The 55,922-nt window shown below is 62.1% G+C and carries 52 protein-coding genes and 5 tRNA genes (2 of these 57 cut by a window edge); 36 read left to right on the top strand and 21 right to left on the bottom strand.

Features of this window, described 5'->3' with window-relative positions; translation table 11 throughout:
• On the bottom strand, positions 1-1,314 hold the 5' portion of the coding sequence (locus AC0ZZU_RS14480; RefSeq protein WP_476341592.1) for a patatin-like phospholipase family protein. The gene continues 873 nt to the left of window position 1, outside the view; 1,314 of the gene's 2,187 nt are visible here — the first part of the coding sequence; it begins with the start codon at positions 1,312-1,314; its stop codon lies off the left edge, out of view.
• Between the two features lie 69 nt (positions 1,315-1,383).
• Here AC0ZZU_RS14480 and AC0ZZU_RS14475 point away from each other — a divergent pair, with 69 nt between their 5' ends.
• Positions 1,384-1,665: an Rdx family protein gene (locus AC0ZZU_RS14475; RefSeq protein WP_476341590.1), complete on the top strand. Its 282-nt coding sequence runs from the start codon at positions 1,384-1,386 to the stop codon at positions 1,663-1,665.
• Here the strand turns inward: AC0ZZU_RS14475 and AC0ZZU_RS14470 are convergent.
• Positions 1,662-2,549: a DMT family transporter gene (locus AC0ZZU_RS14470; protein ID WP_476341589.1), complete on the bottom strand. Its 888-nt coding sequence runs from the start codon at positions 2,547-2,549 to the stop codon at positions 1,662-1,664. The genes AC0ZZU_RS14475 and AC0ZZU_RS14470 overlap by 4 nt on opposite strands.
• Positions 2,550-2,613: 64 nt before the next feature.
• A complete protein-coding gene (locus AC0ZZU_RS14465) occupies positions 2,614-2,925 on the bottom strand; it encodes an Mpo1-like protein (protein WP_476341587.1) in 312 nt (103 codons plus the stop codon).
• Positions 2,926-3,073: 148 nt separating this feature from the next.
• Between AC0ZZU_RS14465 and AC0ZZU_RS14460 the strand changes: the two genes are divergently transcribed.
• Entirely contained in the window at positions 3,074-4,147 is a 1,074-nt protein-coding gene (locus AC0ZZU_RS14460) for an AraC family transcriptional regulator (RefSeq protein WP_476341585.1), read from the top strand.
• Here the strand turns inward: AC0ZZU_RS14460 and AC0ZZU_RS14455 are convergent.
• Complete coding sequence (locus AC0ZZU_RS14455) at positions 4,104-5,558, bottom strand: TrkH family potassium uptake protein (protein WP_476341584.1); 1,455 nt, start codon at positions 5,556-5,558, stop codon at positions 4,104-4,106. The genes AC0ZZU_RS14460 and AC0ZZU_RS14455 overlap by 44 nt on opposite strands.
• Before the next feature lie 101 nt (positions 5,559-5,659).
• Between AC0ZZU_RS14455 and AC0ZZU_RS14450 the strand changes: the two genes are divergently transcribed.
• Complete coding sequence (locus AC0ZZU_RS14450; protein ID WP_476341582.1) at positions 5,660-6,223, top strand: nitroreductase family protein; 564 nt, start codon at positions 5,660-5,662, stop codon at positions 6,221-6,223.
• Here the strand turns inward: AC0ZZU_RS14450 and AC0ZZU_RS14445 are convergent.
• From AC0ZZU_RS14445 to AC0ZZU_RS14425, 5 genes are all read right to left on the bottom strand, one after another.
• Positions 6,220-7,536: a sensor histidine kinase gene (locus AC0ZZU_RS14445; RefSeq protein WP_476341580.1), complete on the bottom strand. Its 1,317-nt coding sequence runs from the start codon at positions 7,534-7,536 to the stop codon at positions 6,220-6,222. The genes AC0ZZU_RS14450 and AC0ZZU_RS14445 overlap by 4 nt on opposite strands.
• A gap of 69 nt (positions 7,537-7,605) precedes the next feature.
• Positions 7,606-8,022, bottom strand: coding sequence for a Spy/CpxP family protein refolding chaperone (locus AC0ZZU_RS14440; RefSeq protein WP_476341579.1), 417 nt, complete (start codon positions 8,020-8,022; stop codon positions 7,606-7,608).
• Positions 8,023-8,170: 148 nt separating this feature from the next.
• Positions 8,171-8,848 (bottom strand): response regulator transcription factor, encoded by a 678-nt coding sequence (locus AC0ZZU_RS14435; protein WP_476341577.1) that lies wholly within the window; start codon positions 8,846-8,848, stop codon positions 8,171-8,173.
• Between the two features lie 59 nt (positions 8,849-8,907).
• The gene (locus AC0ZZU_RS14430; RefSeq protein WP_476341576.1) at positions 8,908-9,207 is read right to left on the bottom strand and encodes a YciI family protein; all 300 of its coding nucleotides are present in this window, start codon (positions 9,205-9,207) and stop codon (positions 8,908-8,910) included.
• Between the two features lies 1 nt (position 9,208).
• Complete coding sequence (locus AC0ZZU_RS14425; RefSeq protein ID WP_476341575.1) at positions 9,209-9,817, bottom strand: septation protein A; 609 nt, start codon at positions 9,815-9,817, stop codon at positions 9,209-9,211.
• Between the two features lie 67 nt (positions 9,818-9,884).
• Here AC0ZZU_RS14425 and AC0ZZU_RS14420 point away from each other — a divergent pair, with 67 nt between their 5' ends.
• The 6 genes from AC0ZZU_RS14420 to AC0ZZU_RS14395 all read left to right on the top strand — a co-directional run bounded on the left by AC0ZZU_RS14420 (position 9,885) and on the right by AC0ZZU_RS14395 (position 16,203).
• Positions 9,885-10,745: a PHP domain-containing protein gene (locus AC0ZZU_RS14420; protein WP_476341574.1), complete on the top strand. Its 861-nt coding sequence runs from the start codon at positions 9,885-9,887 to the stop codon at positions 10,743-10,745.
• A gap of 13 nt (positions 10,746-10,758) precedes the next feature.
• A complete protein-coding gene (locus tag AC0ZZU_RS14415) occupies positions 10,759-11,388 on the top strand; it encodes an L-threonylcarbamoyladenylate synthase (protein WP_476341573.1) in 630 nt (209 codons plus the stop codon).
• A 119-nt stretch (positions 11,389-11,507) separates the two neighbouring features.
• Positions 11,508-12,206 carry a segregation and condensation protein A gene (locus AC0ZZU_RS14410; protein WP_476341784.1) on the top strand — a complete coding sequence of 233 codons (699 nt, stop codon included), beginning with the start codon at positions 11,508-11,510 and terminating at the stop codon, positions 12,204-12,206.
• A gap of 23 nt (positions 12,207-12,229) precedes the next feature.
• The gene (gene scpB, locus AC0ZZU_RS14405; protein ID WP_476341572.1) at positions 12,230-12,982 is read left to right on the top strand and encodes an SMC-Scp complex subunit ScpB; all 753 of its coding nucleotides are present in this window, start codon (positions 12,230-12,232) and stop codon (positions 12,980-12,982) included.
• 159 nt (positions 12,983-13,141) lie between these two features.
• Complete coding sequence (rluB, locus tag AC0ZZU_RS14400; protein ID WP_476341571.1) at positions 13,142-14,203, top strand: 23S rRNA pseudouridine(2605) synthase RluB; 1,062 nt, start codon at positions 13,142-13,144, stop codon at positions 14,201-14,203.
• Between the two features lie 581 nt (positions 14,204-14,784).
• On the top strand, positions 14,785-16,203 hold the full coding sequence (locus AC0ZZU_RS14395) for an amino acid permease (protein ID WP_476341570.1): 1,419 nt from the start codon (positions 14,785-14,787) through the stop codon (positions 16,201-16,203).
• 27 nt (positions 16,204-16,230) lie between these two features.
• On the opposite strand, the gene AC0ZZU_RS14390 is transcribed toward AC0ZZU_RS14395, so the two are convergent.
• Entirely contained in the window at positions 16,231-17,115 is an 885-nt protein-coding gene (locus tag AC0ZZU_RS14390) for a LysR substrate-binding domain-containing protein (protein WP_476341569.1), read from the bottom strand.
• Positions 17,116-17,265: 150 nt separating this feature from the next.
• Between AC0ZZU_RS14390 and ydiJ the strand changes: the two genes are divergently transcribed.
• Positions 17,266-20,289: a D-2-hydroxyglutarate dehydrogenase YdiJ gene (ydiJ, locus tag AC0ZZU_RS14385; protein ID WP_476341568.1), complete on the top strand. Its 3,024-nt coding sequence runs from the start codon at positions 17,266-17,268 to the stop codon at positions 20,287-20,289.
• A gap of 102 nt (positions 20,290-20,391) precedes the next feature.
• Here ydiJ and AC0ZZU_RS14380 read toward each other — a convergent pair whose 3' ends face one another.
• The 3 genes from AC0ZZU_RS14380 to phhA all read right to left on the bottom strand — a co-directional run bounded on the left by AC0ZZU_RS14380 (position 20,392) and on the right by phhA (position 21,896).
• Positions 20,392-20,523 carry a hypothetical protein gene (locus tag AC0ZZU_RS14380; protein ID WP_476341566.1) on the bottom strand — a complete coding sequence of 44 codons (132 nt, stop codon included), beginning with the start codon at positions 20,521-20,523 and terminating at the stop codon, positions 20,392-20,394.
• A gap of 189 nt (positions 20,524-20,712) precedes the next feature.
• Entirely contained in the window at positions 20,713-21,069 is a 357-nt protein-coding gene (locus AC0ZZU_RS14375; RefSeq protein WP_476341565.1) for a 4a-hydroxytetrahydrobiopterin dehydratase, read from the bottom strand.
• A gap of 38 nt (positions 21,070-21,107) precedes the next feature.
• Positions 21,108-21,896, bottom strand: a complete 789-nt coding sequence (gene phhA / locus AC0ZZU_RS14370) for a phenylalanine 4-monooxygenase (RefSeq protein ID WP_476341564.1) — start codon at positions 21,894-21,896, stop codon at positions 21,108-21,110.
• Between the two features lie 257 nt (positions 21,897-22,153).
• Between phhA and AC0ZZU_RS14365 the strand changes: the two genes are divergently transcribed.
• The gene (locus AC0ZZU_RS14365; RefSeq protein WP_476341562.1) at positions 22,154-23,713 is read left to right on the top strand and encodes a sigma-54-dependent transcriptional regulator; all 1,560 of its coding nucleotides are present in this window, start codon (positions 22,154-22,156) and stop codon (positions 23,711-23,713) included.
• A gap of 78 nt (positions 23,714-23,791) precedes the next feature.
• Here the strand turns inward: AC0ZZU_RS14365 and AC0ZZU_RS14360 are convergent, their stop codons facing one another.
• Positions 23,792-24,049: a DUF2790 domain-containing protein gene (locus AC0ZZU_RS14360; RefSeq protein WP_158460235.1), complete on the bottom strand. Its 258-nt coding sequence runs from the start codon at positions 24,047-24,049 to the stop codon at positions 23,792-23,794.
• 421 nt (positions 24,050-24,470) lie between these two features.
• Between AC0ZZU_RS14360 and acs the strand changes: the two genes are divergently transcribed.
• The 21 genes from acs (at position 24,471) to mgtE (ending at position 45,872) form a co-directional block, all read left to right on the top strand.
• Positions 24,471-26,432 (top strand): acetate--CoA ligase, encoded by a 1,962-nt coding sequence (gene acs / locus AC0ZZU_RS14355; protein WP_476341560.1) that lies wholly within the window; start codon positions 24,471-24,473, stop codon positions 26,430-26,432.
• A 448-nt stretch (positions 26,433-26,880) separates the two neighbouring features.
• Entirely contained in the window at positions 26,881-27,666 is a 786-nt protein-coding gene (locus AC0ZZU_RS14350; protein ID WP_476341558.1) for an ABC transporter substrate-binding protein, read from the top strand.
• An 89-nt stretch (positions 27,667-27,755) separates the two neighbouring features.
• Positions 27,756-28,445: an ABC transporter permease gene (locus tag AC0ZZU_RS14345; protein WP_158460238.1), complete on the top strand. Its 690-nt coding sequence runs from the start codon at positions 27,756-27,758 to the stop codon at positions 28,443-28,445.
• Positions 28,442-29,140: an ABC transporter permease gene (locus tag AC0ZZU_RS14340; RefSeq protein ID WP_476341557.1), complete on the top strand. Its 699-nt coding sequence runs from the start codon at positions 28,442-28,444 to the stop codon at positions 29,138-29,140. Before AC0ZZU_RS14345 ends, AC0ZZU_RS14340 begins: the two co-directional genes overlap by 4 nt.
• A gap of 66 nt (positions 29,141-29,206) precedes the next feature.
• Entirely contained in the window at positions 29,207-29,971 is a 765-nt protein-coding gene (locus AC0ZZU_RS14335) for an ABC transporter ATP-binding protein (RefSeq protein ID WP_476341555.1), read from the top strand.
• Positions 29,972-30,089: 118 nt separating this feature from the next.
• A complete protein-coding gene (gene argR, locus AC0ZZU_RS14330) occupies positions 30,090-31,070 on the top strand; it encodes a transcriptional regulator ArgR (RefSeq protein ID WP_476341554.1) in 981 nt (326 codons plus the stop codon).
• A gap of 207 nt (positions 31,071-31,277) precedes the next feature.
• Positions 31,278-32,498 carry an aspartate aminotransferase family protein gene (locus tag AC0ZZU_RS14325; protein ID WP_476341553.1) on the top strand — a complete coding sequence of 407 codons (1,221 nt, stop codon included), beginning with the start codon at positions 31,278-31,280 and terminating at the stop codon, positions 32,496-32,498.
• A 126-nt stretch (positions 32,499-32,624) separates the two neighbouring features.
• On the top strand, positions 32,625-33,644 hold the full coding sequence (gene aruF, locus AC0ZZU_RS14320) for an arginine/ornithine succinyltransferase subunit alpha (RefSeq protein WP_476341551.1): 1,020 nt from the start codon (positions 32,625-32,627) through the stop codon (positions 33,642-33,644).
• Between the two features lie 83 nt (positions 33,645-33,727).
• Positions 33,728-34,756 (top strand): arginine N-succinyltransferase, encoded by a 1,029-nt coding sequence (gene astA, locus AC0ZZU_RS14315; RefSeq protein ID WP_476341550.1) that lies wholly within the window; start codon positions 33,728-33,730, stop codon positions 34,754-34,756.
• Positions 34,753-36,219: a succinylglutamate-semialdehyde dehydrogenase gene (gene astD / locus AC0ZZU_RS14310; protein WP_476341549.1), complete on the top strand. Its 1,467-nt coding sequence runs from the start codon at positions 34,753-34,755 to the stop codon at positions 36,217-36,219. The genes astA and astD overlap by 4 nt, the downstream gene beginning before the upstream one ends.
• A gap of 23 nt (positions 36,220-36,242) precedes the next feature.
• Positions 36,243-37,592: an N-succinylarginine dihydrolase gene (gene astB, locus AC0ZZU_RS14305; RefSeq protein WP_476341547.1), complete on the top strand. Its 1,350-nt coding sequence runs from the start codon at positions 36,243-36,245 to the stop codon at positions 37,590-37,592.
• Between the two features lie 14 nt (positions 37,593-37,606).
• Positions 37,607-37,897 (top strand): topoisomerase II, encoded by a 291-nt coding sequence (locus tag AC0ZZU_RS14300; RefSeq protein ID WP_476341546.1) that lies wholly within the window; start codon positions 37,607-37,609, stop codon positions 37,895-37,897.
• Positions 37,898-37,906: 9 nt separating this feature from the next.
• Positions 37,907-38,914 carry a succinylglutamate desuccinylase gene (gene astE / locus AC0ZZU_RS14295; RefSeq protein WP_476341545.1) on the top strand — a complete coding sequence of 336 codons (1,008 nt, stop codon included), beginning with the start codon at positions 37,907-37,909 and terminating at the stop codon, positions 38,912-38,914.
• Between the two features lie 200 nt (positions 38,915-39,114).
• Positions 39,115-41,739 carry an alanine--tRNA ligase gene (gene alaS, locus AC0ZZU_RS14290; RefSeq protein WP_476341543.1) on the top strand — a complete coding sequence of 875 codons (2,625 nt, stop codon included), beginning with the start codon at positions 39,115-39,117 and terminating at the stop codon, positions 41,737-41,739.
• Between the two features lie 87 nt (positions 41,740-41,826).
• On the top strand, positions 41,827-43,062 hold the full coding sequence (locus tag AC0ZZU_RS14285) for an aspartate kinase (protein ID WP_158460249.1): 1,236 nt from the start codon (positions 41,827-41,829) through the stop codon (positions 43,060-43,062).
• Between the two features lie 180 nt (positions 43,063-43,242).
• Positions 43,243-43,431 carry a carbon storage regulator CsrA gene (gene csrA / locus AC0ZZU_RS14280; RefSeq protein WP_023533771.1) on the top strand — a complete coding sequence of 63 codons (189 nt, stop codon included), beginning with the start codon at positions 43,243-43,245 and terminating at the stop codon, positions 43,429-43,431.
• Positions 43,432-43,503: 72 nt separating this feature from the next.
• Positions 43,504-43,594 (top strand) — tRNA-Ser (locus AC0ZZU_RS14275).
• Positions 43,595-43,698: 104 nt separating this feature from the next.
• Positions 43,699-43,775 (top strand) — tRNA-Arg (locus AC0ZZU_RS14270).
• 74 nt (positions 43,776-43,849) lie between these two features.
• Positions 43,850-43,926, top strand: a tRNA-Arg gene (locus AC0ZZU_RS14265).
• Between the two features lie 75 nt (positions 43,927-44,001).
• Positions 44,002-44,078, top strand: a tRNA-Arg gene (locus tag AC0ZZU_RS14260).
• Between the two features lie 351 nt (positions 44,079-44,429).
• Positions 44,430-45,872, top strand: coding sequence for a magnesium transporter (mgtE, locus tag AC0ZZU_RS14255; protein ID WP_476341541.1), 1,443 nt, complete (start codon positions 44,430-44,432; stop codon positions 45,870-45,872).
• Between the two features lie 66 nt (positions 45,873-45,938).
• On the opposite strand, the gene AC0ZZU_RS14250 is transcribed toward mgtE, so the two are convergent.
• On the bottom strand, positions 45,939-46,265 hold the full coding sequence (locus AC0ZZU_RS14250; RefSeq protein ID WP_003254499.1) for an Arc family DNA-binding protein: 327 nt from the start codon (positions 46,263-46,265) through the stop codon (positions 45,939-45,941).
• Positions 46,266-46,612: 347 nt separating this feature from the next.
• Here AC0ZZU_RS14250 and phnN point away from each other — a divergent pair, with 347 nt between their 5' ends.
• A complete protein-coding gene (phnN, locus tag AC0ZZU_RS14245; protein WP_476341540.1) occupies positions 46,613-47,209 on the top strand; it encodes a phosphonate metabolism protein/1,5-bisphosphokinase (PRPP-forming) PhnN in 597 nt (198 codons plus the stop codon).
• 10 nt (positions 47,210-47,219) lie between these two features.
• Here the strand turns inward: phnN and AC0ZZU_RS14240 are convergent, their stop codons facing one another.
• Positions 47,220-47,408 (bottom strand): hypothetical protein, encoded by a 189-nt coding sequence (locus tag AC0ZZU_RS14240; protein WP_476341538.1) that lies wholly within the window; start codon positions 47,406-47,408, stop codon positions 47,220-47,222.
• Positions 47,409-47,710: 302 nt separating this feature from the next.
• Between AC0ZZU_RS14240 and AC0ZZU_RS14235 the strand changes: the two genes are divergently transcribed.
• Positions 47,711-47,787 (top strand) — tRNA-Arg (locus AC0ZZU_RS14235).
• A 53-nt stretch (positions 47,788-47,840) separates the two neighbouring features.
• Here AC0ZZU_RS14235 and AC0ZZU_RS14230 read toward each other — a convergent pair.
• The 5 genes from AC0ZZU_RS14230 to glcD are packed head-to-tail and all read right to left on the bottom strand — an operon-like array spanning position 47,841 to position 54,280.
• Positions 47,841-50,021 (bottom strand): malate synthase G, encoded by a 2,181-nt coding sequence (locus AC0ZZU_RS14230; protein ID WP_476341536.1) that lies wholly within the window; start codon positions 50,019-50,021, stop codon positions 47,841-47,843.
• Between the two features lie 52 nt (positions 50,022-50,073).
• Complete coding sequence (locus AC0ZZU_RS14225; protein WP_158460254.1) at positions 50,074-50,475, bottom strand: heme-binding protein; 402 nt, start codon at positions 50,473-50,475, stop codon at positions 50,074-50,076.
• A gap of 20 nt (positions 50,476-50,495) precedes the next feature.
• The gene (gene glcF, locus AC0ZZU_RS14220) at positions 50,496-51,713 is read right to left on the bottom strand and encodes a glycolate oxidase subunit GlcF (RefSeq protein WP_158460255.1); all 1,218 of its coding nucleotides are present in this window, start codon (positions 51,711-51,713) and stop codon (positions 50,496-50,498) included.
• A 3-nt stretch (positions 51,714-51,716) separates the two neighbouring features.
• A complete protein-coding gene (gene glcE, locus AC0ZZU_RS14215; RefSeq protein WP_476341535.1) occupies positions 51,717-52,781 on the bottom strand; it encodes a glycolate oxidase subunit GlcE in 1,065 nt (354 codons plus the stop codon).
• Positions 52,781-54,280, bottom strand: a complete 1,500-nt coding sequence (gene glcD / locus AC0ZZU_RS14210; protein WP_158460257.1) for a glycolate oxidase subunit GlcD — start codon at positions 54,278-54,280, stop codon at positions 52,781-52,783. Before glcD ends, glcE begins: the two co-directional genes overlap by 1 nt.
• 231 nt (positions 54,281-54,511) lie before the next feature.
• On the opposite strand from glcD, the gene glcC reads away from it, so the two are divergent.
• On the top strand, positions 54,512-55,279 hold the full coding sequence (gene glcC, locus AC0ZZU_RS14205) for a transcriptional regulator GlcC (protein ID WP_158460258.1): 768 nt from the start codon (positions 54,512-54,514) through the stop codon (positions 55,277-55,279).
• A gap of 154 nt (positions 55,280-55,433) precedes the next feature.
• Positions 55,434-55,922 carry the 5' portion of a hypothetical protein gene (locus tag AC0ZZU_RS14200; protein ID WP_476341533.1) on the top strand. Its footprint extends 438 nt past the window's final position, so 489 of the gene's 927 nt are visible here — the first part of the coding sequence; it begins with the start codon at positions 55,434-55,436; the stop codon falls past the right edge of the window.

The raw sequence follows: 55,922 nt of genomic DNA, 5'->3' as shown, positions 1-55,922 counted from the left end.
GATGCCATTCACCCGGTAGCTCGCGCCGAGGTTGAAGGCGCTGTCGCCTCGCATGTCATCGGACAGGTTCAGGCCCAGGCGCAGGTAGTCGGTGCCGCCGCGCTTGCCGCGTGCGTTGATCACCAGCGTGTGGTCATCACCCTTGTGCACCACGCGGTATTGCACCCGGTCGAAATAATCCAGGCCGTACAAGGTGCCCATGTCGGTCTGCAGGCGATCGAGTTCCAGCGGCTCCCCCACCGGCTGGCGGATGTAGTAGCGGATAACGTCGTCGCTTACCTTGGAGTCGTTCTCTACCCTGATCGCGGTGATCACTGGCGTGCGCTGGCGTGGCGAGCGCGCCACTGCCAGCTCGCTGTCGCCTTCGGGTTGACGCAGCACGGCCAGGCGCGCGTCAAGAATGCGAGTCGCCCGGTAGCCCGCCTCGATCATCTCGCGCGCGCTGCCAAAGTCGGTCGAGCCGTAGCTGGCGAGCGAGGGCTGGATGAGGACGTCGTCACTGCGCACGGCGGCCAGTTGCTCTTCGGAGTTGCGCCGAGTCATGAGCGTGATCGACTGGTTGAGCACATCGACCACGGTCGCCAACTGCTTGCGGGTGCGCAGCGGCGTGCCGATATCGACCACGATGGCCACGTCCACCCCCATTTCGCGCACCACGTCCAGCGGGATGTTGTCGACCATGCCGCCATCGACCAGCAGGCGACCGTCCAGTTCGACCGGGGCGAATACTGCCGGGATCGACATGCTGGCGCGGATGACCTGGGGCAGGTGGCCACGGCGGAACACCACCTTTTCGCCGCTGGCGATATCGGTGGCCACGGCTCGGAACGGGATCGGCAATTGATCGAAGTCGCGGGTATCGGCGGTATGGGCCAGTTTGCTTTCCAGCAGCAGTGCCAGGTTCTGCCCCTGGATCACCCCTAGCGGCAGGCCGAGGCTGCCATCGTCGCGAAAGCTCAGCTTCTGCTTGACCAGGAAATCGCGGTCATCCTGCTTGCGCCGAAATGGCACATCCCGTCGCGGCGGGGCATCGGACAGCGCCTGCTGCCAGTCGATCTCCAGCGCCAGCTTCTCCAGTTCTTCGACCTTGTAACCCGAGGCATACAAGCCGCCCACCACTGCGCCCATGCTGGTGCCCGCGATGGCGTCGATCCGTACGCCCTGTTCCTCCAGCGCCTTGAGCACGCCGATATGCGCAAGACCGCGCGCAGCGCCACCCGAGAGTACCAGGCCAACCTTGGGGCGGGCCTGCTCGACGGCCAGCAGTGGGCCACAGCAGATCGACAGCAACACGCAGAACAGCAGGCGGGGCATCTTGAGTCTCGGAACAAGGGGCAAAGACGGCTAGTATAAGCGCGCCCACCTGTTGTAGGACGTTTCCCAATGAGTCAGACCAAGCCTGAAATTGTCATCACCTATTGCACCCAGTGCCAATGGCTGCTGCGTGCCGCCTGGCTGGCCCAGGAGCTGCTCAGCACCTTCGCCGATGACCTCGCCCGGGTCGCGCTTGAGCCGGCCACCGGCGGCGCGTTTCGCATCACCTGCGATGGCGTGCAGATCTGGGAGCGCAAGGCCGACGGCGGCTTCCCCGAGGCCAAGGCGCTCAAGCAGCGCGTACGCGACCAGATCGACCCCCAGCGCGACCTCGGGCATAACGACCGCTAGGCGCCTTCGGCCAGTACCTTGGTTTTTCCGGCCTGGCTCGCGGCCATGCGGCTGGAAATCACGATGGCGAAGATGATCAGCACGCCGCCGATCAACATGCGTGGGGTGGGGGTTTCAGCGAAGATCAGCCACGCCATGGCGATACCGTAGATCGGCTCCATGGCGAACACCACCGCAGCGGTACGTGCCTTGATCACCGCCAGGCTGGCGACAAACAGGCTGTGTGCGACACCGGTGCAGAACACCCCGAGCAGGCCGATCCACAGCCAGTCCATGGCCGGCACGCTGGGCAAGGCAGGGCCTGCCAGCGGTAGCACGCACAGCGCGACGACCGCGTTCTGGCACAACGCGGCCTGCACGGCGGGAATACGTCCCGACCCTGCGCGGTTGACCAGCGACAGCAGCGCGAACAGCAAGCCGGAAAGCAGTGCCCAAAGCAGGCCTGCGGTAGCCTCGCTGGCAAGATCGAAGGCGGGGGTGACCAGCACCAGGCCGATGCTGACCAACAGCACCAGCACAATCTCGTTGCGCCGGATGCGCTCGCGGAACAGCAGCCCTTCGAGAATCACCGTAAAGGCGGGGAAGCTGGCGAAACCGAGGGTCGCGATCGCCACGCCGCCGACTTTGACGGCAACGAAGAAGCTTACCCAGTGCCCGGCGAGCAGCACGCCGCCCAGCACCAGCTTGCGCACGTCCACGGCTTGCAGTGGGCGCCAGGCCTGGCGCGCAATCCCGACGAACAGCCCCAGGGCGAGCACGGCAAACGCAGCGCGACCAAACACGATGACCGAGGGGCCGGCACTGGCTAGCTTGCCAAAAACGCCAGTCAGGCCAAAGAACAGCGCGCCGATATGCAGGGCGCCCAGTGCGGTACGGTGATTCATGGGGATCCTTGTTGGCACAACATTGCCGCACAGGCCGTCCGACAAATTGCTCAGACCTTATGTTTCAAAGGCTGACCTTGCCGAGCAAGATGTCACGAAACATCGCGAAGTCGCCGATCAGGCTGTACAGCGGATGGGTAAAGGTCGCCGGTCTGTTCTTCTCGAAGAAGAAGTGTCCGATCCAGGCAAACCCGTAGCCCACGACTGGCAACGCCAGCAACAGCAACCAGCTGGCGCTGGCTATGCTGTAGGCAAGGAGGGCGATGACCAGGCTGGTGCCGACAAAATGCAGGCGCCGGCAGGTGGGATTGCTGTGCTCGCCCAGGTAATAGGGATAGAACTCGGCAAAGCTGCGGTACTGCACTGTGTGGTTCATGGCGGTGCTTCCGAAAGCGCTCGTTATTGTTGAGGATACACGGCACGGAGCCTGATTCGAGTCTAGAGTGACTAACTGGCCTGGCCAGTGACAATAAGCGCCATTTGAGTATCCTTGGATTCACCGCAGGAAGCACAAGAAGCCTGTCATGAGCGAGAGAACCACGTCAGCAAGCTGGGCATCCGGGATCGTCAAGGCACTCGAGCTTGAAGGGCTGGATTGCCGTGCCATGTTCAGGCAACTCGGCCTGGATTTTGCCGCGCTGGATGATCCCGACGCCCGTTTCCCCCAGGATTCCATGACCCGGCTCTGGCAGTTGGCCGTGGAACTGTCGGGCAACCACGCCATTGGCTTGAACATGGCCCGAGTAGTGCGTCCGGCTTCGTTCCATGTGGTGGGTTATGCGCTGATGTCCAGTCGCACCCTGGCCGAAGGGTTCCAGCGGTTGGTGCGCTATCAGCGGATCATCGCCGAAAGCTCCGACCTGAGCTTTCGTCTTGAACCGGACGGCTATGCCCTGGTGCTCACGGTCCACGGCGATCATCTGCCGCCAACCCGGCACAGCTCCGAGGCATCACTGGCCTGCGCGCTGGCCTTGTGCAGCTGGCTCAGCGGGCGGACGATCCAGCCGCGGCGGGTGCTCATTCAGGGGCCGCAGCCCAAGGATATCGAGCCCTACAAGGTAGCTTTCCATTCACCGCTGCTGTTCGGCGCGCCGCACGATGCGCTGGTGCTGGAGCGGTCCGACATGGACGCGCCGCTGCCGACCGCCAACGAAGCCATGGCGACACTGCATGACCGGTTCGCGGGTGAGTACCTGGCGCGTTTTTCCGAAAGCCGGGTGACGCACCGGGCGCGGCAGGTATTGTGCAGGATCTTGCCCCTGGGCGAGCCCAAGCGCGAGACGGTTGCCCAGGCCTTGCACCTGTCTCAGCGCACCCTGCAGCGCCGTCTGCAGGAGGAGGGCACCAGCTTCCAGACCCTGCTCGACGATACCCGTCGCGAGCTGGCCGAACAGTACCTGGCACAACCGGGCATGACCCTGCTGGAAACCGCCTACCTGCTTGGCTTCGCCGACCCCAGCAACTTCTACCGGGCGTTCCGGCGCTGGTTCGACGCTACCCCGAGCGAATACCGGGCCCGCCTGGGTGACGCCGACGAGGGGGGCAGCGAGCCGGTCAATGCCGCCAGAACGCAGGCATGCACAGCACCAGGACCGTGATGATCTCCAGGCGGCCCAGCAGCATGCCGCCGGCAAGAATCCACTTGGCGGCATCGGGCAGGGTGGAGAAGTTGCCCGCCGGCCCGATGACCTCGCCCAGGCCTGGGCCCACGCCGGATACCGTTGCCGCCGCGCCGGTCAGGGCAGTCATCCAGTCGACCCCGAGCAGTGACAGCAGCAGGGCGATGAGGCAGATGGTGAAGGCGAAGAAAAACGAGAACGTCAGAATCGAGCGCACGATTTCTTCGTCGAGGCGATGGCCGTTGTACTTCTGCTTGATCACGGCGCGGGGATGGATCAGCTGATTGAGGTTGGCCTTGAGCAGGATGTAGGCAACCTGGAAGCGGAAGATCTTGATCCCGCCCGCCGTCGATCCTGAACAACCCCCGATAAAGCCCAGGTAGAAAAACAGCATCAGCGAGAAGTTGCCCCACAGGCTGTAGTCGCCCAGGGCGAAGCCGGTGGTGGTGACCACTGAGGTCACGTTCAGCGCCACGTGACGCAACGCATCGAACCAGGGCAGGTCGGTGGTGGCCCAGTACCAGGTGCCAAGCACGATCCAGGTGGCTACCAGCAGTCCGAGCAGGCCCTGGACCTGCTGGTCCCTGATCAGCGCGCCACGGTTGCCCCGCAGGGTCGACACATACAAGGTAAACGGCACGCTGCCCAGGATCATCACCACCACCGCCACCCAGTGCACCGCCGGGGCGTCCCATTTGGCCAGCGACTGGTCGGAGGTGGAAAACCCGCCTGTGGAGATGGCCGACATGGCGTGGTTGATCGCATCGAACAGGCTCATGCCCGCCCACCAGAATGCCAGGCTGCCGAGCACGGTGAAACCGATGTACACCAGCACGATCGACTTGGCGACCATGTGCGAGCGTGGCATGACCTTTTCGGAACGGTCCGAGGATTCGGTCTGGAACAGGCGCATGCCACCAATGCGCAGCAGCGGCAGGATCGCCACCGCCATGGCGATGAAGCCGATCCCGCCGAGCCAGTGGAGCATCGAGCGCCACATCAGGATGCCCGGCGACATGTTGTCCAGGCCGCTGAGCACCGTGGCCCCGGTGGCGGTGATGCCCGACATGCTTTCGAAGAAGGCATTGGTGTAGCTGATGTGCTGGGTGAGCAGGAAGGGCAGCGCGGCGAATATGCACACCACCACCCAGCTGCACACCGTCAGCAGGTACATGTCGCGCGGGCGCATGTGTACGTGCTCTGGCCGTCCCGGAATGACCATGGCAAGGCCCGCCAGGAAGGTGATCAGGCTGGACCACAGGAAGGAGGGCAAGTCGCCCGTGCGCTCGAAAATCATCAGGGTCGCCATGGGCACGACCATGCTCACCGCCAGGGTGATCAGGAAGATCCCGATGATGAAACCTAGGATCCTTAAGGTCGGCAACGCCATGTGATCTGCTCTGGCTCGAAACGGAAGGGCGCCATTCTACCTATGGGCCTTGTTAAGTAAACGCTAGAATAGCCGCACATTTACTTGCCAGGGGGTAGCCGATGGAGGCTCTCGACGCATTGCTCAACCGTGTATCCGTTCCACGCCTGACCGAACCCGCGCCCAATGCCGCCCAGCGCGAGGCCCTGTTCCAGGCCGCGTTGCGGGCGCCGGACCACGGCCAGCTTCGTCCCTGGCGGTTCCTCACCGTCGAGGGCGCGGCCCGGGAAAAGCTCGGAGAGCTGTTCGCCGAAGCTGTTCAGCGCAAGGGTGATGCAAGCCAGGGCGCGCTTGACAAGGCCCGCGCCATGCCACTGCGTGCGCCGCTGCTGATCGTGGTGATCGCGCGTTTGCAGGACCACTACAAGGTGCCCAAGGACGAGCAGCGCCTGGCGGCCGGTTGTGCCGCGCATGGCATCCTCATCGCAGCGCATGCGCAGGGTATTGGCGCGGTGTGGCGCACCGGCGACATGGCGCATGACGCCCATGTGCTCGAAGGCCTGGGTCTTGAGCAGAATGAAGAGCTGCTGGGCTACCTGTATGTAGGTACCCCGCTGAATGACCCACGGCCCGCACCGGTGCTGCAGACCGCTGACTTCGTCAGTGAGTGGAGCCAGGGCCTCTAGCCCCCGGGCAACTCGAGTTTCGCCACGAAGCCGCCTTGCGGGTGGTTCTCCAGCACCAGGCTCCCCCCATGCCGCTCCGCCGCCCTTCGAGCAATGGCCAGGCCCAGGCCATGCCCGGAAGCGGTCTGCCCGGGCGCGCGGAAGAACGGCTCGCCCAGTCTGCCCAGCAGCTCGGCCGGCGCCCCAGGCCCGTGGTCGCGCACGCTGATCACGATGCGCTCCTGGTCACTGTCGGCATGCAACTCGATGGCCTGCCCAGGCGGGTTGAAGCGCAGGGCGTTGCGCAGCAGGTTGTCCACGGCTCGTTCCAGCAGCGTCGGCCAACCCTGCAAGGACAGCCCCGGTGCCGCTTCGAGGCGTATCTCCTGCTCCGGCGCGCTGAGCTGCGCGTCCTTGCGCACGCTGCCAAGCAGGGCGTTGAGGTCGACGGTTTCGGCATGGGACTGCTCGGCATCCACGCGGGCCAGGGCAAGGATTTCGCTGATCAGCTCTTCCAGGCGGTCGCACTCGCGGGTCAGGCGTGGCCACAAGGCCTGGCGCTGCTCGGGTTCGGCGCGTTCGGCCAGGGCCAGGGCAATGCGCAGGCGCGCGAGCGGCGAGCGCAGTTCGTGGGAGACATCGCGCAGCAGTTGGCGCTGGCTGCCAATAAGGCTCTGCAGGCGGGCACCCATGCGGTTGAAATCGTTCGCCAGCACGCCGAATTCATCACGCCGGTCGGCCAGGCGCGCCAGGCTGTTCTGCTGGTAGGTGGTCTGGCCCAGGTCATGCACGGCGCTGCGCAAGCGGCTCAGCGGGCGGGTGATCGACAGGGTCACCAGCAGGCTGAACAAGGTCAGCACCACCAGGGCAATGCCCAGCGCGCTGAGCGGCCAGAGCAGGCTCTCGCGGTGCCAGGCGTCGAGCTCAGGGTGCGGGATCCGGTAGATCAGCAGGTAAGTCTCGCCGCTTTGGGGACTGGTGTATTCCTCGGTCAGGCGGCGCCAGGGCAGGCTGCGGTCATTGTGCTGACGGGCCTCGAAGGCCGCCGCGCGGCGTGGGAAAGTACCGGGCACCACGGCTTCGCCACTGTCGTTGAGCACCTGCACGTCAATCTTGAAGCGCTGCCTGCGGCGCTCGAGAAAGTGCTGGGCCGATTCGATGCCCTGCTGTTCGTAGTGCTGGGTCCAGCGGCTGGCCAACGTATTGAGTCCCGGATGGCGGCTGAGGATCCAGGCGTCCTGGTTCAACATGTGGCCGAGCAGGATCGACAACCCGGCGACCAGGGCGATGGCCAGCCAGAAGCTGGCCAGGATGCGCCAGAACAATGAACGCAAGGCAGTTACCTCCAGACAGGGAAAGCCCGGCCTGCGGTGAGCAGGCCGGGCGGGCAGCGGTGGGACAGCTTACTGGGCCTTGCGGGCTTTTTCAGCTTTCCAGGCCTGGAACTCTTTCCATTCAGCCTTGCGTTCGGCGCGTTTCTTTTCCATGTCGTCGAACTGCTTCTGCTGTTCTGGCTTGAGCACGCCACGGATTTCGCTGTGGGTCTTGTCGTGACGCGCCTTGATCTCGTCCTTCATGGCCTTCTGGTCGGCGGCTGGCAGCTTTTCCAGGTAGCGCTTGGTGATGTCGCGTTGGGCTTTCATCTGCTCGCCCATCAGCTTGTCGACCTGCTGGCGCTGTTCGCGGCTCAGGTCCAGCTGGGCGAAGGGTGCGCCACCGCGGTGATGCGGGCCGTCGTGGCGCGGGCCACCTTCGGGCATGGCCATGGCAACGGTTGGCAGGGCGGCGGCGAACATCAGAGCGATAAGGGTCTTGCGCATGGTGTCTCTCCTGTCATGGACCGGTCGTTGCCGGATGTGCCCAGTTTAGGGAAATCTAGGTCAAGAGCCGTCAGGAGAGGGTAAAGGCAGCGTAAAGATGGCGCTGATCGGCAAACCATGGGAGCGGGTTGGTCCCGCCCCCTGCTGATCAAAGGCTGTAGTAATACCCCCGGCTGCGCAATGCCACGATGCGTGGCCTGCCGTCCGGGTGCGGCCCGATCTTCTTGCGCAGGTTGCTGACATGCATGTCCAGGCTGCGGTCGTACAGCGTCAGCTTTCGCCCAAGGGCGATCTGCGCCAGTTCCTGCTTGTCCAGCGGTTCGCCAGGCTGGCGCAGGAGCGCTTCGAGAATACGGCTCTCCGACAGGGTCAGGCTCAGCTCGCGCTCCTCGATACTGGCGACACCCCGCGCCGGACTGAAGGTCAGGTCGCCAATCTCCATCTGCGTGGTGGTCGCGGCCGGGTGGCTGCGCCTCAGCACGGCGCGCAGGCGTGCGGTGAGCTCGCGAGGATCGCAGGGCTTGGCCAGGTAATCGTCGGCGCCCAGTTCCAGCCCCAGGATGCGGTCCAGCGGCTCGCCGCGGGCAGACAGCATCAGTACGGGCAGCTCGGCATGCTCGCTGCGCAGTTGCTTGAGCAGTTCGAGGCCGCTGCCATCGGGCAGCATCACATCCAGCACCACCGCCGCTGGCGCCTGGGTAGCCAGCGCCTGCCGCGCGCTCTGGCCATCGTGGCAGGCGCGCACTACAAAGCCTTCCTGGGCCAGCCAGCTGCCTAGCAGCTCGCAGAGTTCCTGGTCATCGTCAATCAGTAACAGCTCGCTCATGACTCACTCGATTAAACATTGATGAGCGGTGCGGCACGCAGGCGTGCCGCCGGGGTGGCTCAGGGCAGGACTTGCTTGAACGGCTTGACCACGACCTTCTCGTACACGCCTGCGGCGACATACGGATCGGCATCGGCCCAGGCCTGGGCGGCGGTCAGCGAGTCGAACTCGGCAACGACCAGGCTGCCGCTGAAACCGGCAGCGCCTGGATCGTTGCTGTCGATGGCGGGGTGCGGGCCGGCCAGCACGATGCGGCCCTCGGCCTTGAGCTGGTGCAGGCGCTCGAGATGCGCCGGACGCGCCGCCAGGCGTTTTTCCAGGGAATCGGCTACATCGCTGGCAATGATGGCGTAGAGCATGTCAATCCTCGTTCTTGCGGGTGGAGGGCGGAGTCACCGGATCGCCGTCATGCATGTGGCGCGACAGGTAGACGCCCTGGGCCACCAGGAATATCACGGTCATGCCCAGGCTGCCGAATACTTTGAAGTCCACCCAGAACTCCTGGAAGGTGAAGGCAACGAACAGGTTGGCGGCGCCGCACACCAGGAAGAATGCGATCCAGGCCAGGTTCAGGCGTGCCCAGACCGGCTCCGGCAAGATCAGCGCATGACCCATGATGCGCTTGATCAGCACCCGGTCACCGATGAAGTGGCTGGCGGCAAAGCCCAGGGCGAACAGCCAGTTCACCGCTGGCGCTTTCCACTTGAGGAAGGTTTCGCTGTGGAAGGCCAGGGTCAGGCCACCGAACACCAGGCAGGCGATCAGCGTCAGCCACTGGCCTTTCTCCAGCTTGCGCTGGCGGACGAACAGCGCACCGTAGACCACCACGGAGCTGATGATCAGCACCTTGGTCGCGCTGTAGATGCCGCCCAGTTCGAAGTCATGACCGGCAAGGTCGACCACGCGCGGGTCGAGCTTGTAGACAATGAAGAACAGCAGCAGCGGGATGAAATCGATGAATTGTTTCACAATGGCAGCCAGATTCGGGATGTCACGGCATAATAACAAACATCAATCCCGGCGAAAGCGCTCCTCCATGAATGTTGATCTGCACTGTCACAGCACGGCCTCCGATGGCGTACTGTCGCCTTCGGTCCTGGTCGCCCGCGCCCACGAGCACGGCGTGCAGACACTCGCCCTGACCGACCACGATACCCTTGAGGGCCTGGACGAGGCGCGCCAGGCCTGCCGCGCGCTGGGTATCCAGTGGGTCAGCGGTGTCGAGCTGTCCTGTACGTGGGGCGGCGCGACCATCCACATACTGGGTTACAACTTTGCCCTGGATGCGCCTCCATTGCTGGCAGCGATCGAGTCCTTGCACCGTGGCCGCTGGCTGCGCGCCGAAGAAATCGACCGGCGGCTGGCGCTAAAGGGCATGCCGGGCACCCTGGACGGCGCCCGGGCCGTGCAAATGGAACTGGGCGACAGCGGCAACGCGCCGGCACGCCCTCATTTTGCCGAATACCTGGTGCGCGCGGGTTTCGTGAAGGACCGCGGCGAAGCGTTTCGCAAATGGCTCGGCGCCGGCAAGCTGGGCGATGTCAAGCTGCACTGGCCGACCCTGGACGAAACTGTCGCCACCCTGCGCGAGTCGAAGGCCTGGGTGAGCCTGGCGCATCCGATGCAGTACGATCTGACCCGCAGCAAGCGCCGTCGGCTGATTGCCGACTATATTCAAGCAGGCGGGCAAGCGCTGGAAGTCGTCAATGGGATGATGCCGGCAGAGCAGGTGGGCACCATGTCCATCCTCACCCGCGAGTTCGGTCTGCTGGCAAGTGCTGGCAGTGACTTCCATGGCCCCGGCACCTGGGGCGAGATCGGTGCCTACCGGCCATTGCCCGAGGACCTGCCACCTCTGTGGCGCCGATTCAGCCATGAGCAGCCCACCGCGCTTTGAACAGGATGACAATGTGAGCCAATTTTTCCAGATACATGCGGAAAACCCCCAAGCGCGCCTGATAAAACAGGCCGTGGAGATCATTCGCAAAGGCGGCGTGGTGATTTACCCCACTGATTCGTCCTACGCCATGGGCTGCCAGATCGGTGACAAGAACGCGATTGAACGGGTCCGGCGCCTGCGCCAGCTCGACAAGAACCACAACTTCACCCTGATCTGCTGCGACCTGTCGCAAATGGGGCTTTTCGCCAAGATCGACACGGCCAATTTCCGCCTGCTCAAGGCGTACGTTCCGGGGCCGTACACCTTTATCCTCAATGCTACCCGCGAAGTCCCGCGGCTGCTGATGCACGAGAAACGCCGCACCATCGGCCTGCGCGTGCCCTCCAACCCGATCGTCCGGGAGCTGGTGGCCGAACTCGGCGAGCCGTTGATGAGCGTCAGCCTGATCCTGCCGGGCGATGAGGAGCCGATGACCGATCCCTACGAGATCCGCCAGCGCCTGGAGCACCACGTCGACCTGATCATCGACGGCGGTTTTGGTGATCTGAAAGCCTCTACCGTGATCAACCTGGCCGACGGCGAGCCGGAAGTCGTGCGGGTGGGTTGCGGCGATCCCGCGCCCTTCCTGGTCAACGCGTGAGCACACCGGAAGCGGCTCCCGAGGTCCATGTCGAGCCTCCACAGCAGTTGTCGCTGGCCCTGGTCTATGGCGCGGCGTTTACCGAGTTGCCGGTCGACCTGTACATCCCACCGGACGCCCTGGAAGTCTTTCTCGAGGCCTTCGAAGGGCCGCTCGACCTGCTGCTCTACCTGATCCGCAAGCAGAATATCGACATCCTCGACATCCCGGTGGCCGAGATCACCCGGCAGTACATGGGTTATGTCGAGCTGATGAAAAGCGTGCGCCTGGAACTGGCCGCCGAGTACCTGGTGATGGCGGCCATGCTCGCCGAGATCAAGTCGCGCATGCTGTTGCCGCGCGCCGTGACGGTCGAGGAAGAAGAAGGCGACCCCCGCGCCGAGCTGATTCGTCGGCTTCAGGAGTACGAGCGCTTCAAGGCCGCTGCCGAGGGCATCGACCAGTTGAGCCGGGTAGGGCGCGATGTGGTCGTGCCGCGCCTGGAAGCGCCCCAGGCCAAGGTGCGCAAGCTGCATCCGCAGGTCAGCCTTGAGGAATTGCTGATGTCCATGGCGGAGGTGATGCGCCGGGGCGACCTGTTCGAGAGCCACCAGATCAGCCGAGAAACACTGTCGACCCGCGAACGCATGAGCGATGTGCTCGAACGGCTCAAGGGCGGCGGATTCGTCCCCTTTGTCGAGCTGTTCACTGCCGATGAGGGCAAGCTTGGCGTGGTGGTGACCTTCATGGCGATTCTTGAGCTGGTGAAGGAATCGCTTATCGAACTGGTGCAGAATGAGCCCTTCGCCCCGATCCACGTCCGCGCCCGGGCAGAGTGACGCAAAGAGTAACCGACACCCCCATGAACCTGAGTGAACCCCGCGACCTGGCGTCGCTGATAGAGGCTTTTTTACTGGCTTCAGGCAAGCCGCAGTCGCTTGAACGCCTCTATGAGCTGTTCGAGGAGCCCGAACGCCCGGAGCCCAAGGTCTTCAGGAAGGCTCTCGAGCTCTTGGGCAAATCCTGCGCGGGCCGTGCCTTCGAGCTCAAGGAAGTGGCCACCGGCTACCGCCTGCAGATCCGCGAAGTGTACGCGCCTTGGGTGGGCCGCCTGTGGGAAGAGCGCCCGCAGCGGTATTCGCGCGCCTTGCTCGAGACCATGGCGCTGATCGCCTACCGCCAGCCGGTCACCCGGGGTGAAATCGAAGATGTGCGCGGCGTGGCGGTGAACAGCAACATCATCAAGACATTGATGGAGCGTGAGTGGATTCGTGTCGTCGGCTACCGGGAAGTGCCTGGCAGACCGGCGATGTTCGCCACCACCAAGGCCTTCCTGGATCACTTCAACCTGAAGAGTCTCGAAGAGCTGCCGGCGCTGGTCGAGTTGCGCGACCTGGAACCTGCACCCTTGCTCGACGAAGACGACGCGCCGGTACCCGCGTACCTCCAAGCGCTGGCCGATGCCAGTGCAGAAGAGGGCGCCGAGGGCGAAGCGCCGCTCGAGGAAACCAGCTTCCGCTCGCTGCTGGTAGAGCTCGATGCAATGGAAGAAGGCCTCAAGACCGATTTCGATGACTTGCGCGCCGAGGTCGAGGACGACAGTGCCACCGGCTGACCCGGTGGCGGTCTCGACCTTCTGGCGGAAACCCTTGGGCAGTGTGTCCGGCACCCCAAGTCCCACGTGCGTGCAGCTGATCTTCAGCGTATGATGCGCGGCCTTTTGGCGCATTCGTCGCCAGATACAGCTTCAATTCCTACACCGGGAGGTGCCCAGATGACTGACAAAGACCTGCAAGAACCCCAAACCCTGCCGCCAGCTGGCGAAAAACTGCAGAAAGTCCTCGCGCGTATCGGCGTGGGCTCGCGCCGTGACGTCGAGGCCTGGATCAGCCAGGGCCGCATCAAGGTCAACGGCGTTGCTGCTTCCCTTGGCCAGCGCGTCGACATGCACGACGCCATCGCTGTCGATGGCAAGGTGATCAAGCGCGAAGAAGCCGCCGAAAACGTGCGCCGCGTGATCATGTACAACAAGCCTGATGGCGAGATCTGCACCCGTGACGACCCAGAGGGCCGTCAGACCGTGTTCGATCGCCTGCCGCGTCCCAAGGAAGGCCGCTGGATCAACATCGGCCGCCTCGACATCAACACCACTGGTCTGTTGATGTTCACCACCGACGGCGAGCTGGCCAACCGTCTGATGCACCCGTCCTACGAGATGGACCGCGAGTATGCCGTGCGCGTACGTGGTGAAGTCGACGAAGACATGATCACCCGCCTGAAAAACGGCGTGATGCTCGAAGATGGTCCGGCACGTTTCACCGATATCCAGGAAGCCCCTGGCGGTGAAGGCTTCAACCACTGGTATCACTGCGTGGTGATGGAAGGCCGCAACCGCGAAGTCCGCCGCCTGTGGGAATCCCAAGGGCTGGTGGTCAGCCGCCTGAAGCGCGTGCGTTTCGGTCCGGTATTCCTCAACTCCGACCTGCCGATGGGGCGCTGGCGCGAAATGAGCCAGGGCGAGATCGACATCCTTGCGGCTGAAGTCGGCCTCAAGCCTGTAGCCCTGCCGGCGCTGAACCTCAAGTCCAAGGACAAGCTCGAGCGCCTGCAGCGCAAGTCGACACGTCCGATGGGCCGGAACGAGCGCGTGCGCAGCCTGCGTCCAGCTGCCGAAGCGACCGGTGAGCGCCCTGCGCGCCAGCCGCGCGAGGAAGCTCCGCGCAAGGGAAATCGTGGCAGCGCGGTGGCCGAGCGTCCGAGCGACATGAAGAAGCGTCCAGGCAAGGCGACCACTGGCGGCAAGCCTGGTGGCAGCCGTACCAAACCGCGTCCTTGAAGTGATGAGTCGGTAGACCTTCCTGGGGTCTGCCGGCTCCTTCAGGACAAGTCCGCTTGGATGTCTTGCAATCGGCAGTAAAATTTCTGAACCAGCTTGTAAATTTTCCGTTACGGCATGTTGGCTTTTCTGATGCCTATGCGCGCTTCTTCCCGCCATGTAAATAAAACCTTCCACTCTCCGACCGTCTGCGCGTCCCTCTGACCGTCCGCCTCTCTTGCCTGCATCCCCTGTTCACGTTGATATAGCCCCGATAACAAGAATCGGAGGCGCAATGTACGCCATTCATTCCCCCAGGCTTCGCTTCTCCCCCAGGACCGGTGCGTCCCGTCGTCAGACAAATACGCAACGCGTTGACCCCTGCGCGTCTACAGAGGTATACAATGCGCCGCGTTTTATCTGTGACCCCAATGCGTACAGCGCACTCTTGCTGACTTCCGGTTGATTCGCCCCGCGTTCGCGCCCGGCTGAACCCCACCCGTCCAAGAATCCAAGGTAACCCTGCCTTGCCCATTCCGCTGCGCCACGAGCGCGGTGGGTCCGATCCCGTCACAGATAAAAACAAGCAGGTGACTTCGTTCATGAGTGGACAAAACACGCAGTCAGGTGAGCTCAAACGCGGCCTGAAAAATCGCCATATCCAGTTGATTGCCCTGGGCGGGGCCATCGGCACCGGCCTGTTCCTGGGCTCGGCCGGTGTGATGAAGTCCGCCGGCCCCTCGATGATCCTGGGATATGCCGTCTGCGGCTTCATCGCCTTCATGATCATGCGCCAGCTCGGCGAGATGATCGTCGAAGAGCCGGTGGCCGGCTCCTTCAGCCACTTTGCGCACAAGTACTGGGGCGGTTTCGCGGGCTTCCTGTCCGGTTGGAACTGCTGGGTGCTCTATATTCTGGTCGGTATGTCGGAACTGTCGGCCGTCGGTAAGTACGTGCACTACTGGTGGCCAGAGATCCCGACCTGGGTCACGGCGGCCGCGTTCTTCCTGCTGATCAACGGCATCAACCTGATGAACGTCAAGGTGTTCGGCGAGACCGAATTCTGGTTCGCGATCATCAAGGTGGTCGCCATCGTCGGCATGATCGCCCTGGGCTGCTACCTGCTGGCCAGCGGCAGCGGCGGACCGGACGCCTCGGTCAGCAACCTGTGGGAGCACGGCGGATTCTTCCCCAATGGCGTCAGCGGGCTGGTCATGGCCCTGGCGATCATCATGTTCTCCTTTGGTGGCCTCGAGATGCTCGGCTTCACCGCCGCGGAGGCAGACCAGCCCCGGACAGTGATCCCCAAGGCGATCAACCAGGTCATCTACCGCATCCTGATCTTCTACATCGGCGCCTTGGTGGTGCTGCTCTCGCTGACGCCGTGGGATGCCCTGGTCACCAGCATCGACGCCTCCGGCGGCAGCTACGGCAGCAGCCCGTTCGTACAGGTGTTCTCGCTGCTGGGCAGTGACGTGGCCGCACACCTGCTGAACTTCGTGGTATTGACGGCGGCACTGTCGGTGTACAACAGCGGCACCTACTGCAATGCCCGCATGCTCTACGGCATGGCCGAGCAGGGCGATGCCCCGGCGGGCCTGGCGAAGATCGACAAGCGCGGCGTGCCGGTGCGTTCGATCCTGGCCTCGGCCGTGGTGACGCTGGTGGCGGTACTGCTCAACTACTTCATGCCCCAGCACGCGCTGGAGCTGTTGATGTCGCTGGTGGTCGCGGCCCTGGTGATCAACTGGGCGATGATCAGCTATTCGCACCTCAAGTTCCGCCAGCACCTTGACCGCACCGGCCAGAAGCCGCTGTTCAAGGCGCTGTGGTACCCCTACGGCAACTACCTGTGCCTGGCCTTCGTGGTGCTGATCCTGGGCATCATGCTGATGATCCCCGGGATCAAGGTATCGGTGTATGCGATTCCGGTGTGGCTGGTGGTGATGTATGGGTTCTATCTGCTGAAGAGCAAGCGTGCAACGCGCAGCAATGGAGTGGTGGGGTCGGTGGCCAAGTAGCAGCTGCCGGGACTGACAACACACCCCTCAGATCTGCTGCAGCAGCCACCCCCTGAACGCCCGCAACGACGGCAGTGCCTCGTTGCGCGGCGGATACATCAGGTAGTAGCTACGCTGGCTGGCAAACGGCAATCCCGCGCTGAACAACTCCCCGTTCGCCAACTCCTCCGCCACCAGCACCTTGGGCACCAGCCCGATCCCGATCCCTGCCCGAACCGCCTGGATGAGGTGCGACGTCAACTCGAAGCTCGGCCCCAGCCGCATCGCCCGGTGCGCCAGGCCATGGTGGGAAAACCATTCCCCCCAGGCGTGGGGATTGTTGGCGACGTTGAGCAGCACCTGCCCGCTGATGCGCGCTGGGCTCCATGCCTCGCTCTCCCTCGCCGCCTCCGGTGGCAGGATCACCACCAGTTCCTCTGCATGCAGCCGATGACAGACCAGGCCGGGAAGGTCCCCGCTGGCCACGCCGATGGCGGCATCGATCTCACTGGTGTCGAAGTTGATGGCTTCGATGCGCGAATGAATGTGCACCAGCATGCCCGGGTGCGCCGCATAGAAGTCATGCAGGCGCGGCAGCAGCCACTTCGAGCCGAAGGTCGGCAAGGTGGCCAGCCGCAACGTGCCAACGCCCGATTGATAGGCCAGCGCCTGCAAGGTAGCGCTGCGGATCCGCCCCAGCGCCTCGCTCAGCTCACGCTGGTAGAGCCGGCCGACGTCGGTGAGCTGCACCTGGCGCCCCTCGCGACGGAACAGGGTCAGGCCCAACTGTCGCTCCAGCGCCTGCACCTGGCGGCTGACCGCGCTCTGGGTCAGCGACAGCTCGGCGGCGGCGCGGGTGTAGCTTTCATGCCGGGCAGCCGCCTCGAAGGCCAGCAGCAGCGACATCGAAGGTGTCAGGTGGCGGTAATTCATTCATGAAAGTCATTGATAGCGGCAGGATTATCCGTTTGCCCTTGTACTCAAACTACAGGAACATTGGCTCATTCGTCATCCGTGTCCTGGCAGACTCATGCCGCGATGACAGGTTTTCCGTGAATTAGCCGATAAAAGAGGCATCCCTTGATGATCGCCCAGCTGCCGACCAGCGCGCCTGCCGCCAACTACCCCGAATTTCTCGAAGCCCTGCGTGCCAGCGGCTTCCAGGGCCAGCTGAGTGCCGACTACGGCACCCGGACCGTGCTCGCCACCGACAACTCCATCTACCAGCGCATGCCGCAGGCTGCGGTGTTTCCGCAGGATGCCGACGATGTGGCGCGTATCGCCGCGCTGATGGCCGAGCCACGCTTTCGCGAGGTCAAGCTGACGCCGCGTGGCGGCGGCACTGGCACCAACGGGCAGTCGTTGACCGATGGCATCGTCGTCGACCTTTCGCGGCACATGAACAAGATCCTCGAGATCAACGTCGAGGAGCGCTGGGTGCGGGTGCAAGCCGGTGTGGTCAAGGACCAGCTCAACGCCGCGCTCAAGCCCCACGGCCTGTTCTTCGCCCCGGAGCTGTCCACCTCCAACCGCGCCACTGTCGGCGGCATGATCAATACCGATGCGAGCGGGCAGGGCAGCTGCACCTACGGCAAGACGCGAGACCATGTCCTCGAACTGCACAGCGTTCTGCTGGGCGGCGAGCGCCTGCACAGCCTGCCGATCGACGACCAGGCGCTGGAGCAGGCCTGCGCCGCGCCTGGCCGCATTGGCGAGGTGTATCGCACTGCCCGCGACATCCAGCGGACACAGGCCGAGCTGATCGAAAGCACCTTTCCCAAGCTCAACCGCTGCCTGACCGGCTATGACCTGGCGCACCTGCGCGACGAGCAGGCCCGCTTCAACCTCAACAGCGTGCTGTGCGGTGCCGAAGGGTCGTTGGGCTATGTGGTCGAAGCCAAGCTCAATGTCCTGCCGATCCCGAAATACGCCGTGCTGGTCAACGTGCGCTACGGCAGTTTCATGGACGCCCTGCGCGATGCCAATGCGTTGATGGCGCACAAGCCGCTGTCGATCGAGACCGTGGATTCCAAGGTGCTGATGCTGGCGATGAAAGACATCGTCTGGCACAGCGTCGCCGAGTATTTCCCAGCGCATGCCGAGCGGCCGACCCTGGGTATCAACCTGGTGGAGTTCTGCGGGGATGAGCCAGAGGAGGTGAATGCTCGAGTTCAAGCCTTTGTCGCGCACTTGCAGACCGACACCAGCGTCGAGCGCCTGGGGCATACCCTGGCGGAAGGCTCTGAGGCAGTGACCCGTGTCTACGTCATGCGCAAACGCTCGGTAGGCCTGCTTGGCAACGTCGAAGGCGAAGTGCGGCCACAGCCTTTCGTGGAAGACACTGCCGTGCCGCCTGAGCAACTGGCGGACTATATCGCCGAATTTCGTGCATTGCTCGACGGCCACGGGCTGGCCTACGGCATGTTTGGCCACGTTGACGCCGGCGTGCTCCACGTACGCCCGGCGCTGGACATGAAGGACCCGGCGCAGGCTGCCCTGGTCAAGCCGATCTCCGATGCGGTAGCGGCCTTGACCAAGCGCTACGGCGGCCTGCTCTGGGGTGAGCACGGCAAGGGCCTGCGTTCGGAATACGTGCCCGAGTACTTCGGTGCGCTGTACCCGGCGTTGCAGCGCCTCAAGGGCGCCTTCGACCCGCACAACCAGCTCAACCCCGGCAAGATCTGCACCCCGCCAGACAGCCCCGAAGGCCTGATCAAGGTCGACGAGGTGACCCTGCGCGGCGAACTCGACCGCACGATTGACGAACGTGTCTGGCAGAGCTTCGGCAGTGCTGTGCACTGCAACGGCAATGGCGCCTGTTACAACTACGATCCCAATGACGCCATGTGCCCATCGTGGAAGGCGACGCGTGAACGCCAGCATTCGCCCAAAGGCCGCGCATCGCTGATCCGCGAGTGGCTGCGGCTGCAAGGCGCGGCCAATATCGACGTGCTGGCCGCAGCGCGCAAGCGCACCTCATGGATCAAGGACCTGCCAGCGCGGCTGCGCAACAACCGTGCACGACAGCAGGGCCAAGAGGATTTTTCCCACGAGGTATACGACGCCATGGCTGGCTGCCTGGCGTGCAAATCCTGTGCAGGGCAGTGCCCGATCAAGGTCAATGTGCCGGAGTTCCGCTCGCGCTTCCTGGAGCTTTATCACGGCCGCTACCAGCGTCCGATGCGTGACTACCTGATTGGCTCGCTGGAGTTCACCATCCCTTACATGGCCCACGCCCCTGGGCTGTACAACGCGGTGATGGGGTCGAAATGGGTCGGCAAGCTGCTGGCCAATCAGGTCGGCATGGTCGACAGCCCGCTGATCAGTCGTTTCAACCTGCAGTCGACCCTGACCCGTTGCCGCGTTGGTGTCGCCAGCGTGCCCGCCCTGCGGGAGTTGAGCGCGGCCCAGCGCGAGCGCAGCATCGTGCTTGTGCAGGATGCCTTCACCCGTTACTTCGAAACCCCGCTGCTGGCCGCATTCATCGAGCTGGCGCACCGCCTGGGCCACCGCGTGTTCCTGGCACCCTACAGCGCCAACGGCAAGCCGCTGCATGTTCAGGGCTTCCTGGGTGCCTTCGCCAAGGCGGCAGTGCGCAACGCCAGCCAGCTCAAGGCGCTGGCCGAGTGCGGCGTGCCGCTGGTGGGCCTGGACCCTGCGATGACACTGGTCTACCGCCAGGAGTACCAGAAGGTCGACGGCCTTGAAGATTGCCCGAAGGTGTTGCTGCCCCAGGAGTGGCTGGTTGATGTACTGCCCGAGCAGGCAGCGGCCGCTGCAGGTAGCTTCCGCCTCATGGCCCATTGCACCGAGAAGACCAACGTGCCAGCCAGTACCCGCCAGTGGGAGCAGGTGTTCAGCCGCATGGGCCTGACCCTGGTCACCGAGGCCACCGGCTGCTGCGGCATGTCGGGCACCTATGGCCACGAAGCGCGCAACCAGGATACCTCCCGGACCATCTTCGAGCAGTCCTGGGCGACCAAGCTGGACAAGCAGGGCGAAGCGCTGGCCACGGGCTATTCGTGCCGCAGTCAGGTCAAGCGCCTGGCGGATCGCCAGTTGCGTCATCCGTTGGAAGTGGTATTGCAGTATGCCCAGCGCGGATAAGCGTGGAGGAGGGGTGTAGCGGCAGTCATTCCAGACGGTGTGAAAACGTGACGACGGTGTCTGACGAGTCAGCCGTTTTCACACTGCCGCTGGGGTGCGCGGTTATTCCTGGTCGGCGCTGGGTTTGTCGTCGCCAGTCTGCTCGACAGCTTGAGCGGGTTCAGCGTGGTGAGCGGCAACGGACTGCTCTTCTGGCTTCAGGCTTGGGAAGGGAAGATTCGGGATCTCATGCATCTCGTCGTTCCTCGCAAGTGTGAGAAAGGGTAAGGCTGCGCTAGGCGCGTGAAGGCTTCGAAAAGCTGGGGCAGGATACAGCAGTCAGAATGACAGTATGAATATTTTCCCCGTCGCCGGTCGGCTTTGCGGGCGGATATCGGACGGTTTTCATACACCGTCCGACTAGTGATGCGCTTGCGAACCGGCTTACTTGCGGCCTTCAGCCACCTTTGCGGCCTCGTCGGTACGCGCCGCCATGATGAAGTCATTGCGGTGCAGTCCCTTGATCGAGTGGCTCCACCAGGTCACCGTGACCTTGCCCCATTCAGTCAGCAGGCCCGGGTGATGCCCCTCGGCCTCGGCGAGTTCGCCCACTGCATTGGTGAACGCCAGCGCATGCTTGAAGTTCTTGAACGCAAAGGCCCGCTCGAGCTCCATGTGCCCGTCGCGGACCTCTATGTTCCAATCCGGGATCTCGCGGATCAATTCAGCCAGCTCTTCATCAGTCACTTTCGGTGCGTCAGCGCGGCAGGCTTCGCAATGGGCTTGATTCAAGGCGTTCATGACGTTTTCCAGTTCGAGTTGTTATCAGGCGCAACGGCTCACGCCGCTACCTTGGGTGGAAATTTCGGCGCGTGCAGGCCCAGGTGCATGGCGTGGTGGACCATGCCCATGATGTCCTCGTGGGCAAGGTCGAACAGGCGCTTGAGGCTCGGCAGCACGAAGTACAGGGGTTGCAGGATGTCGATCCGGTAGGGCGTGCGCATGGCTTCAAGCGGGTCGAAGGCCTGGTGCTCGGGCTCGCTGGACAGGCTGTAGACCGTTTCCTTGGGCGAGGAGAGGATGCCGCCACCGTAGATTCTCTGGCCTTGCGGCGTTTCCATCAGCCCGAACTCGATGGTCATCCAGTACAGGCGCGCCAGGTAGACGCGCTCTTCCTTGCTCGCCTTGAGGCCTAGCTTGCCGTATGTGTGGGTGAATTCGGCGAACCATGGGTTGGTCAGCAGCGGGCAGTGCCCGAATATCTCGTGGAAAATGTCCGGCTCTTGCAGGTAGTCGAGTTCCTGGGCGGTACGAATGAACGTCGCTACGGGAAAGCGCTTGCTGGCCAGCAGTTCGAAAAATGTCTGGAAGGGAATCAGTGCTGGCACGCGTGCAACCTGCCAGCCGGTGGTGGCGCCCAGCACCTTGTTGATCTCGCCCAGTTGCGGGATGCGGTCATGGGGCAGGCCAAGCTGTTCGATGCCATCCATGTACTCCTGGCACGCACGGCCCTCGAGCACTTTCAACTGGCGGGTGATCAAGGTGTTCCACACCGCATGATCCTGCTGCGGGTAGTCGATAAAACCCTTCGCATCGGGCTCGAGCGCCACGTATTGCGTGTGTTTCATGCTGCTCTCCTGGGTGAGGGCTTTGTTGTTGTAGGTTCACGCCGATAACCCAGTCTTGATCACGGCTTGCCTGTTTTGTACTGGCTATCGATGGGCGCTGCCCCTCGAATTAGCGACTGGTTGTAACGATAATTTTACGAAAGCGGCTGGCCCCGAGATGTCCGGGCTGAAAAGGCGCGATTTTGGCAGATAATCTTTACGACTTTTCCGTTCGCGGATGAAATAATCAAGCTCTCTCTTCCTTTCCGAGCCCTTGCATGCGTATCAAAGTGCACTGTCAGAACCGCATCGGGATTCTGCGCGATATTCTCAACCTGCTGGTGGAATACGGTATCAACGTGGCGCGCGGCGAAGTCGGCGGCGAGCACGGCAATGCCATCTACCTGCATTGCCCGAACCTCATCAACCTGCAGTTCCAGGCCCTGCGGCCGAAATTCGAGTCGATCGGCGGGGTGTTTGGCGTCAAGCGTGTGGGGCTCATGCCCAGCGAGCGGCGGCACATGGAGCTCAATGCGCTCCTCGGGGCGCTGGAGTTTCCCGTGCTGTCGATCGACATGGGTGGCTGCATCGTCGCGGCCAACCGCGCGGCGGCGCAGCTGCTGGGGGTAAGGGTCGACGAAGTGCCGGGGCTGCCACTGTCACGGTACGCCGAAGACTTCGACCTGCCAGAGCTGGTGCGGGCCAACAAGTCGCGGATCAATGGCCAGCGGGTGAAGGTCAGGGGCGATGTGTTCCTGGCCGACATCGCGCCATTGCAGTCCGAGCATGACGACAGCGAGGCATTGGCTGGCGCGGTGCTTACCCTGCACCGGGCCGACCGCATAGGCGAGCGCATCTACCATGTGCGCAAGCAGGAACTGCGCGGGTTCGACAGCATCTTCCAGAGTTCGCGGGTCATGGCGGCGGTGGTACGTGAAGCGCGGCGCATGGCACCGCTCGACGCGCCGCTGCTGATCGAGGGCGAGACCGGCACCGGCAAGGAGCTGCTGGCGCGCGCCTGCCACCTGGCAAGTCCGCGCGGCCAGGCACCGCTGATGGCCCTGAACTGCGCCGGACTGCCCGAGTCAATGGCCGAGACCGAGCTGTTCGGCTACGGTCCTGGCGCTTTCGAAGGTGCGCGGGCGGAGGGCAAGCTCGGGTTGCTGGAGCTGACGGCGGGCGGCACGCTGTTTCTCGATGGGGTGGACGAAATGAGCCCGCGCCTGCAGGTGAAACTGCTTCGCTTCTTGCAGGATGGGTGCTTTCGCCGGGTAGGCAGCGACGAAGAAGTGTACCTGGACGTGCGGGTGATCTGTGCGACCCAGGTCGACCTGTCAGAGCTGTGCGCCCGGGGCGAATTCCGCCAGGACCTGTATCACCGCCTGAACGTGCTCTCGCTGCACATCCCGCCGCTTCGAGAATGTCTGGATGGGTTGGGGCCGCTGGTCGAGCATTTTCTCGACCAGGCCAGCCGGCAGATCGGCTGTGCTCTGCCTCGTTTGGCGCCTGCGGCGCTGGAGCGGCTCGGCCACTATCATTGGCCCGGCAATGTCCGCCAGCTGGAGAATGTGCTGTTCCAGGCCGTGTCATTGTGCGAAGGCGGTGTGGTGAAAGCCGAGCATATTCGACTGCCCGACTACGGTGTTCGCCAGCCTTTGGGAGAGTTCTCTCTGGAAGGTGACTTGGCGGACATAGTCGGACGTTTTGAAAAAGCAGTGCTTGAACGACTGATGAGTGACTTTCCGACCAGCCGGGCATTGGGCAAGCGTCTGGGTGTTTCCCATACGACCATTGCCAACAAGTTGCGCGATCACGCGCTCAACAAGTCGGCGGAATAATCATTGCTTCACAGACTCGGAAGTTGCATGCGATCGTGTCGCTGCAACTTCCTGCAGGTTGCCGATGCAACTTTGGCATCAGCCGTTGGAGCAGCCGTTACCCATCACGCGGTACTCGAGAATGTGCTTCTGGCCCTTGGAGTCCTCGTAGGTCATGCGGGCTGGCACTACTTCGCACACGTTTGGCACTTCGCTCATTGAGATGACACGGGCGATGTCCAGGTGCTGCGAGTAGTTGTATTGTTCAACCGGAATCTGCTCGGCCGCTTGTGCAACTTCGTCGGCCATCGCCGCGCTGCAAAGACTGCCAAGTACCAATACCAGTAACGCTTTCATTTTCAATTTACCTGTCTAAGGTCGTGAGGGTGTGCGCGGCGCTTGTGGCGTCGCGGGATACATCAGGAATTTCAACTATCAGAATGATCTGCGGGACTAACGTGCCTGTGTGGGGGCTGTTGCCATTAGTTAGTCGCGTTGCCGTTGTTGGCGAGAAGAAGTTTATGCCTCATGTACTTACGGAAACAGATGGCCTTTTGATAAAGTTTTCTGGCCTTTTGACAAAATCCGTAACAATCAACTGGCAGACATTGCCGCGACATCCGCCTGGAGCCTGGTCAGGACCGTCCCAGAGCGGTCCTAAAGGGCGCGTGGCGTTTGCTGGATGTGCCGCTACTACCATCGTCGAATGGCTTTTGCCGCTCTGGTACAGTTACAAACGGCTCCATACAAAAACAAATATGACACCGAGGTAACACAGATGAGTGCGGCTCCACTGTATCCCGTTCGTCCCGAGGTTGCGGCAAACACCCTGACCGACGAGGCCACCTACAAGGCCATGTACCAGCAATCGGTGATCAACCCCGATGGCTTCTGGCGTGAGCAGGCCCAGCGCCTGGACTGGATCAAGCCGTTCACCAAGGTCAAGCAGACCTCCTTCGACGACCATCACGTCGACATCAAGTGGTTCGCCGACGGCACTCTGAACGTCTCCTACAACTGCCTGGACCGTCATCTCGAAGAGCGCGGCGACCAGCTGGCGATCATCTGGGAAGGCGACGATCCTTCCGAGCACCGCAACATCACCTATCGCGAACTGCACGAGCAAGTGTGCAAGTTCGCCAACGCCCTGCGCGGCCAGGACGTGCACCGCGGCGACGTGGTTACCATCTACATGCCGATGATCCCCGAAGCCGTGGTTGCCATGCTGGCGTGTGCGCGCATCGGTGCGATCCACTCGGTGGTGTTCGGCGGTTTCTCGCCCGAGGCGCTGGCCGGGCGCATCATCGACTGCAAGTCCAAGGTAGTGATCACCGCCGACGAAGGCCTGCGGGGCGGCCGCCGCACGGCGCTCAAGGCCAACGTCGACCTGGCCCTCACCAACCCCGAAACCAGCAGCGTGCAGAAGATCATCGTGTGCAAGCGCACCGGTGGCGACATCGCCTGGCACCAGCATCGCGACATCTGGTACGAAGACCTGATGAAGGTCGCCTCAAGCCACTGCGCACCGAAGGAAATGGGTGCCGAGGAAGCGCTGTTCATTCTCTATACCTCCGGTTCCACCGGCAAACCCAAGGGTGTGCTGCATACTACCGGCGGCTATCTGGTGTACGCGGCGCTTACCCATGAGCGCGTGTTCGACTATCGCCCGGGCGATGTCTACTGGTGCACCGCCGATGTGGGTTGGGTCACCGGCCACAGCTACATCGTCTATGGGCCACTGGCCAACGGCGCCACCACCTTGCTCTTCGAAGGCGTGCCTAACTACCCGGACATCACCCGCGTGTCGAAGATCGTCGACAAGCACAAGGTGAACATCCTCTACACCGCACCAACCGCTATCCGCGCCATGATGGCCGAAGGTCAGGCCGCCGTGGCGGGCGCCGACGGTTCCAGCCTGCGCTTGCTGGGTTCGGTGGGCGAGCCGATCAACCCTGAAGCCTGGAACTGGTACCACCAGACCGTGGGCAAGGGCCGCTGCCCGATCGTCGACACCTGGTGGCAGACCGAAACCGGTGGCATCCTGATCAGCCCGCTGCCGGGCGCTACCGCGCTCAAGCCTGGTTCGGCGACCCGTCCGTTCTTCGGCGTGGTACCTGCGCTGGTGGATAACCTGGGCAACCTGATCGAAGGTGCCGCCGAAGGCAACCTGGTGATTCTCGATTCGTGGCCAGGCCAGTCGCGATCGCTGTACGGCGATCACGATCGCTTCGTCGACACCTACTTCAAGACCTTCCGCGGCATGTACTTCACCGGTGACGGCGCCCGCCGCGATGAAGATGGCTACTTCTGGATCACTGGCCGGGTCGACGATGTGCTCAACGTTTCCGGTCACCGCATGGGTACTGCCGAGATCGAAAGCGCCATGGTCGCCCATCCCAAGGTTGCCGAGGCGGCAGTGGTCGGCGTGCCGCATGACCTCAAGGGGCAGGGAATCTACGTCTATGTCACGCTCAATGCCGGGCAGGAGCCGAACGAGGCGTTGCGTATCGAACTGAAGAACTGGGTGCGCAAGGAGATCGGCCCGATCGCCTCGCCCGATGTCATCCAGTGGGCGCCCGGCCTGCCGAAAACCCGCTCTGGCAAGATCATGCGCCGCATCCTGCGCAAGATCGCCACGGCGGAGTACGACGCACTGGGTGATATCTCGACCCTGGCCGATCCTGGCGTGGTGCAGCACCTGATCGACACCCACAAGGAGATGAGCCGGGTTTCGGCCTGAACAAGGGCGGTGCTGCCGCCAGGTCCACTCGAGAAACCCGCCCTCTTTGGCGGGTTTCTTGCTTTCAGGCTGCTGTTACTCCGACATTCATCGATGTCACCGCTCTCGGTCCAATCCGGGGCATAGGGAAACATCCCTGCCGCATCCCGGTGCGAACCTGCAGCAATTTGACGCTGCTGGCACGCCAGACTTGCCGGATTACAAGGGTTTGCGAATAATAGGCGCAGTTATTGCTTCGGTATCAGGTTGTTTTCCTTGTGCTCTTGCATATCACGCTGGAGCTGTCAATATCGCCCGCCGCGGTTTCAGGCGCTGCTATACGTAGTTGTCGCTTTGAAGAAATATCGACGTTCGGGGTGTCGTTAAAATGCCACTCTCTCGCTCGTGGTTCAGGACCCTGGTCTTGACCCTGCGGCTCGCGTTGTACCCATTTCCATGGAGTTACCAGATGAAGAAACTCGCACTGCTTGGCGCACTGGCGCTGTCTGTGTTTTCCCTGGCATCGCTGGCCGATGAGAAGCCGCTGAAAATCGGTATCGAAGCTGCCTATCCTCCGTTTGCCTTCAAGCAGCCTGACGGCAGCATCGCGGGCTTCGACTACGACATCGGCAATGCCCTGTGCGAAGAGATGAAGGCCAAGTGCACCTGGGTCGAGCAGGAGTTCGACGGCCTGATCCCGGCGCTCAAGGTGCGCAAGATCGACGCGATCCTGTCTTCCATGTCGATCACTGACGATCGCAAGAAGTCGGTCGACTTCACCAAGCGCTACTACCTGACTCCGGCACGCCTGGTGATGAAGCAGGGCGCCACCGTGAGCGACAGCCTGGCTGAACTCAAGGGCAAGAAGATCGGCGTGCAGCGTGGCTCGATCCACGATCGTTTCGCCAAGGAAGTCTTCGGGGCCCAGGGCGCCACTGTCGTGCCTTACGGCACCCAGAACGAAATCTACCTCGACGTCGCGGCAGGCCGCCTGGATGGCACCGTGGCCGACGCCACCCTGCTGGAAGATGGCTTCCTGAAGACCGACGCCGGCAAGGGCTATGCGTTCGTCGGCCCGGCGTTCACCGACGCCAAGTACTTTGGCGACGGCATCGGCATTGCCGTGCGCAAGGGCGACAAGGCCAACGTCGAGCGTCTCGATGCCGCCATCGACGCGATCCGCGCCAACGGCAAGTACAAGGCTATCCAGGACAAGTACTTCAACTTCGACATCTACGGGCCTGACGCCAAGTAAGACCGTCGAATACACCTGTGCAATGGTGCAAACAGCAGAGAATCTGAGGTTTGCACCATTTTTTCATTTTCAAGGTCGAGGACCTCATCATGTTGAAAGGCTACGGGGCAGTCATCCTCGACGGGGCGTGGCTGACGCTGCAACTTGCCCTGTCGTCCATGGCCCTGGCCGTCGTTCTCGGTCTGATCGGCGTTGCGCTGCGCTTGTCGCCAGTGCGCTGGCTGGCCTGGCTGGGCGATATGTATGCCACGGTGATCCGTGGCATTCCGGATCTGGTACTCATCCTGCTGATCTTCTATGGCGGCCAGGATGTGCTCAACCGCGTCGCGCCGCTGCTCGGCCATGACGACTACATCGATCTCAATCCGCTCATGGCCGGTATCGGTACGCTCGGGTTCATCTTTGGTGCGTACCTGTCGGAGACCTTCCGCGGTGCGTTCATGGCCATACCCAAGGGCCAGGCCGAAGCCGGCATGGCCTACGGCATGAGCGGCATGCAGGTATTTTTCCGGGTGATGGTGCCGCAGATGATTCGCCTGGCGATTCCCGGCTTCACCAACAACTGGCTGGTGCTGACCAAGGCCACGGCGCTGATTTCGGTCGTCGGGCTGCAGGACATGATGTTCAAGGCCAAGCAGGCGGCGGATGCCACCCGTGAGCCCTTCACCTTCTTTCTGGCGGTGGCGGCAATGTACCTGGTGATCACCAGTGTCTCGCTGCTGGCCCTGCGTTATCTTGAGAAACGCTATTCGGCAGGTGTAAAGGTGGCTGAACTATGATGTTCGATTACAACGTGGTCTGGGAGGCGATGCCGCTGTACCTCGGCGGGCTGCTGACCACCCTCAAGCTGTTGGCGCTGTCGCTGTTCTTCGGTCTGCTGGCGGCCATTCCGCTGGGGCTGATGCGGGTATCCAAGCACCCGTTGGTGAACATCTCCGCCTGGCTCTACACCTACGTGATCCGTGGCACGCCCATGCTGGTGCAGCTGTTCCTGATCTACTACGGCCTGGCCCAGTTCGAGTTCGTGCGCCAGAGCATCTTCTGGCCCTGGCTGTCGAGCGCGACCTTCTGCGCGTGCCTGGCCTTTGCGGTCAACACCAGCGCCTACACCGCCGAAATCATCGCCGGCAGCCTCAAGGCCACGCCCCACGGCGAAATCGAGGCTGCCAGGGCGGTGGGCATGTCGCGCATCAAGATGTACCGGCGCATCCTGCTGCCCTCGGCCATGCGCCGGGCGCTGCCGCAATACAGCAACGAAGTGATCATGATGCTGCAGACCACCAGCCTGGCGTCGATCGTCACCCTGATCGACATCACGGGTGCAGCGCGCACGGTCAATGCCCAGTACTACCTGCCGTTCGAGGCCTACATCACGGCGGGCGTGTTCTACCTGTGCCTGACCTTCATCCTGGTGCGCCTGTTCAAGCTGGCCGAACGCCGCTGGCTCGGCTACCTGGCGCCGCGCAAGTCGTGATGACAGCGCCTTCTATTACGCACTGGGCCACGGCCCGGGACTGATCGTTTTGTGAGAACCGACAGCATGTACAAACTCGAAGTCCAAGACCTGCATAAGCGCTACGGCAGTCACGAAGTGCTCAAGGGTGTTTCCCTGGCGGCCAAGGCGGGCGATGTGATCAGCATCATCGGCTCCAGCGGCTCGGGCAAGTCGACCTTCCTGCGCTGCATCAACCTGCTGGAGCAGCCGCACGCGGGCAAGATCCTGCTCAACAACGAAGAGCTCAAGCTGGTTGCGGGCAAGGAAGGCGCGCTCAAGGCCGCCGACCCCCGCCAGCTGCAGCGCATGCGTTCGCGCCTGTCGATGGTGTTCCAGCACTTCAACCTGTGGTCGCACATGACGGCGCTGGAAAATGTCATCGAGGCCCCGGTCCACGTGCTGGGCATGAGCAAGAAAGAAGCCCTCGAAAAGGCCGAGCACTACCTGGCCAAGGTTGGCGTATCCCATCGCAAGGACGCCTTCCCGGGACACATGTCCGGTGGTGAGCAACAGCGTGTGGCGATTGCCCGGGCGCTGGCCATGGAGCCGGAAGTCATGCTGTTCGACGAGCCGACCTCGGCCCTCGACCCCGAGCTCGTGGGTGATGTGCTCAAGGTCATGCAGTCGCTTGCACAAGAGGGCCGCACCATGGTCGTGGTCACCCACGAAATGGGCTTTGCCCGCGAGGTGTCCAACCAGCTGGTGTTCTTGCACAAAGGCCTGGTGGAGGAGCGGGGTAATCCACGCGAGGTGCTGGTCAATCCTCAATCGGAGCGGCTCAAGCAGTTCCTTTGCGGTAGTCTCAAGTAAAGAGGCTGCCCCTTCGCACCACAATAGGGCATGCTGCGCGACGGGCGCAGCCAACCTTTGCGCTCTTGTCCCCGCCCGCGCGGCTTGTTGAATGACTTCAGGTTTCGGATCGCACCCTATGACCACCCAGCGAATCGGTTTTCTCATCTGGCCAGGCACCAAGGCGTTGACCTTGGCGCTGGCCGAGGAAGTGTTGCGGGTTGCCCAGAAGGTGCATCCGGAGGTGGCCTACGAGCTGGCGTTTCTTCAGGCCGACGCGCCGCAGGAAGCTACCTGGCGACTGCCGGGTGAGCCGTGGAACGGGCGTCTGGAGGGTTGCCAGAAACTCTTCCTGCTGGCAGACGAGCCGCCTCTGGCGGTCACGCCTGTGCTGGCCGCGGCCCTCAAGCAATTGGCGCGCGGCGGCTGCATGATCGGTGGCTTGTCGGCAGGGGTGTATCCGCTTGCCCAGCTGGGCTTGCTCGACGGCTACCGGGCGGCGGTGCACTGGCGCTGGCAGGATGATTTCAGCGAGCGTTACCCCAAGGTCATCGCCACCAGCCACCTGTTCGACTGGGACCGTGATCGCCTGACTGCCTGCGGTGGCATGTCCGTGGCCGACCTCCTGCTGGCGGTACTGGCCCGCGACCATGGCGCGGAACTGGCGGGCGCTGTGTCCGAGGAGCTGGTCGTGGAGCGCATCCGCGAGGGCGGCGAGCGCCAGCGCATCCCGCTGCAGAACCGCCTGGGTTCCAGTCATCCGAAGCTCACCCAGGCGGTGCTGCTGATGGAAGCCAACATCGAAGAGCCGCTGACTACCGACGAGATCGCCCAGCATGTGTGCGTGTCGCGCCGCCAGCTCGAGCGAATCTTCAAGCAGTACCTGAATCGCGTCCCGAGCCAGTATTACCTGGAGCTGCGCCTGAACAAGGCGCGCCAGATGCTGATGCAGACCAGCAAGTCGATCATCCAGATCGGCCTGTCCTGCGGATTTTCCTCGGGGCCGCATTTCTCCAGCGCCTACCGCAACTTCTTTGGCGCTACCCCGCGCGAAGACCGCAACCAGCGGCGCAGCAGCAGTCCGTTCGAGCTGAGCTCCGCGCCCGCCGAGCGCGGCTGACAACAGCGCAACGCTCCTGCAAAATCCCTGCGCAGCGTAAACTGCGCGATTGCGACAAAGTTTGTCGCATTGCCGAAAGCCTTGGTAAAACAGGGTTTAGCGCTGTAACAAGTTGTCGCTTGGCGACAAGGACAGGCGCCTTTCAGTCCTTACAATCCCCCTATCGCTCGCCATTTCCTGGCCAGCGTTCCTCTTCAGGAGACTCCGATGTCCGTTGAGCAAACCCCGGTGCAGCGTGCCGATTTCGACCAGGTGATGGTCCCCAACTACTCACCGGCGGCGTTCATTCCTGTACGCGGCGCCGGGTCTCGAGTGTGGGACCAGTCGGGCCGCGAGCTCATCGATTTTGCCGGCGGCATCGCGGTAAACGCGCTCGGGCATGCTCACCCGGCGCTGGTCGCGGCCCTCACCGAGCAGGCCAATACCCTCTGGCACGTGTCCAACGTGTTCACCAACGAGCCGGCCCTGCGCCTGGCCCACAAGCTGGTGGACGCGACCTTCGCCGACCGCGCTTTCTTCTGCAACTCGGGCGCCGAGGCCAACGAGGCCGCGTTCAAGCTTGCGCGCCGGGTGGGTCATGACCGTTTCGGTCCTGAGAAGCACGAGATCATCGCCACCGTGAACAGCTTCCACGGCCGCACCCTGTTCACCGTCAGCGTGGGTGGCCAGCCGAAGTATTCCGACGGGTTCGGCCCGAAGATCGCCGGGATCAGCCATGTGCCGTACAACGATCTTGAAGCGCTCAAGGCGCAGATCTCGGACAAGACCTGCGCCGTGGTCATCGAGCCGATCCAGGGCGAAAGCGGCGTGGTGCCGGCTGATCTTGCCTACCTCGAAGGCGCACGCAAACTGTGTGACGAACACAACGCGCTGCTGATCTTCGACGAAGTGCAGACTGGCGTAGGCCGTACCGGCGAGCTGTATGCCTACATGCACTACGGCGTAGTCCCCGACATCCTTACCAGCGCCAAGAGCCTGGGCGGCGGCTTCCCGATCGGCGCCATGCTGACTACGGCCGAGCTTGCCACGCACCTGGCGGTCGGCACCCACGGCACCACCTACGGCGGCAATCCCCTGGCCTGCGCGGTCGCCAATGCAGTCCTCGACGTGATCAACACCCCCGAGGTGCTCGCGGGCGTCAAGGCCAAGCATGAGCGCTTCAAGGCACGCCTTGAACAGATCGGCCGGCAGTACGGCATTTTCACCCAGGTCCGCGGCGTTGGCCTGTTGATCGGCTGCGTGCTGTCCGATGCCTGGAAAGGAAAGGCCAAGGATGTGCTCAATGCCGCCGAGCAAGAGAACCTGATGGTCCTCCAGGCTGGCCCGGATGTCGTGCGCTTCGCGCCGAGCCTGGTGGTCGAGGATGCCGACATCGACGAAGGCCTGGCCCGTTTCGAACGCGCCGTGGCCAAACTGACCCAGGCCTGATACGCCTGCGGTTTCGTCCCGGCCTGTCGCAGGCCGGTGGCGAACGAATTCCTCGCGGGTGCCAGGGGTGCCCGCCGTTTTTCCGTGCCGACTGCGTTGGCCTGCTTTCCCGAAAGGAGTGACACCATGCTGGTGATGCGCCCTGCGCAAATGGCTGACCTGAACGAAGTGCAGCGCCTGGCTGCGGACAGCCCCATCGGTGTCACGTCCTTGCCGGATGATGCCGGCCGCCTGGGCGACAAGATCGCCGCCTCGGAGACGTCGTTTGCCGCCGAAGTCAGCTTCAACGGCGAAGAGAGCTACTTCTTCGTCCTTGAGGACAGCAGCACCGGCAAGCTTGCCGGCTGCTCGGCCATCGTTGCCTCGGCCGGCTACTCCGAACCGTTCTACAGCTTTCGAAACGAGACCTTCGTCCACGCCTCGCGGGAACTGAAGATCCACAACAAGATCCACGTGCTCTCCCAGTGTCATGACCTGACCGGCAACAGTCTGCTGACCAGCTTCTATGTGCTGCCAGACCTGGTGAACAGTGCCTCGGCCGAGCTCAATTCGCGCGGCCGGCTGTTGTTCATGGCGGCGCATCCGGAGCGCTTCGCCGACTCGGTGGTCACCGAGATCGTCGGCCACAGCGACGAGCAGGGTGACTCACCGTTCTGGGACGCCATCGGGCGCAATTTCTTCGATATCAACTATGCCGAGGCTGAACGCCTGTGCGGCCTCAAGAGCCGCACCTTCCTCGCCGAACTGATGCCGCACTACCCGATCTACGTGCCGCTGCTGCCCGACGCAGCCCAGGAGGCCATGGGCCAGGTGCACCCGCGCGCGCAGATCACCTTCGACATCCTGATGCGCGAAGGCTTCGAGACCGACCACTACATCGACATCTTCGACGGCGGTCCGACCCTGCACGCGCGGGTCACTGGTATTCGCTCGATCGCCCAGAGCCGCGTAGTCCCGGTGAAGATCGACGACAACGTTGCCAAGGGTGGACGCCCGTACCTGGTCTGCAACGGCCAGTTGCAGGACTTCCGCGCGGTGTCGCTGGAGCTCGACTGGGTGCCGGGCAAGCCCGTCAGCCTCAGCCCGGAAGCGGCCGAAGCGCTGGGTGTGGGCGAAGGCGGCAGTGTGCGCCTGGTCGCCGTTTGATGCCTGTGGCCGGATAGCCCGGGCCCATTACTCGCAACGATGGGTTTCGCGGCAGGCCAAGGCCTGCCGCTCAAGGAGATAGCATGATCGTTCGTCCTGTACGCAGCAGCGATTTACCTGCGCTGATCGAACTGGCACGCAGCACCGGGACTACCGGGCTGACCACATTGCCAGCCAACGAGGAGCGCCTTGAGCAGCGCGTCGCCTGGGCCGAGAAAACCTTTCTCGGTCAAGCCGAGCGCGGCGATACCGACTACCTGTTCGTGCTTGAGAACGACGAAGGCCTGGTAGTGGGTATCTCGGCCATCGCCGGCGCGGTCGGCCTGCGTGAGCCCTGGTACAACTATCGGGTCGGGCTTACCGTCAGCGCCTCTCAAGAGCTGAATATCTACCGCGAGATTCCCACGCTGTTCCTGGCCAACGACCTGACCGGCAACTCCGAGCTGTGCTCGCTGTTCCTGCGCAGTGACTACCGCACGGGCCTGAATGGCCGCCTGCTGGCGAAAGCGCGCCTGCTGTTCATCGCCGAATTCCCCGAGCTGTTCGGCAACAAGATCATCGCCGAGATGCGCGGCATGTCCGACGACGCTGGCCGTTCGCCGTTCTGGGAAAGCCTTGGCCGGCATTTTTTCAGGATGGAGTTCAGCCAGGCGGACTACCTGACCGGCGTAGGCAACAAGTCGTTCATTGCCGAGCTGATGCCCAAGTTCCCGCTGTACACCTGTTTTCTGTCGGAGGCGGCGCGCGCCGTCATCGGCCGCGTGCACGCCGACACCGAGCCGGCACTGGCGATGCTCAAGAGCGAAGGCTTCAACTATCAGGGCTACGTCGACATCTTCGACGCGGGCCCGGCGGTCGAGTGCGAGACCGGCAAGATCCGCGCGGTGCGCGAAAGCCAGAATCTCGTGCTGGCGGTGGGCACGCCCGGTGACGACGCCACGCCTTACCTGATCCACAACCGCAAGCGCGACGACTGCCGCATCACTGCCGCACCTGCGCGCCTGGCCGCCGGTACCCTGGTGGTCGATCCGCTGACCGCCAAGCGCTTGCGCCTGGGCGCCGGTGACCATGTACGCGCCGTGCCGCTGTCTGCTGAACGAGAGGGCAAATGATGACCACGCATTTCATCGCAGGCCAGTGGCAGGCAGGGCAGGGTGAGGCACTGCAGTCGTTGAACCCGGTCAGCCAGCAAATCTTGTGGCAAGGCCAGGGTGCCACTGCCGCGCAGGTGGAGGCCGCGGTCCAGGCCGCGCGCCAGGCATTCCCCGCGTGGGCCCAGCTGAGCCTGGAGGCTCGCATCAGTGTGCTCGAGGCCTTTGCCGACAAGCTCAAGGCCAACGCCGATGCCCTGGCTCACTGCATCGGTGAAGAAACCGGCAAGCCGCTGTGGGAAACCGCCACCGAAGTGACCAGCATGGTCAACAAGGTAGCGATCTCGATCCAGAGCTACCGCGAGCGCACGGGTGAAAAGAGCGGCCCGCTGGCCGACGCCACGGCGGTGCTGCGGCACAAGCCCCATGGTGTGGTCGCGGTGTTCGGCCCCTACAACTTTCCCGGCCACCTGCCCAATGGCCATATTGTGCCGGCGCTGCTCGCCGGCAACTGCGTGGTGTTCAAACCCAGCGAGCTGACCCCCAAGGTGGCTGAGCTGACCGTCAAGTGCTGGATCGAGGCAGGCCTGCCGCACGGTGTGCTCAACCTGGTGCAAGGCGCACGCGAGACCGGGGTGGCCCTGGCGTCGAACCCGGGCATCGATGGTCTGTTCTTTACCGGCTCCAGCCGTACCGGCAACCTCTTGCACCAACAGTTTGCCGGGCGCCCGGACAAGATCCTGGCGCTTGAAATGGGCGGCAACAACCCGCTGGTGGTGGACCAGGTGCAGGACCTGGACGCGGCCGTCTACACCATCATCCAGTCGGCCTTCATTTCCGCCGGGCAGCGCTGCACCTGTGCTCGACGCCTGCTGGTGCCCCAGGGCGCCTGGGGCGACTCGCTGCTGCAGCGACTGGTCGAGGTCTGCAAGGGCATCAGTGTGGGTGCGTTCGACCAGCAGCCGCCGCCGTTCATGGGTTCGGTCATTTCGCTGGACGCTGCCCGCGCGCTGCTCGCGGCCCAGGACGAACTGCTTGGAAAGGGCGGTGTAGCCCTGTTGCCGATGACCCAGCCGGAGGCGGGCGCCGCTTTGCTGACACCGGGGATTCTCGATGTCAGCGCCGTGGCCGGGCGCCGCGACGAGGAGTTCTTCGGACCGCTCCTGCAGGTGATCCGCTACAGCGACTTCGACGAGGCGATCGCTGAAGCCAACGACACCCAGTACGGCCTGGCTGCCGGCCTGTTGTCGGACTCCCATGCGCGCTACCAGTATTTCTGGCTGCGCAGCCGCGCCGGTATCGTCAACTGGAACAAGCAACTGACCGGCGCGGCCAGCAGCGCGCCCTTCGGTGGTGTCGGCGCCAGCGGCAACCACCGCGCGAGCGCCTACTACGCCGCTGACTACTGTGCCTACCCCGTGGCTTCGCTGGAGACCGCCAGCCTTGTCCTGCCGGCGTCCCTGACGCCGGGCGTCACCCTATAACAACTGGTCCCGGAGCCTGGCCGATGAAATCCTACGAAGTGAATTTTGATGGTCTGGTAGGACCTACGCACAACTACGGCGGCCTGTCCTATGGCAATGTTGCCTCGCAGAGCAACAGCCAGCAGTGTTCGAATCCGCGCGAAGCGGCGCGCCAAGGGCTGGCGAAAATGAAGGCCCTGGTCGACATGGGCTTCCAGCAGGGCGTGCTGGCCCCGCAGGAGCGGCCGGACGTCGCGGCCCTGCGGCGCCTGGGCTTCAGCGGCAGCGATGGCGAGGTGATCCAGCGCGCTGCGAAAGAATCCATGCCGCTGCTGGTGGCCAGCTGCTCCGCCTCGAGCATGTGGGTGGCCAACGCTGCCACTGTCAGCCCTAGCGCCGACACTGCGGACGGCCGCGTGCATTTCACCGCTGCCAACCTCAATTGCAAGTATCACCGCAGCATCGAACACCCGACCACCAGCCGCGTGCTGGGTGCGATGTTCGCCGATGACCGTCACTTCGCCCACCACGCCGCGCTGCCCGCGGTTGCGCAGTTCGGCGATGAGGGTGCGGCCAACCATACGCGCTTCTGCCGCGACTATGGCGAAGCGGGAGTCGAGTTTTTCGTCTATGGCCGCAGCGCTTTCGACAGCCGTTACCCGGCACCGCAAAAGTACCCCGCGCGCCAGACCCTTGAAGCGTCACAGGCCGTGGTCCGCCTGCATGGCCTGCGCGAGGACGGCGTGGTCTACGCTCAGCAGAACCCTGCGGTGATCGACCAGGGCGTGTTCCATAACGACGTGATCGCGGTGGGCAATGGCGAGGTGCTGTTCCACCATGAAGATGCGTTTCTGGACAGCGACGCGGTACTTGCCCAGCTGCAGGCTAAACTGGCCAGCAAGGGTGGTCGCTTCCAGGCCATCGGCGTGCCACGCTCGGCGGTGACGGTGGAGGATGCGGTGCGATCCTACCTGTTCAACAGCCAACTGCTCACACGCGCCGATGGCTCGATGCTGCTGGTGGTGCCCGAGGAGTGCCGCAACAATGAGCGGGTCTGGAGCTACCTGACCCAGCTCACCGGCCAGGGTGGCCCGGTAGGCGAGGTCAAGGTGTTCGACCTCAAGCAGAGCATGCAGAACGGCGGAGGGCCGGCATGCCTGCGCTTGCGCGTCGCCTTGAATGAAACTGAACTGGCGGCGGTCAACCCAGGCGTTATCATGACCGCGCCGCTGTACGACACGCTGCTCCAGTGGGTCGACAGGCATTACCGCGACCGCATGAGCGACGCGGACCTTGCCGACCCGCAATTGCTGGTCGAGTGCCGCGCGGCACTGGATGAACTGACCCAGATACTCAAGCTGGGCTCGGTCTATCCTTTCCAACGCCAACCTTGAAGAGAGAATTCGATATGTCCGACGCCCTGCAGCTGATCCTTGAAGACGACGACGGTACCCAGCTGGAAACGTCCTGCACGCGCTTTGCCGTGGTCTGGCAAGGCAAGGAGGTGTGGATCCAGCAGGACGGTCGCGGCCAGCTGCTGATCGGTGTCGATGTCGACGAAGACGACACCGAGTACGCCAACCTGCTGCTGCGCCCGATGGCCACCAACCTGGTGAGCCTGCAGTTGGAAATGGAGCCGGCTGAAACGGGTGACGACGACGATCACGTCCACGGCCCCGACTGCGGTCACCAACACTAAGGAATCGCCATGCTCGCCCTCGGCAAACTGCTTGACCTGACCCTCGCTGGCCATGAGCCGGCCGAGAAGACACAAGTGACGGTCGAGGGGGTGCGCTTGCGCTGGTTGGGCGAAGGCGCGCTGGAGGTGCGTCCTCCCGAGGCGCGTGACAATGGCATGGACCTGCTGTTGTCGGCAGGCATCCACGGCAACGAAACCGCGCCGATCGAATTGCTCGACGAGTTGCTTCATGGCGTGGCCCGAGGTGATATCAAGCCGCGGGCGCGGGTTTTGTTCCTGTTCGGCAATCCCCAGGCGGTCCGCCGGGGCGAACGCTTCATCGAGCAGGATATCAACCGTTTGTTCAACGGCCGGCACGAACTGTCCAGCGGCTTCGAGGCGCTGCGCGCCGGTGAGCTGGAACAGTTTGCCCGAGTCTTCTTCAGTCTCCCGGGGCGCACCCGCCTGCATTACGACCTGCACACTGCCATTCGTGCTTCGAAGATCGAGCAGTTCGCGCTGTATCCCTACAAGGATGGCCGCCAGCATTCCAGGCGAGAGCTGGCGCGGCTGCACGCAGCGGGAATGGACGCAGTGCTGCTGCAGAGCAAGCCCTCGGTCACCTTCAGCGCGTTCACCTACGAACAGCTGGAGGCCGAAGCCTTCACCCTGGAGCTTGGCAAGGCACGTCCTTTCGGGCAGAACGAGCAGGTGAACCTTGACCTGCTGAACACCCGGCTCACGCAGTTGATCGAAGGCAACGAGCCTGAGACCACCCAACAGCTCGACGGCCTGCAGTTGTTCAGTGTCGCCCGCGAGATCATCAAGCACAGCGACAGCTTCCACCTGCACCTGCCTGCCGACATCGAGAACTTCTCGGAGCTGAGCAAGGGTTACCTGCTGGCCGAGGACCTGGCCGAGATGCGCTGGATCGTCGAGGAAGAGGGCGCGCGCATCATCTTCCCCAATCCCAAGGTGCGCAACGGCCTGCGCGCGGGCATCCTGGTAGTGCCCGATTCCGGTCAGCACCTGGCCTGACTTTCTCCCACAGGGCCTGCCGAACTTCCCTGTCCTCTGTGGGCGGGGCGCAGCGTGTGAGATAGTACTGTGACAAACCGTCCGATCGGCGGTTTCTATCGCATAAACACACTGCACCGAGATTGCAGGACCGATATAATGCGGCCCTTTGCCGTCGTTTCGTCAATTTGACGCAGGCCGCCGTTTCCGTGGAAGAACCTATGAAAAGCGCAGAAATCCGTGAAGCCTTCCTTCGCTTCTTCGAAGAGCAGGGACACACCCGAGTTGCCTCCAGCTCCTTGATTCCGGGCAATGACCCGACCCTGCTGTTTACCAACGCGGGCATGAACCAGTTCAAGGACTGCTTCCTCGGCCAGGAAAAACGCGCCTACACCCGTGCGGTCAGCAGCCAGAAATGCGTGCGCGCCGGCGGCAAGCACAACGACCTGGAAAACGTCGGCTATACCGCTCGTCACCATACTTTCTTCGAGATGCTGGGCAACTTCAGCTTCGGTGACTACTTCAAGCGTGATGCGATCACCTATGCCTGGACCTTCCTGACCTCCGACAAGTGGCTGAACCTGCCCAAGGAAAAGCTCTGGGTAACGGTCTATGCGAGCGACGACGAAGCCTACGACATCTGGACCCGCGAAATCGGCGTGCCGGCCGAGCGCATGGTCCGCATCGGTGACAACAAAGGCGCTCCGTACGCGTCCGACAACTTCTGGACCATGGGCGACACCGGCCCGTGCGGCCCCTGCACCGAGATCTTCTATGACCACGGCGCCGACATCTGGGGCGGCCCGCCCGGCTCGCCCGAAGAAGACGGCGACCGCTACATCGAGATCTGGAACAACGTCTTCATGCAGTTCAACCGCACCGCCGACGGCGTCCTGCACCCGCTGCCCGCCCCTTCGGTGGACACCGGCATGGGCCTGGAGCGCGTCAGCGCGGTCCTGCAGCATGTGCATTCGAACTACGAGATCGACCTGTTCCAGAACCTGCTCGCCGCCGCCGCCAAGGCAATCGGTTGCAGCAACGATGCTCAGCCGTCGCTCAAGGTGGTCGCCGACCACATCCGTTCATGCGGCTTCCTGATCGCCGATGGCGTGCTGCCCTCCAACGAAGGCCGCGGCTACGTGCTGCGCCGGATCATCCGCCGCGCCTGCCGCCACGGTAACAAGCTGGGCGCCAAGGGCAGCTTCTTCCACCAGATCGTCGCCGCACTGGCTGCCGAGATGGGCGAAGCCTTCCCTGAGCTCAAGGCACAGCAGGCGCACATCGAGCGCGTGCTCAAGACCGAGGAAGAGCAGTTCGCCAAGACCCTGGAACAGGGCCTGAAGATCCTCGAGCAGGACCTTGCCCAGCTCAAGGGCGATGTCGTGCCAGGCGATGTCGTGTTCAAGTTGTACGACACCTATGGCTTCCCGATGGACCTGACCGCGGACATCGCCCGCGAGCGCAGCCTGGCCATCGACGAAGCAGGCTTCGAGCGCGAGATGGACGCCCAGCGCGAGCGCGCACGTTCTGCCAGCGCGTTCGGCATGGACTACAACAGCCTGGTCAAGGTCGATGTAGCCACCGAGTTCCTGGGCTACGCCGCGACCGAGGCCCAGGCCAAGGTCGTTGCGCTGTACCGCGAAGGCCAGCAGGTCGAGCAGCTGGCTGAAGGCGAGGAGGGCGTCGTGGTCCTCGACCGTACCCCGTTCTACGCCGAATCCGGTGGCCAGATCGGCGACAGCGGCTACCTCCAGGCGGCAGGCGTGCGCTTTGATGTGCGCGACACCACCAAGACCGGCGGCGCCTTCCTGCATCACGGCGTGGTCGCCAGCGGCGCGTTGAGCGTCGGTGCGCAGATCGAAGCCCGCGTCGATGCCGACGTGCAGAAAGCCACTTCGCTCAACCACTCCGCGACTCACCTGCTGCATGCCGCATTGCGCCAGGTGCTGGGCGATCACGTGCAACAGAAAGGCTCGCTGGTCGACAGCCAGCGGCTGCGCTTCGACTTCAGCCACTTCGAGTCGATCAAGCCAGAGCAGATCAAGGCCCTGGAAGACATCGTCAACCGCGAAGTGCGCAAGAACACCGACGTGCAGACCGAAGAGACCGACATCGACACCGCCAAGGCCAGGGGCGCCATGGCGCTGTTCGGCGAGAAATACGGCGACAGCGTGCGCGTGCTGAGCATGGGCGGCGACTTCTCGGTCGAGCTGTGTGGCGGCATCCACGTCAAGCGTACCGGTGACATCGGCCTGTTCAAGATCATCAGCGAAGGCGGCGTTGCCTCTGGCGTGCGCCGTATCGAGGCAATCACCGGGGCCGCGGCCCTGGCTTACCTCAATGGTGCCGAAGAGCAGCTCAAGGAAGCCGCGCAGCTTGTCAAGGGCAGCCGCGACAACCTGATCGACAAGCTGTCTGCGGTGCTTGAACGCAACCGTCAGCTGGAAAAGCAACTGGAGCAACTGCAGGCCAAGGCCGCCAGCGCCGCCGGGGACGATCTCTCCAATGGCGCGGTGGACGTCAAGGGCGCCAAGGTGCTCGCCGCCCGCCTGGACGGGCAGGATGGCAAGGCGCTGCTGGCGCTGGTCGATCAGTTGAAGAACAAGCTCGGCCGCGCAGTGATCCTGCTTGGCAGTGTGCATGAGGACAAGGTCGTGCTGGTTGCTGGCGTGACCAAGGACCTGACCGGCCAACTCAAAGCCGGTGATCTGATGAAGCAAGCCGCTGCTGCGGTGGGAGGCAAGGGCGGTGGCCGTCCGGACATGGCCCAGGGTGGCGGTGTCGACGCCGCTGCACTGGAAAGCGCCCTGGCGCTGGCCGTGCCTTTCGTCGAGCAGGGTCTTTAAGATGCCCGCGGCCGGTGGTCTAGTCATCGGCCGCGGCATGTTGGATTGTTTATTGGGTGCCCATTCATGGGCTGAGGCGGCATTGAAATGGCGTTGATCGTACAGAAATTTGGTGGCACCTCTGTCGGCTCCATCGAGCGAATCGAGCAGGTTGCCGACAAGATCAAGAAATTCCGCGAAGGCGGCGATGACCTGGTGGTTGTGCTGTCGGCCATGAGCGGTGAAACCAATCGCCTGATCGACCTGGCCAGGCAGATCACCGATCAGCCGGTTCCTCGTGAACTGGACGTGATCGTTTCGACCGGCGAGCAGGTCACCATCGCCCTGCTGGCCATGGCCTTGATGAAGCGTGGCGTGCCTGCGGTGTCCTACACCGGCAACCAGGTGCGGATTCTCACCGACAGCTCGCACAACAAGGCGCGCATCCTGCAGATCGACGACCAGAAGATCCGCGCCGACCTGAACGCCGGGCGCGTGGTGGTCGTTGCGGGTTTCCAGGGTGTCGACGAACACGGCAACATCACTACGCTCGGCCGTGGCGGTTCCGACACCACCGGCGTTGCCCTGGCGGCCGCGCTCAAGGCTGACGAATGCCAGATCTATACCGATGTCGATGGCGTCTATACCACCGATCCGCGTGTGGTCGCGCAAGCTCGCCGCCTGGAGAAGATCACCTTCGAAGAGATGCTGGAAATGGCCAGCCTCGGTTCCAAGGTGCTGCAGATCCGCTCGGTCGAGTTCGCCGGCAAATACAACGTCCCGCTGCGCGTGCTGCACAGCTTCAAGGAGGGTCCGGGTACCCTCATTACCATTGATGAAGAGGAATCCATGGAACAGCCGATCATTTCCGGCATCGCCTTTAATCGCGATGAGGCCAAGCTGACCATCCGCGGCGTACCCGATACTCCGGGCGTTGCTTTCAAGATCCTCGGCCCGATCAGTGCCGCGAACATCGAAGTCGACATGATCGTGCAGAACGTGTCGCACGATAACACCACCGACTTCACCTTCACCGTGCACCGCAACGAGTACGAGAAGGCACAGAGCGTGCTGGAAAACACCGCCCGCGAAATCGGCGCGCGTGTAGTGAGCGGTGACACCAAGATCGCCAAGGTCTCGATCGTCGGCGTCGGCATGCGCTCGCACGCGGGTGTGGCCAGCCGCATGTTCGAAGCCCTGGCAAAGGAGAGCATCAACATCCAGATGATCTCCACTTCCGAGATCAAGGTCTCGGTGGTCATCGAGGAGAAGTACCTGGAGCTGGCCGTGCGAGCCTTGCACACCGCCTTCGAACTGGACGCCCCCGCTCGACAGAGTGAGTAAGGCGCTGCCTGGAAGGGCGCGGCTTGCCGCGCCCTTCGCGTTTCTGGCTTGTGCTGGCAATCCTGTCCTTTTGCCGGCGTAAGTTGCTTCACAGGCCTGGGCGCCGCTTCCCGAAGGGAAGGGGAGTCCCAGGCCTTATACAGACTGTTGTCCCTGAATGAATTGCTTGAGGAGAAAACTATGCTGATTCTGACTCGTCGGTGCGCCGAGAGCCTGATCATTGGCGATGGCGAGATCACCGTAACGGTGCTTGGCGTCAAAGGAAACCAGGTGCGTATCGGTGTCAGCGCCCCTAAGGAAGTGGCCGTTCACCGCGAGGAAATCTACCTGCGGATCAAGAACGAGAAAGACGAAGAACCAAGCCTTTAATTTTTATCGAGTTTTTTTTAAAAAAGGGTTTGCAAACGGGGAAGCCTCTGGTTATTATACGCCCCGTGTTGCGGAGAGGTGGCCGAGTGGCCGAAGGCGCTCCCCTGCTAAGGGAGTATACCTCACAAGGGTATCGGGGGTTCGAATCCCCCCTTCTCCGCCATTATTCAAATGTAGGGCGCTGTAAACTGGCTTGATCGCTAAGTCGTTGAAATTAAACGAAAAAGTGGTTGCAAAGCTAAAATAGCGAACTATAATGCGCGACATGGACTCATAGCTCAGCTGGATAGAGTACTCGGCTACGAACCGAGCGGTCGCAGGTTCGAATCCTGCTGAGTCCACCATATAATGAAGTTTTCTGGCAAGCCCAGGCAGCTTTGTTAAAACCAGTGGTAATCTGGTCTAAAACTACCACTCTGGACTCATAGCTCAGCTGGATAGAGTACTCGGCTACGAACCGAGCGGTCGCAGGTTCGAATCCTGCTGAGTCCACCATATAATGAAGCTGGCTGGTATCCCCAGGCAGCTTTGTTTCAACCAGTGGTAACCTGGTCTAAAACTACCAACTCTGGACTCATAGCTCAGCTGGATAGAGTACTCGGCTACGAACCGAGCGGTCGCAGGTTCGAATCCTGCTGAGTCCACCATACAACAGAAAGCCCGCTCCCGTAGCGGGCTTTCTGCTTTCTGGCATTCTGCTTTTGCAAGCGATGCCAGCCCTCCGTTTCGCATCCCGGTGTGTTCTTTTGTCCGTGCTGGCCGTCGCACTGATAGTCGTGAGCGTTGTCATAGCTTCATCGCGTAAACGATTGTTATCGCCAAAAATTTAAGCGCTGCAACAGAAGAGGCAGTGTATGATTGCGCCCGTCAGCCCCGCCGGGGCTTGTGGAATACCACCATGGACTTACCCAGTAGTTACTCAATAGCCCGATTTGCCAAGCTAGATCTGATCGATTGATTCTCCCGGCGTGCTCCGCTGCTGGGGGTGGAGTTCGCCTATGACCGAAGTCGAAGTTAAAAAATCTCAAGACAGCCTGCAGGACCGCCTCGCCCAGGTGGTTGATCTGCTGCAGCGTCAGCGTGTGGTCGAAGACCTCACCCATCGCCAGGAAGGTCCTCACCATGACCTGGTGGAAAACCTCGTTCACCGGCAGAACCTGGTAGAGCTGCAACGCAAGCTCGACGACCTGCACTCCGCCGACGTCGCCTATATTCTCGAAGCTCTTCCGCTCGATGACCGTTTGACGGTATGGCAGCTGGTCAAGGCCGAGCGCGACGGCGATATCCTCCTTGAAGTCTCCGACGCCGTCCGCGAAACCCTGATCGCCGACATGGACGATCACGAGCTGCTCGCCGCCGCCAAGGAGATGGACGCCGACGAGCTTGCCGACCTCGCGCCAGAGCTGCCTCGCGACGTTGTCCACGAGCTCATGGAAACCCTCGACGCCCAGCAGCGTGAGCGTGTGCGTTCGGCCCTGAGCTACGATGAAGACCAGGTCGGCGCGCTGATGGACTTCGAGATGGTTACCATCCGCGAAGACGTCAGCCTCGAAGTGGTGCTGCGCTACCTGCGCAGGCTGAAGGAGCTGCCTGGCCATACCGACAAGCTGTTCGTGGTCGACAGCGACGGCATCCTCAAGGGTGTGCTGCCGATCAAGCGCCTGCTGGTGAACGATCCTGAGAGGATGGTGGCCGAGGTCATGGCCAGCGATCCGGTCAGCTTCCACCCCGATGAAGATGCCTATGACGCGGCTCAGGCCTTCGAGCGTTATGACCTGGTATCGGCGCCAGTGGTGGACAAGAACAATCACCTGATCGGCCGTCTGACCATCGATGAAATGGTCGACCTGATTCGTGAAGAGAGCGAAAGCGAAGTGCTGAGCATGGCGGGCCTGCGCGAAGAAGAAGACATCTTCGCCTCTGTCTGGCGCTCGCTGCGCAACCGCTGGGCATGGCTGGCCATCAACCTCATCACCGCATTCCTGGCCTCGCGGGTCATCGGCCTGTTCGAAGGCTCGATCGAGAAGCTGGTGGCACTCGCTGCACTGATGCCGATCGTGGCCGGCATCGGCGGCAACTCCGGCAACCAGACCATCACCATGATCGTCCGGGCCATGGCACTGGACCAGGTGAGCCCCGGCAATACCTCGCGGCTGATGCGCAAGGAGCTGGCCGTGTCCTTGCTGAACGGTCTGGTCTGGGGCGGGGTGATCGGCGTCGTTGCCTATGTGCTCTACGACAGCTGGTCACTGGGGTTGGTAATGACCGCTGCCATGACGCTGAACCTGTTGCTGGCGGCGCTCATGGGGGTGTTGATTCCGATGACCCTGGCACGCCTTGGGCGAGACCCGGCAATGGGGGCCAGCGTGATGATCACCGCTGTGACAGACAGCGGTGGCTTCTTCATCTTCCTTGGCCTGGCGACCATCTTCCTGTTGTAGCCTGCTCGCCAAGCGCCCACAAAAAAGCCAGCTTTCGCTGGCTTTTTTGTGGGCGCGGTACGCGGATCAGGAAGCGTCGGCTGCCATTTCGACGTCGTGCGCGATCAGCGCAACCAAGGCGTTTTGCTGGCGGTGCGAAAGCTGGCGGAAGCGTTGCAGCAGTTCACGTTCGTGCAGCGACAGCTCGGGGCTGTCCAGGCGCATGCTCAGCTCATCGCCCAAAGCCCCTTCCTGGATAAGGCTTTGTTCAAGGCGGGCAATGATTTCGGAGTTCATGCTACGGTGATGGTTGCGCGCTACCTCGGCAATGCGCTCACGCATCCCGTCTGGCAGGCGGACGACAAACTTGTCAGCAGTGCGGCTGGAGTAGATAGCCTGTTTCATTGGGCGCATATAATTGACCGGTTTTGTAGTTCAGGGGAAGCGGTTCTCAAAATTGGCCGCACGATGGGATGTACGACCGTCGCGTTGACAAAATGTTCAACCCATACTGCGAATTAGGTGCCCATGATGCCTCAAGGTCGCCGTTTCCTTGGCGTCAAATCTGTGACAAATAGTGATCTGGATAAAGGCTTAGTGCCAGTACCAATTATCAGAAATGAGCACTGGTTTGAAAAGATTCGATAACGCTCAGGTCAAATTAAGCTGCGTCCTTTGTCGTCAAAACCAGGTAACGAACAGCAAAGGGCAGGGAAAACACCTAGAATGCGCAGGTATCCCCTCTACTGAGCATAGTGGCTATGCAGCATGACGCAAGCGCGCGAGGCAATAAGCCATCCATTGGCAGACTGATCTATCTCATGGGGCCTTCCGGGTCCGGTAAAGACTCCCTGATCGAAGCCTCACGAGCATGGCTGCGTGCGGCCGGCGCCGAAGTTGCGCGACGGGTGATTACCCGCTCCGCCGAAGCCAAGGGAGAGGATGCCATCAGCGTGTCGATCGAAGAATTCGCCAGGCTCCGCGCTACCGGAGCGCTCGCGCTCGACTGGCAAGCCAACGGACTGGCGTATGGCATCCCGGCAAGCATTGATGATTGGCTGGGTGAAGGCAGGCATGTACTGGTCAACGGCTCACGGGCTTACCTGGGACAGGCGCGGGCCCGATACCCCGGCTTGATAGCGATCCAGCTTGAGGTGGACCCGACGGTCTTGCAACAACGGCTATTGGCCAGGGGACGAGAGCCGGTCAGGCAGATCGAGGAGCGCCTCGCGCGTGGGCGGCAGTTGCAGGTCACCGAGGATGCCTCTGTGCATACCTTGGACAATTCGGGATCGTTGAAAGATGCTGCGCAAGGTCTGGCCCGGATTCTGCGCGAGGAAGGCGTGCTGGTCCGGTAGGTGTCCGGTATCAAAACGACCGGCGATCCGACGATACAGCCTGAGTCGGCTCGGGTGCGGCACCCATGACAGCCTGGCTTGCCTTGAGTGCAGGGGAATGGTTGATCTGGGCAATCTGGTCCGGAATGCCACCAAACTGACTCAAGCCGATCACAGCGCTCAGCGCCAAGGCGTTCAAGAGAATCAGTGCAGTATTCATTGAGGCATCTCCGGCAGAAGCTGTGGCGGGTTACCAAGATCTCCTATCAGAGATAGCACTGATCGTGCCAAGCCCTAAATCGGAAAAATATCCTTTTAAATCAATAGATTATAAGGTATTTCGCACGGGTGTCCCGTGCACTTTGCATTCTGCATGATGGCACGCGTTGCAGATTGCACGACGACCAGATCTGTAGCGAATGCTCCCACAGGCAAAAAGCCTGATTGATGACATGACAAATGGCACATCGCTGGTTAACATGCTGCCCGTCGTTTCTTGCAGCGCTCGCTGCCGACGCACGTGTCTCAGTAGCTCAATTGGATAGAGCATCCCCCTCCTAAGGGGAAGGTTGCAGGTTCGAACCCTGCCTGGGACACCATATGAACCAAAGCTTCCAGCCTGACCAACGATATGCCGGCATCACGCTTCCAGTCAGCGCCCTGTGCTTTTGAGTCTCAATCGAAACTTGTGTAACAGCGGTTCGGTATAGCCATTTGGTTGCATGCAGCCTTCGAATACCAGGGCACAAGCCGCCTGGAACGCGACGGATTGCTCGAAGTCGGGTGCCATGGGTTTGTAGAGTGGGTCCTCCGTGTTCTGTTCATCGACGACCCGGGCCATCCGCTGCAGTATTGCGAGGGTCTGCTCTCTGGTGATCACTCCGTGCCGGAGCCAGTTCGCCATGTGTTGACTGGAAATGCGCAAGGTCGCGCGGTCTTCCATCAGGCCGACGTCATGTATGTCGGGCACTTTCGAACAGCCAATGCCTTGTTCGATCCAGCGCACCACATACCCCAGCAAGCCTTGCGCGTTGTTTTCGACTTCCTCGCGAATCTCATCGGCCGACCAGGACGCGGTGGTCACGACTGGCACGCTGAGCAAGCCGTCCAGCAGTGTCTGTCTGACGCCACTGAAGTCCATCGTTTCAAGGGACTGTTGCACCGCGCGTACGTTGACCTGGTGGTAATGCAGCGCGTGCAAGGTAGCGGCGGTCGGCGAAGGCACCCACGCGGTGGTGGCACCGGCCTCGGGATGAGCGACTTTCTGTTTGAGCATGTCAGCCATTCGATCCGGCATGGCCCACATTCCTTTACCGATCTGCGCTCGCCCGCGCAATCCGCAGTCCAGGCCTACGAGCACGTTGCTTTGCTCGTAGGCCTCGATCCACGCGGTGCTCTTCATGTCGCCCTTGCGCAGCATTGGGCCAGCTTCCATGGTGGTGTGCATCTCGTCGCCGGTGCGGTCGAGGAAGCCCGTATTGATGAACGCAACCCTTGAGGACGCCGCCGCAATGCAGGCCGTGAGGTTGACGCTGGTGCGTCGCTCCTCGTCCATGATGCCCATTTTGAGGGTATGACGCTCGAGTTGTAGCAAGTCTTCGATGCGGCTGAACAACTGCTCGGCGAAGGCCACTTCGGCCGGGCCGTGCATTTTCGGTTTGACGATGTAGACGCTACCGGCCCGGGAGTTGCCCCGGCGTTGCAGATCATGCAGGGCAATCAGGCTGGTAATGACACCGTCGAGAATACCTTCCGGTATTTCCAGTCCGCTGTTATCGAGAATGGCCGGGTTGGTCATCAGGTGCCCGACGTTGCGGATGAACAGCAGCGAACGCCCGTGCAGCGTCAGTGAACTGCCATCAGCGGCGGTGTAATCGCGGTCCGGGTTCAACCGTCGGATGATGGTCTTGCCGTTTTTCTCCAGGTTTTCCTTGAGGTCACCCTTCATCAAGCCCAGCCAGTTGCGGTACACCTGAACCTTGTCATCGGCGTCGACCGCCGCCACCGAATCTTCGCAATCGATGATGGTAGACAGCGCCGCTTCGATCAGCAGGTCCTTGACGCCGGCAGCGTCCGCCTGACCGATGACGCTCTGCCGATCGATCTGGATCTCCACGTGCAGGTCGTGATTTTTCAGCAGAATGGCCGAGGGGCCAGAGGGCGAGCCCTGGTAACCGATGTACTGCGCGGTATTCGCCAAGCTGGTGCGACGGCCATCGTCCAGGGTGACTTGCAGCGCACCGCCTTCAATGTCGTAACTCGTCGCTGCTGTATGGGAGCCACTGCTCAACGGGAATGCCTGATCCAGAAACGCCCGCGCAAACGCGATGACTTTGGCCCCACGCACAGGGTTGTAAGTCCGACCCGGCTCGGCGCCGCCGTCATCGGCGATCACGTCGGTGCCATAGAGTGCGTCATACAGCGAACCCCAACGGGCATTGGCCGCATTCAGCGCGTAACGAGCATTTGCAGCGGGAACAACCAATTGCGGCCCGGCCTGTACACTGATCTCGGTATCGACGTTACGAGTGCTGACTTTGACGTTATCGGGTTGCGCTTGCAGGTAACCGATCGTGCTCAGAAAATCGCGGTACGCCGGCATGTCGCTCACAGGGCCCGGGTGTGCACGGTGCCAGGTATCCAGTTCTCTTTGCAGACGATCCCGTTCTACCAGTAGCGCGCGGTTGATCGGCGCCAGTTCATGCACCAGCGCGGCGAAACCGCCCCAGAATGTTTGCGAGTCCATGCCGGTGCCAGGCAAGACGTCCAGGTCAACGAAACGTTGCAGGACAGGCGCTACCATGAGGCCATGGCAGTTAACGAAATCGGTCATTTTCAATCTCCATCACACGGTGTTTATCGAGCGCTGCCAGTAGCACGTCAGTTCATTTCAGGCACCGGGCGCCGGCCTGGGCCACTTGTGCATCCTGCTCGGGCTTGACCCCGGACACGCCGATCGCGCCAATCACTTGGCCGTCAACGATGATTGGCACGCCACCTTCGAGGGAGGTCAGCAGGGGCGCCGACAGGAAGGCATGGCGACCGCCGTTGACCATCTCCTCATAGCCCTTCGATTCACGCCTGCCCAACGCCGAGGTACGCGCTTTTTCCGTGGCGATGTAGGCGCCAATAGGCGCACAACCGTCGAGACGTTCGAGCATCAGCGGATGGCCGCCGTCGTCGACAATCACGATGGTCACGGCCCACTGATTATTCAGCGCTTCGGTGCGTGCGGCGGCAAGGAGCTGGCTGACTTCGGTCTGGCTCAGGACTGCTTTGTTTTTCATGGGGATTCTCTAGGGTTCGGTTAAGGCAAGGCGGCTTCGACCAGTTCGATCCAGTGCCGGACAGGGGTTCGGCCCGCCCCGTCGAGGTGGGACTGACAACCGATATTGGCGGTGACGATAACTTCGGGGTGCCCGCTCTCCAGAGCGTTGAGCTTGTTGTCGCGCAGCTGCCGGGAGAGTTCGGGTTGGGTCAGCGAATAGGTGCCCGCCGAGCCGCAGCACAGGTGGCCGTCGGCAACAGGCGTCAGGTTGAAACCCAGGCTTGTCAGAATCGCTTCAACTGCGCCGCCCAGTTTTTGCGCATGTTGCAAGGTGCAGGGGCAATGGAAGGCCAGGCGCTGGTTGCCGTGGACGCCGAGTCTTTCCAGCGGCTCATCGCGCAGTACTTCCACCAGGTCCTTGGCTAGCCTACTGACCGTTCTGGCTTTTTCCGCGTAGGCAGGGTCGGTGCTGAGCAGGTGACCATAGTCCTTGATGAAAGCACCGCAACCACTGGCGGTCTGCACGATGGCCTCGATGCCGTTTTCAATGCTCGGCCACCAGGCGTCGATGTTGCGTCGAGCGCGATCAAGACCGGCCGCCTGGGCATCCAGGTGGTAATCCACGGCGCCGCAGCAGCCGGCCTCGCGGACCGATTTGATGCTGATCCCCAGTCGATCCAGGACTCGCGCGGCGGCCGCGTTGGTATTGGGCGACAGACTCGGTTGTACGCAGCCCTCGAGCATCAGCACCTGCCGGGTGTGGCGCGTGACCGGACGTGGTTTTGCCGGATGCATGTCTCGCGGCAATTTGACTTGCAGGGTGTTGGGCAGCAAGGCGCGGAAAACCTGACCGCTGCCAACCAGCCCTTTGAACAGTCTCGAATTGGGGACGACACTGCGTAACCCCTCACGCAATAATCGCTGACCGAGCGGGCGCGGCACCGCCGCATCGACCACTGTCCGACCGATGTCCAGCAGGTTGTGGTAGTCGACGCCGGACGGGCAGGTGGTTTCGCAGTTACGACACGATAGGCACCGGTCCAGATGTTGCTGGGTCTTTCGCGTGACCTCGTTTCCCTCCAGCACCTGCTTGATCAGATAAATGCGACCCCGCGGTCCATCCAGTTCATCGCCCAGTAGCTGGTAGGTCGGGCAAGTGGCATTACAGAAACCGCAGTGCACACAGGTGCGCAGGATGCGCTCAGCTTCTTCGGCGCGGGGCAGTTGACGGGCTTGTTCGCTCAAGGTGGTCTGCATGGGTCAAAACTCCGCGTACAGGCGTCCAGGGTTGAAGATGCCCTGGGGATCGAGTGCTTGCTTCAGATTCCGGTGGTAGCGCATCAATGCGCCAGGCAACGGTGGGAAAGGGCTGTCGATCATGCCTTGGCTGTAGCAGGTCACATGCCCGCCAACCTCTTCCACGATCGAGCGAATGACCGTTGCCTCTGCGTCAGATTTGAGCCAACGCTGGGCGCCTCCCCAGTCGATCAGTTGCCGACCGGGCAGCGACAGCTTCGGGGTGTTGTTCGGCAGCGACAGGCGCCAGAGCGGCTGGTCTTCATCGAAAAAGCTCAAGCGGTGCTCGTTGAGATCATCCCAATATGAGGAGCGCAGCAACTCGCCGCCGAGTCGGTCATGCGCCGCCATCACCGAGCCTTCGCCACCCTCAAGCCGCAGGTGCAGGCGTTGGCCATCGTGGCACGCCGCGCTGATTGGCAACGGTTGCTGGCCCCACTCTGCGAGGCGCAGCAAGGCGCGATCGCTGTCCATTTCCAGGCTGATGCTCTGGCATTGCCGTGGTTTGGGCAGGACCTTGAGTGAGACTTCCGTCACCACGCCAAGCGAGCCGTAGCTGCCGGCTATCAAGCGCGACAGATCGTAGCCAGCGACGTTCTTCATGACTTCGCCACCGAAACGTAGATGCTTGCCATGCCCGGTGATGACGCGTGTCCCAAGGACGAAGTCCCTGAGGGATCCGGACCAGGGACGCCGGGGTCCGGACAGCCCGGTGGCGACCATGCCACCAACAGTGGCGCCCTCGCCGAAGGAGGGTGGCTCGCAGGGCAGCATCTGCTGAGCCGCCTCCAGCACTTCCAGCAGTTCTGCCAACGGGGTGCCGCAGCGGGCGGTGATCACCAGTTCGGTCGGGTCGTAGCTGACGATGCCACGGTGGCTGCGCGTGTCGAGCACTTCACCTGCCACGGTGCGGCCCAGAAAAGCCTTGCTGTTGGAGCCTTGAATACGTAACGGCGTGGAATTTTGCAGCGCCTGGATCACCTGCTCCAGCAGCGAGGCGCTGTCGTCGAAATCGTGTTGGCTGCCCATCAGAAACGCTCCAGTTCAGGGAAAGGCATTTGCCCCATGTGCACGTGCATGGCGCCAAACTCGGCGCAGCGGTGCAGCGTCGGGATGTTCTTCCCGGGGTTGAGCAGGCCACTTGGATCGAAGGCGGCTTTGACGGCATGAAACAGGGTCAGCTCATCACTGTTGAACTGCGCGCACATCTGATTGATTTTCTCCCGGCCTACACCGTGTTCACCGGTTATGCTGCCGCCGACCTTTACGCACAATTCGAGGATCTTGCCGCCTAAGGCTTCAGCGCGATCGAGCTCACCCGGCTGGTTGGCGTCGAACAGAATCAACGGGTGCATGTTGCCGTCACCGGCGTGGAAAACATTGGCCACCCGCAGGTCGTATTCGGCCGACAACGCCGCGATCGCGTGCAGCACGCCGGGCAGTTCACGGCGCGGGATCGTGCCATCCATGCAGTAATAATCCGGTGACAGGCGACCCACGGCCGGAAAGGCGTTCTTGCGTCCAGCCCAGAAGCGCACACGTTCGGCTTCATCGCGGGCCAGGCGTACTTCGGTGGCGCCGGCCTGTTCCAGCACCTGGCGTACGCGCTCGCAGTCCTCGTGAACGTCGGCTTCCACACCGTCGAGTTCGCACAGCAAGATGGCTTCGGCGTCGACCGGATACCCAGCGTGGATAAAGTCTTCGGCGGCACGGATGGCCAGGTTGTCCATCATTTCCAACCCACCTGGAATGATGCCGGCGGCAATAATGTCACCTACGGCACGCCCCGCCTTTTCCACCGAATCGAACGCCGCCAGGAGCACCTTGGCGGTTTGCGGTTTGGGCAGCAGTTTGACCGTGACTTCGGTGATCACCCCGAGCATGCCTTCGGAGCCGGTGAACAGCGCGAGCAGATCGAAACCCGGTGAGTCGAGGGCTTCTGACCCTAGCGTCAGGCGTTCACCGTCGACGGTCAGGATGTCGATCTTGAGCACGTTGTGCACGGTCAGGCCGTACTTCAGGCAATGTACGCCCCCGGCGTTTTCCGCCACGTTGCCGCCGATGGAGCAGGCGATCTGCGAGGAAGGGTCTGGCGCGTAGTACAGGCCAAAAGGCGCGGCAGCCTGGGAAATCGCCAGGTTGCGAACACCTGGTTGGACGCGGGCAGTGCGGGCGGCGGCGTCGATGTGCAGGATGTTGTTGAAGCGCGCCATCACCAGCAGCACGCCTTTTCCCAACGGCAATGCGCCGCCGGACAAGCCAGTCCCGGCGCCGCGAGCGACTACCGGCACTTGCCTTTCATGACAGAGGCGAAGCACTCCCTGAACCTGGTCAATGGTGCGCGGCAGCACAACCAGCATGGGGGGCGTGCGATACGCAGAGAGTCCGTCGCATTCGTACGGCTTGAGTTCTTCCTGCAGATGCAGGACCTCCAGATCCGGCCATTGCCTATTCAGGGCCTGCAGCAGCGCATTTTTGTCGACGTCAGGCAGCACCCCGTCAACGCCTTCGTCGTAGAGAATGTTCATCGTTGCACGACACTCGGTTGTTTTTATAAGAGGTCTGTTTGCGTATCCAACTGGCTTGCATCATTGGACCGAGGCGATCTACTGTCCATGTATTGTTTGTGTGGTCGAACCAGTTTTTTTTTGGAGGTTTTCCATGTTTATGGAAAAAATCGATATTAAACAGATAGATACAGCTCACACTTATCGTACCGGGTCTGCCTGGTGGGACTGGTCATACCAGTTGGAGGTCTAATGGACGGCGAAGGTACCAAGCGAAATCTGCAAGTGGCCGATGTGGTCTGCGAGCGAATCGAACGTCTGATCGTTGACGGTGTGCTCAGGACTGGACAGCTGTTGCCCTCGGAGCGTCGTCTTACGGAAAAACTTGGCGTATCCCGCACAGCCCTTCGCGAGGGGTTGAAGCTGCTACGCGCTCGCGGGATCATCGAGACGGAGCAGGGTAAAGGATCATTCGTCGCCAACCTTTCGGGGCACGGTGCAACCTCACCATTGATGCACTTGTTCAGTTCGCAGCCTCGAACACTCTATGATTTGTTCGAGGTCCGTAGCTTGCTTGAAGGGGAGTCTGCTCGTCTGGCGGCCCTGCGCGGCACAGACGCTGATTTTGTCCTTATCACCCGCAGCTATGAAGCCTTGGTCGATGCGCACTCGCGATCGTTGGACGCATCCCGACACGCTCAGCTCGACCATGCCTTCCATCTCGCTATCTGCGAGGCTTCGCACAATCCCGTGCTGGTGCAAACGTTGCGCTCGCTGACGGATTTGCTGCTCAACACGGTCTTTGCTTCGGTCAACAACCTTTATCACCGCGAACCGCAAAAGCGTCAGATCGATCGGCACCATGCACGCCTCTACAACGCCGTGACCGGACGCATGCCAGAGCAGGCACGCAAGGCGGCGATTGCGCATATCCAGAGCATCTGCGAAAACCTCAAGGAAATTGAAGGCGAAGAACAGCGTCTGGTTCGAGCCACATTGCGACTTGAGGGGTGGGCGTAGAGGAGGATGTCGAGCCCTGCCGACGAGACTGTCCGCAAGGTTTTCTTAAGTAACACGAAAAAACGGTCGCTTTGGATATAGCTGTAAGGGGCAGGTTGCTATTTTGGATACGTCCAAGGAAGCTACTCTTCTTGAATTCAGCTAAGAGTGATCCATGCCAGTCAAAAATATTTTTATCGCCGGGTTCGAGAAATGTGGCACAACGGCGCTTTCCGATTGGATGCTGATCAATGGGTTGGTAGAGGATCGTGTACCGGGAATAAAAGAGCCTTTTCTCTACGCCAACGATCAGCCTGACGCGATGAAAACGCGTACATCCGCTCTGCCTTTGCTGGATGCCAGCGTAGGCTATGCGGGAGACCCGGCGGCTGTCCAAAGACTGCCAGAGGATGAAACACGAATAGTGCTTTGTCTCAGGAATCAGTTCGAGCGGCTGTGGAGCTCGTACAAGATGAAGAAGGTTGTGGGCATTGAGGGTCACCTCATAGGAGATTACTTTTCTCAGGTCAACGCAGCCAGAAGCAGTCAACCTGAGGCAGTCAAATCAGCAGCGGTGGTCGGCATCTATCAGGCTGCTACCTGCAAATATTTTCCTCGACGTTCACACCACATAGTTGAGCGCTATGTGGCGGAGGAGATCGCC

This window comes from Pseudomonas sp. JE3303 (assembly GCF_056312565.1).
This window is presented reverse-complemented; position numbering and strand designations above follow the sequence as displayed.

Excerpts from the sequence above, each read along its gene's own strand:
- AC0ZZU_RS14475 (WP_476341590.1), top strand. The coding sequence starts at position 1,384 with ATGAGTCAGACCAAGCCTGAAATTGTCATCACCTATTGCACCCAGTGC.
- AC0ZZU_RS14470 (WP_476341589.1), bottom strand. The coding sequence starts at position 2,549 with ATGAATCACCGTACCGCACTGGGCGCCCTGCATATCGGCGCGCTGTTC.
- AC0ZZU_RS14465 (WP_476341587.1), bottom strand. The coding sequence starts at position 2,925 with ATGAACCACACAGTGCAGTACCGCAGCTTTGCCGAGTTCTATCCCTAT.
- AC0ZZU_RS14460 (WP_476341585.1), top strand. The coding sequence starts at position 3,074 with ATGAGCGAGAGAACCACGTCAGCAAGCTGGGCATCCGGGATCGTCAAG.
- AC0ZZU_RS14455 (WP_476341584.1), bottom strand. The coding sequence starts at position 5,558 with ATGGCGTTGCCGACCTTAAGGATCCTAGGTTTCATCATCGGGATCTTC.
- AC0ZZU_RS14450 (WP_476341582.1), top strand. The coding sequence starts at position 5,660 with ATGGAGGCTCTCGACGCATTGCTCAACCGTGTATCCGTTCCACGCCTG.
- AC0ZZU_RS14440 (WP_476341579.1), bottom strand. The coding sequence starts at position 8,022 with ATGCGCAAGACCCTTATCGCTCTGATGTTCGCCGCCGCCCTGCCAACC.
- AC0ZZU_RS14435 (WP_476341577.1), bottom strand. The coding sequence starts at position 8,848 with ATGAGCGAGCTGTTACTGATTGACGATGACCAGGAACTCTGCGAGCTG.
- AC0ZZU_RS14430 (WP_476341576.1), bottom strand. The coding sequence starts at position 9,207 with ATGCTCTACGCCATCATTGCCAGCGATGTAGCCGATTCCCTGGAAAAA.
- AC0ZZU_RS14420 (WP_476341574.1), top strand. The coding sequence starts at position 9,885 with ATGAATGTTGATCTGCACTGTCACAGCACGGCCTCCGATGGCGTACTG.
- scpB (WP_476341572.1), top strand. The coding sequence starts at position 12,230 with ATGAACCTGAGTGAACCCCGCGACCTGGCGTCGCTGATAGAGGCTTTT.
- rluB (WP_476341571.1), top strand. The coding sequence starts at position 13,142 with ATGACTGACAAAGACCTGCAAGAACCCCAAACCCTGCCGCCAGCTGGC.
- AC0ZZU_RS14395 (WP_476341570.1), top strand. The coding sequence starts at position 14,785 with ATGAGTGGACAAAACACGCAGTCAGGTGAGCTCAAACGCGGCCTGAAA.
- AC0ZZU_RS14390 (WP_476341569.1), bottom strand. The coding sequence starts at position 17,115 with ATGAATTACCGCCACCTGACACCTTCGATGTCGCTGCTGCTGGCCTTC.
- ydiJ (WP_476341568.1), top strand. The coding sequence starts at position 17,266 with ATGATCGCCCAGCTGCCGACCAGCGCGCCTGCCGCCAACTACCCCGAA.
- AC0ZZU_RS14380 (WP_476341566.1), bottom strand. The coding sequence starts at position 20,523 with ATGCATGAGATCCCGAATCTTCCCTTCCCAAGCCTGAAGCCAGAAGAG.
- AC0ZZU_RS14375 (WP_476341565.1), bottom strand. The coding sequence starts at position 21,069 with ATGAACGCCTTGAATCAAGCCCATTGCGAAGCCTGCCGCGCTGACGCA.
- phhA (WP_476341564.1), bottom strand. The coding sequence starts at position 21,896 with ATGAAACACACGCAATACGTGGCGCTCGAGCCCGATGCGAAGGGTTTT.
- AC0ZZU_RS14365 (WP_476341562.1), top strand. The coding sequence starts at position 22,154 with ATGCGTATCAAAGTGCACTGTCAGAACCGCATCGGGATTCTGCGCGAT.
- AC0ZZU_RS14360 (WP_158460235.1), bottom strand. The coding sequence starts at position 24,049 with ATGAAAGCGTTACTGGTATTGGTACTTGGCAGTCTTTGCAGCGCGGCG.
- acs (WP_476341560.1), top strand. The coding sequence starts at position 24,471 with ATGAGTGCGGCTCCACTGTATCCCGTTCGTCCCGAGGTTGCGGCAAAC.
- AC0ZZU_RS14350 (WP_476341558.1), top strand. The coding sequence starts at position 26,881 with ATGAAGAAACTCGCACTGCTTGGCGCACTGGCGCTGTCTGTGTTTTCC.
- AC0ZZU_RS14345 (WP_158460238.1), top strand. The coding sequence starts at position 27,756 with ATGTTGAAAGGCTACGGGGCAGTCATCCTCGACGGGGCGTGGCTGACG.
- AC0ZZU_RS14340 (WP_476341557.1), top strand. The coding sequence starts at position 28,442 with ATGATGTTCGATTACAACGTGGTCTGGGAGGCGATGCCGCTGTACCTC.
- AC0ZZU_RS14335 (WP_476341555.1), top strand. The coding sequence starts at position 29,207 with ATGTACAAACTCGAAGTCCAAGACCTGCATAAGCGCTACGGCAGTCAC.
- argR (WP_476341554.1), top strand. The coding sequence starts at position 30,090 with ATGACCACCCAGCGAATCGGTTTTCTCATCTGGCCAGGCACCAAGGCG.
- AC0ZZU_RS14325 (WP_476341553.1), top strand. The coding sequence starts at position 31,278 with ATGTCCGTTGAGCAAACCCCGGTGCAGCGTGCCGATTTCGACCAGGTG.
- aruF (WP_476341551.1), top strand. The coding sequence starts at position 32,625 with ATGCTGGTGATGCGCCCTGCGCAAATGGCTGACCTGAACGAAGTGCAG.
- astA (WP_476341550.1), top strand. The coding sequence starts at position 33,728 with ATGATCGTTCGTCCTGTACGCAGCAGCGATTTACCTGCGCTGATCGAA.
- astD (WP_476341549.1), top strand. The coding sequence starts at position 34,753 with ATGATGACCACGCATTTCATCGCAGGCCAGTGGCAGGCAGGGCAGGGT.
- astB (WP_476341547.1), top strand. The coding sequence starts at position 36,243 with ATGAAATCCTACGAAGTGAATTTTGATGGTCTGGTAGGACCTACGCAC.
- AC0ZZU_RS14300 (WP_476341546.1), top strand. The coding sequence starts at position 37,607 with ATGTCCGACGCCCTGCAGCTGATCCTTGAAGACGACGACGGTACCCAG.
- astE (WP_476341545.1), top strand. The coding sequence starts at position 37,907 with ATGCTCGCCCTCGGCAAACTGCTTGACCTGACCCTCGCTGGCCATGAG.
- alaS (WP_476341543.1), top strand. The coding sequence starts at position 39,115 with ATGAAAAGCGCAGAAATCCGTGAAGCCTTCCTTCGCTTCTTCGAAGAG.
- AC0ZZU_RS14285 (WP_158460249.1), top strand. The coding sequence starts at position 41,827 with ATGGCGTTGATCGTACAGAAATTTGGTGGCACCTCTGTCGGCTCCATC.
- csrA (WP_023533771.1), top strand. The coding sequence starts at position 43,243 with ATGCTGATTCTGACTCGTCGGTGCGCCGAGAGCCTGATCATTGGCGAT.
- mgtE (WP_476341541.1), top strand. The coding sequence starts at position 44,430 with ATGACCGAAGTCGAAGTTAAAAAATCTCAAGACAGCCTGCAGGACCGC.
- AC0ZZU_RS14250 (WP_003254499.1), bottom strand. The coding sequence starts at position 46,265 with ATGCGCCCAATGAAACAGGCTATCTACTCCAGCCGCACTGCTGACAAG.
- phnN (WP_476341540.1), top strand. The coding sequence starts at position 46,613 with ATGCAGCATGACGCAAGCGCGCGAGGCAATAAGCCATCCATTGGCAGA.
- AC0ZZU_RS14240 (WP_476341538.1), bottom strand. The coding sequence starts at position 47,408 with ATGAATACTGCACTGATTCTCTTGAACGCCTTGGCGCTGAGCGCTGTG.
- AC0ZZU_RS14230 (WP_476341536.1), bottom strand. The coding sequence starts at position 50,021 with ATGACCGATTTCGTTAACTGCCATGGCCTCATGGTAGCGCCTGTCCTG.
- AC0ZZU_RS14225 (WP_158460254.1), bottom strand. The coding sequence starts at position 50,475 with ATGAAAAACAAAGCAGTCCTGAGCCAGACCGAAGTCAGCCAGCTCCTT.
- glcF (WP_158460255.1), bottom strand. The coding sequence starts at position 51,713 with ATGCAGACCACCTTGAGCGAACAAGCCCGTCAACTGCCCCGCGCCGAA.
- glcE (WP_476341535.1), bottom strand. The coding sequence starts at position 52,781 with ATGGGCAGCCAACACGATTTCGACGACAGCGCCTCGCTGCTGGAGCAG.
- glcD (WP_158460257.1), bottom strand. The coding sequence starts at position 54,280 with ATGAACATTCTCTACGACGAAGGCGTTGACGGGGTGCTGCCTGACGTC.
- glcC (WP_158460258.1), top strand. The coding sequence starts at position 54,512 with ATGGACGGCGAAGGTACCAAGCGAAATCTGCAAGTGGCCGATGTGGTC.